Source organism: Promicromonospora panici, from assembly GCF_900608595.1.
GTDB classification, from domain to species: domain Bacteria; phylum Actinomycetota; class Actinomycetes; order Actinomycetales; family Cellulomonadaceae; genus Promicromonospora; species Promicromonospora panici.
This window is the reverse complement of record NZ_UWYY01000024.1, coordinates 57,672-98,251: the sequence shown is the minus strand read 5'-3', so window position 1 is coordinate 98,251 and position 40,580 is coordinate 57,672. Positions and strand designations below refer to the sequence as shown.

32 protein-coding genes are annotated in these 40,580 nt (G+C 72.4%); 23 read left to right on the top strand and 9 right to left on the bottom strand.

Annotated features, from left to right (window positions below):
- From EW117_RS29545 to EW117_RS24545, 4 genes are all read left to right on the top strand, one after another.
- The coding region (locus EW117_RS29545; protein ID WP_165362851.1) for a hypothetical protein at positions 1-187 on the top strand (187 nt) is incomplete at its 5' end.
- Positions 184-1,203 (top strand): DUF8094 domain-containing protein, encoded by a 1,020-nt coding sequence (locus EW117_RS24555; RefSeq protein WP_242504519.1) that lies wholly within the window; start codon positions 184-186, stop codon positions 1,201-1,203. The genes EW117_RS29545 and EW117_RS24555, both read left to right, overlap by 4 nt.
- Positions 1,204-1,247: 44 nt before the next feature.
- Positions 1,248-2,297: a DUF8094 domain-containing protein gene (locus EW117_RS24550; RefSeq protein ID WP_242504518.1), complete on the top strand. Its 1,050-nt coding sequence runs from the start codon at positions 1,248-1,250 to the stop codon at positions 2,295-2,297.
- 62 nt (positions 2,298-2,359) lie between these two features.
- Complete coding sequence (locus tag EW117_RS24545) at positions 2,360-3,322, top strand: tetratricopeptide repeat protein (protein ID WP_129789354.1); 963 nt, start codon at positions 2,360-2,362, stop codon at positions 3,320-3,322.
- Between the two features lie 59 nt (positions 3,323-3,381).
- On the opposite strand, the gene glgB is transcribed toward EW117_RS24545, so the two are convergent.
- The 4 genes from glgB to EW117_RS24525 form a co-directional block, all read right to left on the bottom strand.
- The gene (gene glgB, locus EW117_RS24540) at positions 3,382-5,691 is read right to left on the bottom strand and encodes a 1,4-alpha-glucan branching protein GlgB (RefSeq protein ID WP_129789353.1); all 2,310 of its coding nucleotides are present in this window, start codon (positions 5,689-5,691) and stop codon (positions 3,382-3,384) included.
- Positions 5,692-5,748: 57 nt separating this feature from the next.
- The gene (locus EW117_RS24535; RefSeq protein WP_242504517.1) at positions 5,749-7,224 is read right to left on the bottom strand and encodes a maltokinase N-terminal cap-like domain-containing protein; all 1,476 of its coding nucleotides are present in this window, start codon (positions 7,222-7,224) and stop codon (positions 5,749-5,751) included.
- Positions 7,221-9,029 (bottom strand): maltose alpha-D-glucosyltransferase, encoded by a 1,809-nt coding sequence (gene treS / locus EW117_RS24530; protein ID WP_129789366.1) that lies wholly within the window; start codon positions 9,027-9,029, stop codon positions 7,221-7,223. Before treS ends, EW117_RS24535 begins: the two co-directional genes overlap by 4 nt.
- Positions 9,030-9,115: 86 nt before the next feature.
- On the bottom strand, positions 9,116-11,221 hold the full coding sequence (locus EW117_RS24525) for an alpha-1,4-glucan--maltose-1-phosphate maltosyltransferase (RefSeq protein ID WP_129789352.1): 2,106 nt from the start codon (positions 11,219-11,221) through the stop codon (positions 9,116-9,118).
- Positions 11,222-11,363: 142 nt separating this feature from the next.
- On the opposite strand from EW117_RS24525, the gene EW117_RS24520 reads away from it, so the two are divergent.
- Genes EW117_RS24520 through EW117_RS24510 form a run of 3 tightly spaced genes read left to right on the top strand, consistent with a single transcriptional unit; the run spans position 11,364 to position 14,388 of the window.
- Positions 11,364-12,830, top strand: a complete 1,467-nt coding sequence (locus tag EW117_RS24520; protein ID WP_129789351.1) for a hypothetical protein — start codon at positions 11,364-11,366, stop codon at positions 12,828-12,830.
- A complete protein-coding gene (locus EW117_RS24515; protein WP_129789350.1) occupies positions 12,824-14,035 on the top strand; it encodes a molybdopterin-dependent oxidoreductase in 1,212 nt (403 codons plus the stop codon). Before EW117_RS24520 ends, EW117_RS24515 begins: the two co-directional genes overlap by 7 nt.
- Positions 14,032-14,388, top strand: coding sequence for a hypothetical protein (locus EW117_RS24510; protein ID WP_129789349.1), 357 nt, complete (start codon positions 14,032-14,034; stop codon positions 14,386-14,388). Before EW117_RS24515 ends, EW117_RS24510 begins: the two co-directional genes overlap by 4 nt.
- 17 nt (positions 14,389-14,405) lie before the next feature.
- Here the strand turns inward: EW117_RS24510 and EW117_RS24505 are convergent, their stop codons facing one another.
- The 3 genes from EW117_RS24505 to EW117_RS24495 are packed head-to-tail and all read right to left on the bottom strand — an operon-like array spanning position 14,406 to position 16,389.
- Positions 14,406-15,050: a class I SAM-dependent methyltransferase gene (locus tag EW117_RS24505; RefSeq protein ID WP_242504515.1), complete on the bottom strand. Its 645-nt coding sequence runs from the start codon at positions 15,048-15,050 to the stop codon at positions 14,406-14,408.
- The gene (locus tag EW117_RS24500; protein WP_129789347.1) at positions 15,047-15,739 is read right to left on the bottom strand and encodes a TIGR04282 family arsenosugar biosynthesis glycosyltransferase; all 693 of its coding nucleotides are present in this window, start codon (positions 15,737-15,739) and stop codon (positions 15,047-15,049) included. The genes EW117_RS24505 and EW117_RS24500 overlap by 4 nt, the downstream gene beginning before the upstream one ends.
- Positions 15,736-16,389 (bottom strand): glycosyltransferase family 2 protein, encoded by a 654-nt coding sequence (locus tag EW117_RS24495; RefSeq protein ID WP_129789346.1) that lies wholly within the window; start codon positions 16,387-16,389, stop codon positions 15,736-15,738. Before EW117_RS24495 ends, EW117_RS24500 begins: the two co-directional genes overlap by 4 nt.
- Before the next feature lie 136 nt (positions 16,390-16,525).
- Between EW117_RS24495 and EW117_RS24490 the strand changes: the two genes are divergently transcribed.
- Both EW117_RS24490 and EW117_RS24485 read left to right on the top strand, forming a co-directional pair.
- Entirely contained in the window at positions 16,526-17,278 is a 753-nt protein-coding gene (locus EW117_RS24490) for a response regulator transcription factor (protein ID WP_207212027.1), read from the top strand.
- The gene (locus tag EW117_RS24485; RefSeq protein WP_129789344.1) at positions 17,278-18,408 is read left to right on the top strand and encodes a sensor histidine kinase; all 1,131 of its coding nucleotides are present in this window, start codon (positions 17,278-17,280) and stop codon (positions 18,406-18,408) included. The genes EW117_RS24490 and EW117_RS24485 overlap by 1 nt, the downstream gene beginning before the upstream one ends.
- A gap of 2 nt (positions 18,409-18,410) precedes the next feature.
- Here EW117_RS24485 and EW117_RS24480 read toward each other — a convergent pair whose 3' ends face one another.
- A complete protein-coding gene (locus EW117_RS24480; protein ID WP_129789343.1) occupies positions 18,411-19,427 on the bottom strand; it encodes an NAD-dependent epimerase/dehydratase family protein in 1,017 nt (338 codons plus the stop codon).
- Positions 19,428-19,557: 130 nt separating this feature from the next.
- Here EW117_RS24480 and EW117_RS24475 point away from each other — a divergent pair, with 130 nt between their 5' ends.
- The 3 genes from EW117_RS24475 to EW117_RS24465 all read left to right on the top strand — a co-directional run bounded on the left by EW117_RS24475 (position 19,558) and on the right by EW117_RS24465 (position 23,330).
- Positions 19,558-20,358 (top strand): S-methyl-5'-thioadenosine phosphorylase, encoded by an 801-nt coding sequence (locus EW117_RS24475; RefSeq protein ID WP_129789342.1) that lies wholly within the window; start codon positions 19,558-19,560, stop codon positions 20,356-20,358.
- A 51-nt stretch (positions 20,359-20,409) separates the two neighbouring features.
- Positions 20,410-22,992, top strand: coding sequence for an alpha-glucan family phosphorylase (gene glgP, locus EW117_RS24470; RefSeq protein ID WP_129789341.1), 2,583 nt, complete (start codon positions 20,410-20,412; stop codon positions 22,990-22,992).
- Between the two features lie 140 nt (positions 22,993-23,132).
- Positions 23,133-23,330 (top strand): ferredoxin, encoded by a 198-nt coding sequence (locus tag EW117_RS24465; RefSeq protein ID WP_129789340.1) that lies wholly within the window; start codon positions 23,133-23,135, stop codon positions 23,328-23,330.
- Here the strand turns inward: EW117_RS24465 and EW117_RS30700 are convergent.
- The gene (locus EW117_RS30700) at positions 23,305-23,709 is read right to left on the bottom strand and encodes a DUF6725 family protein (RefSeq protein ID WP_340641113.1); all 405 of its coding nucleotides are present in this window, start codon (positions 23,707-23,709) and stop codon (positions 23,305-23,307) included. The two genes, EW117_RS24465 and EW117_RS30700, sit on opposite strands and share 26 nt — an antisense overlap.
- Positions 23,710-23,744: 35 nt before the next feature.
- Between EW117_RS30700 and fdxA the strand changes: the two genes are divergently transcribed.
- From fdxA to EW117_RS24405, 11 genes are all read left to right on the top strand, one after another.
- On the top strand, positions 23,745-24,062 hold the full coding sequence (gene fdxA / locus EW117_RS24455; RefSeq protein ID WP_020017584.1) for a ferredoxin: 318 nt from the start codon (positions 23,745-23,747) through the stop codon (positions 24,060-24,062).
- Between the two features lies 1 nt (position 24,063).
- A complete protein-coding gene (gene dapC, locus EW117_RS24450) occupies positions 24,064-25,194 on the top strand; it encodes a succinyldiaminopimelate transaminase (protein WP_129789338.1) in 1,131 nt (376 codons plus the stop codon).
- Positions 25,195-25,307: 113 nt separating this feature from the next.
- Positions 25,308-26,615, top strand: a complete 1,308-nt coding sequence (locus EW117_RS24445) for a citrate synthase (RefSeq protein WP_129789337.1) — start codon at positions 25,308-25,310, stop codon at positions 26,613-26,615.
- Between the two features lie 234 nt (positions 26,616-26,849).
- The gene (locus EW117_RS24440) at positions 26,850-30,110 is read left to right on the top strand and encodes an FtsX-like permease family protein (protein WP_129789336.1); all 3,261 of its coding nucleotides are present in this window, start codon (positions 26,850-26,852) and stop codon (positions 30,108-30,110) included.
- Positions 30,110-32,953 carry an FtsX-like permease family protein gene (locus EW117_RS24435; protein ID WP_129789335.1) on the top strand — a complete coding sequence of 948 codons (2,844 nt, stop codon included), beginning with the start codon at positions 30,110-30,112 and terminating at the stop codon, positions 32,951-32,953. The genes EW117_RS24440 and EW117_RS24435 overlap by 1 nt, the downstream gene beginning before the upstream one ends.
- A 39-nt stretch (positions 32,954-32,992) precedes the next feature.
- Positions 32,993-33,979 (top strand): ABC transporter ATP-binding protein, encoded by a 987-nt coding sequence (locus EW117_RS24430; protein ID WP_422891553.1) that lies wholly within the window; start codon positions 32,993-32,995, stop codon positions 33,977-33,979.
- Entirely contained in the window at positions 33,976-34,677 is a 702-nt protein-coding gene (locus EW117_RS24425; protein ID WP_129789334.1) for an ABC transporter ATP-binding protein, read from the top strand. Before EW117_RS24430 ends, EW117_RS24425 begins: the two co-directional genes overlap by 4 nt.
- A gap of 248 nt (positions 34,678-34,925) precedes the next feature.
- The gene (locus EW117_RS24420; protein WP_129789333.1) at positions 34,926-36,584 is read left to right on the top strand and encodes a peptide ABC transporter substrate-binding protein; all 1,659 of its coding nucleotides are present in this window, start codon (positions 34,926-34,928) and stop codon (positions 36,582-36,584) included.
- Between the two features lie 152 nt (positions 36,585-36,736).
- Complete coding sequence (locus EW117_RS24415) at positions 36,737-37,663, top strand: ABC transporter permease (protein WP_129789332.1); 927 nt, start codon at positions 36,737-36,739, stop codon at positions 37,661-37,663.
- Positions 37,656-38,618, top strand: a complete 963-nt coding sequence (locus tag EW117_RS24410) for an ABC transporter permease (protein WP_129789331.1) — start codon at positions 37,656-37,658, stop codon at positions 38,616-38,618. Before EW117_RS24415 ends, EW117_RS24410 begins: the two co-directional genes overlap by 8 nt.
- Positions 38,615-40,366, top strand: a complete 1,752-nt coding sequence (locus EW117_RS24405) for a dipeptide ABC transporter ATP-binding protein (RefSeq protein ID WP_129789330.1) — start codon at positions 38,615-38,617, stop codon at positions 40,364-40,366. The genes EW117_RS24410 and EW117_RS24405 overlap by 4 nt, the downstream gene beginning before the upstream one ends.
- The last annotated feature ends 214 nt before the right edge of the window (positions 40,367-40,580 follow it).

Genomic DNA, 40,580 nt, shown 5'->3' with positions numbered 1-40,580 from the left:
GATGACACGGCGCGAGATGCGCATGCGCGAGCAGGCGCAGCGCCGGGCCGCGACGGGTGCCATGCCCGCCGTGCCCGCGTCCGAACCAGAGCCCGAGCCCGAGGCGCAGCAGCCGGAGACGCCGAGCAGCCGAGCTGCCGCGTGGCGCGCGACCTGGGGAGTCACCGGGGACGGAGACAACCGATGAACCGCACCATGACCAACGCACGGACTCGCACCACAGCAGTGGTGGCCACCGTGCTCGCCACGGGGCTGCTCGCCGGCTGTGCCGAGGAGCTACCCACGCCGAAGCCGGAGGCGCCTGTCGCGGCCGCCGTCGTCACGCAGTCGCAGGAGCGCGAGATCCTGGACAAGGTGGCCGGCGTCGTCGAGAAGGTCGACAAGGCCAGCGACGCCGACGCGCTCGGCGCGCGGCTTTCCGGGCCCGCGCTCAAGATCCGTGAGACCCAGCTCGACGTCGCCGCCGCACGCGAGGACAAGGAGCCGCTCACGGACCTGACCATGCAGATGCAGCAGGTGATCCTGCCGTCGGACCAGGACTGGCCGCGCAGCAGCTTCGCCATCACCGTGCAGCCCAAGGACCTGACCACTCCGGTGCTCATGGCCTTCGACCAGTCCACCGCGCGGGACCAGTACAAGCTGTGGGGCTGGGTGCGCCTGCTGCCGGGTGTGACCATGCCGCAGTTCGCTGAGGCGGACCTGGGCAGTGCCGCGGTGTCGGAGGAGGACAAGAGCCTCAAGGCGACGCCGAAGGACGCGATCAAGCAGTACGCGTCGGTGCTGACCGTCGACAAGGAGTCCAAGTACGACGGGAACTTCGCCGACGACGACCTGCGCCAGTTCTTCCGTGACTACGGCAAGCTCCAGGTCGACGCGATCAACAAGGAGGAGTGCGACGGCGCCTTCGAGGTCGCGTACGAGCCCACGAAGGACCCGGTCAAGTCCGTGCGCACGGCCGACGGCGGCGCGCTCGTCATGGCGGCGATGATCAGCAAGGAGACCATCACCGCGAAGGAGGAGGGCTGCGAGATCGGCCCGCCGACCAAGACGACCCAGGCGCTGTGGGGCGACGCCGACGTGACCAACGTCGTCGAGGTCGATTACCGGGACATGGTGGCGATGTACGTGCCGCCCAAGGACTCGGACGACCAGATCAGCCTGGTCGGCTACGAGCACGTGCCGTACTCGGTCTCGAACGGCTGACCCTTTCGGCGACCGGCCCGTTTCGCGCCGCTAGGGTGGCCCCCGTGAACCCACGGTGGCCACCCTTGCCGCGTCCCGGAGCTCTTCCCCTGTCCCGACGGCGGGCGGTCGCCGGCCTGGCGGCGGGTGCCGCTGCAGCGGCCCTGCTGGCCGGCTGCACCGTCGAACCGCCCGCTCCCGCGCCAGAGGCGCCGGTCGTCGCGGCGGTCGTGAGCGAGTCGCAGGAGCGCAGGATCCTGGAGAGCGTCTCCGCGGCCCTGACCGGAGCGGACCAGGCGGGCGAGGCGAGCTCGCTGGCGGCCCGCGTGTCCGGACCCGCGCTCACCACGCGGGAGGCAGAGCTCGAGGTCGCCGCCGCACGCGGTGACGACAAGGCACTGACCGACCTGACGATAGAGCCGCAACAGCTTGTCCTGCCGTCCGACCATGGCTGGCCGCGCAGCAGCTTCGCCATCACGGTACAGCCGGAGAACAACGCCACGCCGGTGCTCGCCGCCTTCGAGCAGGCCGGTGCCCGTGACCAGTACAAGCTGTGGGCCTACGTGCAGCTCGTGCAAGGGGTGACGATGCCGCAGTTCGCGGAGGCCGACCTTGGCAGCGCGGCCGTACCGTCCGACGACACGAGTCTCGTGGTAGCTCCCGAGGCCGTCGCCGAGCAGTACGCGTCGGTGCTGAAGACCGGTGACCGATCGAAGTACGTCGGCAACTTTTCCGACGACGACTATCTGCGGCAGGTCCTGCGCAAGACGGGCAGGAACCAGGTCGCCGAGATCGAGAAGAAGGACGGCGAGGGCAGCTTCGAGGTCGCGTTCGAGCCGACCGAAGACCCGGTCAAGGCGGTCCGGACGGTGGACGGCGGGGCCATGGTGATCGTCGCGCTGAAGAGCCAGGAGACCCTCAGAGCCGAGGAGGGGTGGAAGCTCGTGCCGGGCTCGTTGTCGGCCAAGGCTCTCTGGGGCGGGGCCGAGGGGACCGACGTCATGAAGATCGCCTACCGGGACATGGTGGCCCTGTACGTGCCACCCAAGGAGTCGGACAGCCGGATCAGCCTGCTGGGCTTCCACCGCGTGCCGTACGCCGTCTCGAACAAGTGAGGGCGTGTGCGCCGAGAGCGGAGTCGACGGGTGCGTTGCTCACGGGTCATTAGGATTGCCCCATGAGCAGTGCCACTCCTCCGCCCGGTCCCGCCCGGAGCGCACAGCCCGAGTTCGCGGTGCGCGGCGCCGTCGACCTGTCCGCCCTCAACCGTCCGCAGGCGCCGCCGCCCGGAGAACCGGGTGGCGCACCCGAAGCCGGTGGCTTCGTGGTGGACGTCAGCGAGGCGAACTTCGAGCAGCTGATCCGCGACTCGTCCACCTACCCGGTCGTGATCCTGCTCTGGATCCCGACCGACCAGGCCAACGCCGAGCTCGGTGTCACGCTGGGCCGTCTGGCGCAGGAGTACGGCGGCCGGTTCCTCCTGGGCCGGGTCGACGCGCAGGCGTCGCCGCAGGTCGCCGCGGCGTTCCAGGTGCAGGGCGTGCCCACGGTCGTCGCGGTGCTGCAGGGCCAGCCCTTGCCGTTGTTCCAGGGCGGCGCCGACGAGCAGCAGATCCGCGGCGTGCTGGACCAGGTGCTGGCCGCCGCCGACCAGAACGGCGTCAAGGGCCGGGCTCCCGGTGCGGCGCCCGCGAGCGACGAGCCGGTGGACGAGCCCGAGCAGCCGCTGCCGCCACTGCACCAGGAGGCGTACGACGCGATCGAGCGCGACGACCTCGATGGCGCGGCGAGCGCCTACGCCAAGGCGCTGCGGCAGGACCCGAAGGACGCGGACGCGACCGCCGGCCTCGCGCAGGTGCACCTCATGCAGCGCACCCACGACGCCGACCTCGCCGCGGTGCGGCAGGCCGCGGCGGACGCGCCGTCCGATGTCGACGCCGCGCTCGCCGTCGCCGACCTCGACATGCTGGGCGGCAAGGTGGACGACGCCTTCGCCCGTCTGCTCGACCTCCTGCCCGATGCCGACGCGGAGGGCAAGGAGAAGCTCCGCGTGCGACTGCTGGAGCTCTTCGAGGTGGCGGGAACGACGGACCCCCGCGTGAGCAAGGCCCGCAAGCGCCTGGCCCTGAGCCTCTACTGACCAGCTGAGTGCTGGATTTTCGCCCCTCCCGACGTCGTGGAGGGGCGAAGATCCAGCACTCAACGGGCCGGGGTGAGGATGAGCGCGCCCAGCGGGGGGATGCGGAGTACCGCCGAGTAGTCGCGGCCGTGGTGGGGTACTCGCTCGGCGTGGACGCGGCCCATGTTGCCCACGCCCGAGCCGCCGTAGACCGTTGCGTCGGTGTTGAGCACCTCGAGCCAGACGGCGCTCTCGCTGGTCGAGGCGACGCTGGTCGGGCTGGTCGAGACCTTCGATCCGGCGGAAGGGGTCTCGACAGGCTCGAACAGCAAGGGCGGTTCGACCACCGGCGGCTCGACCTGCGGGAGCGTCGGTAGCGGCAGCCGGTAGCCCTCGTGCGGAATCCCCGCGAAGTTCACGACGACCACCACAGGGTCCCCGGAGTGCGAGCGGCGCACGTAGGCCAGCACGTTGTGGTCGGCGTCGTCCGAGTCGAGCCACTCGAAGCCCGCCGGGCTGAAGTCGAGCTCCCACAGGGCGGGCGTCGCGCGGTAGAGCGCGTTCAGGTCCCGCACCAGGTGCTGCACGCCCGCGTGCCCGGCGTCACCGAGCAGGTCCCAGCGCAGGCCGTCGGACTCCGACCACTCGGAGTCCTGTGCGAACTCGCACCCCATGAACAGCAGCTGCTTGCCGGGGTGGGTCCACTGGTACGCCAGGAACGACCGGACGCCCGCGAGCTGCTGCCACCGGTCGCCCGGCATCTTGCGCAGCAGCGATCCCTTGCCGTGCACCACCTCGTCGTGGCTGATCGGCAGCACGAACTGCTCGGTGAAGGCGTACACCAGCGAGAACGTGAGCTCGCCGTGGTGGTAGCGCCGGTTGTACGGGTCCTCGGCCAGGTAGCGGAGGGTGTCGTTCATCCAGCCCATGTTCCACTTCAGGCCGAAGCCGAGTCCTCCGCTCGACGTCGGGCCCGTGACCTGGGGGAACGCTGTCGACTCCTCGGCGATCATCATGACGCCCGGCGTGCGCCGGTACGCGGTCGCGTTCGCCTCCTGGATGAAGGCGATGGCCTCGAGGTTCTCGCGCCCGCCGTGCACGTTGGGCGTCCACTCGCCCTCCTTGCGGGAGTAGTCGAGGTAGAGCATGGAGGCGACGGCGTCCACGCGCAGCGCGTCGACGTGGAACTCCTCGAACCAGTAAGTCGCGTTGGCCACCAGGAAGTTGCGCACCTCGCGGCGGCCGAAGTCGAAGATCAGCGTGCCCCAGTCCTGCTGCTCGCCACGGTGCGGGTCGGGGTGCTCGTACAGGGCCGACCCGTCGAAGCGGGCCAGGGCGAACTCGTCGCGCGGGAAGTGCGCGGGCACCCAGTCGAGGATGACGCCGATCCCGGCCCGGTGCAGCGTGTCCACCAGGTACCGGAAGTCGTCGGGCGAGCCGAACCGCGCCGTCGGCGCGTAGTAGCTGGTGACCTGGTAGCCCCACGACCCGCCGTACGGGTGCTCGGCGACGGGCATCAGCTCGACGTGCGTGAAGCCCTGCTCGGTGACGTAGGCGGTCAGCTGCTCCGCGAGCTCGCGGTAGCCGAGGCCGGGCCGCCAGGAACCCAGGTGCACCTCGTACACGCTGAGCGGCGCGGAGTGCGGATCGGTTGCCGCGCGGGCGGACAGCCATACGTCGTCGTGCCACTCGTGCTCAGTGGCCGTCACGACGCTCGCCGTGGCGGGCGGCGCCTCCGTCGCCTTGGCGAGGGGATCCGCCTTGGCGCGCCAGACGCCGTCGGCGCCCAGGATCTCGAACTTGTACCGCAGGCCCGGGCCGACGTCGGGGACGAACAGCTCCCACACGCCCGTGGAACCCAGCGACCGCATGGGGTGCGTGCCGCCCCAGCCGTTGTGATCGCCCACCAGCCGCACGCCGCGGGCGTTCGGTGCCCACACCGCGAAGGCGACACCAGCGATGTCGCCGGCCGCGCTCGCGTACCGGTGCAGGTTGGCGCCGAGCACCTGCCAGAGCTGCTCGTGCCGGCCCTCGCCGATGAGGTGCAGGTCCACCTCGCCCAGCGTGGGCAGGAACCGGTACGGGTCGTCGGCGGTCCAGGTGTCCGTGCCCGACCGGGTGCGGACGCGGTAGTCGGGGGCGTGCCGGGACCCGTCCGGGTCCTCGGTGGCGGGCACGACGGCGGCCCAGACCCCCGCGCCCTGGTGGGTGGCGGCCGCCTCGCCGTCGGAGGTGGTCACCACCACCTCGTCGGCGAGCGGGCGTAGCGTGCGCACCACGGTCCAGGGCCCGTCGAGCAGGTGCGGGCCGAGCACGGTGTGCGGATCGTGATGGGTTCCGGACGCGATAGCTGTCAGAACCTCGAGGTCGACGTCGGGCAGGTCTGCCATGGGTTCACCTTTCCATGCCAGGCGCGCGGTGTGCGACACGTCACGCCGCGACTGGTCCTACGAGCTCAGCACGCGTTCCACGGCCGTCAGCGGGATGTGCATCCAGGCGGGCCGGTGCCGGAACTCGTAGACCACCTCGTACAGGGCCTTGTCCACGATCAGGGCGCGCAGCAGCAGCTCGGCGGTGCCCACATCGAGCTCGCTGCCCGACGTCGCGGCGCCGGCCACGGCGCGCACCGTGCCCTCGTGCGCCTCGCCGCTGGCCTGCCGGTAGCCCTCCAGGAAACTGATCTGGGCGTGCGCGGCCCAGTGCGGGTCGGTCGCCTGCCCGACGGCGGCCGCGTAGTCGAGCGACCGGACCAGCCCGGCGACGTCGCGCAGCGGCAGGTCGGGGGCCACCCGCTCGGAGACTGGGCGCTGCGGCTCGCCCTCGAAGTCGAGCACCTTCCAGCCGCCGGGGGAGTAGAGCGCCTGGCCGAGATGCAGGTCACCGTGGATCGGCTGCAGCGGTACGAGGCCGCCGGTCCGCTCGGCGACGGCGGACAGCCGCTCGCTCACGGAGTCGAACAGGGCCGCGACACCGGCGCGGTGCGGGGCCAGCTCCGGGACGTCGGCGAACGCCTCGGCGGCCCGGCGCCGCAGCACGCCCATGAAGCCCGCGGGCTCCAGCCCTGGTCCGGGACCGAGGGCCCGGCGCAGCACCGCGTGCAGGTGCGCGACGACGGCGCCGAGCTCCGCCGCCCGCTCCCCGAAGTCCTCGTCGCGCGCCGCGTACGCGCAGGCCAGCTCGAACCCGTCGGTGGCGTCACCGACCAGCTCCGAGAGCACGGCGAGGTGGGCGAGCGGCGGCACGGCCGGGGCGCCGGGCACGGCACCCGGCGCGGCGTCGGGCGCGGGCAGCGGGACCGCGCCGAGGAACCGGGGCACGCCGTCCCAGCCGGCCCGGGTCAGGGCCTCCGGGATGACGACGTCGGGATGCGGGCCGAGCGCGACGGTCCGCAGGATCTTGAGCATCCCGCCCCGCCCGGTCTCGTGGGGCAGCGCCGGGAGCATCACCGACGTGTTCGACTGCTCGCCGGAGATCCGCCGCGCCCCGGCCATCTCGGCGCAGTCTCCCGGCTCGCACGCGCCCGGGAGAGCGGCGGCGAGGTAGGCGTGCCAGGCGGCGGGATGGACCCCGCCGTCGTGCACGGTGACGGTGCCCGACGCCGTCCGCACCGTGCCGATCAGGCCCGCCGCCTCCGTGTCCACGGTGTCGGCGGTGGGCTCCGCAGTCGGGGTCAGGACCAGCGGGACCTGGATCACCAGCGACTCGGGGCCGGCCGCGAGGCCGGGCCCGGCCAGCCGCAGCAGCGCGACGACGACGTCGGCCACGCCCGGGAACGTGACCGTCAGCCACGGCTCGTGCGACACGCCGTCGGTCGGCACGGGGTACCAGCGCTGCTCGGGCAGCCACGCGTCCAGCAGCCGGAGCACCTCGGGCGCGAGGTGTGCGGCTCCCGGGGAGACGTGGACGGGGCGCGCCGGGCTCACACCTCTCGCGCCTGCCCGGTAGTCCCGACAGTGCCGATAGGAGCGACAGCACCGGTGGCCCCGGCCGACCCGGCCCGTACCGGCGGCGCCAGCACCAGCCAGTAGAAGTCGCGCGCGCCCCACGTCATCGTCAGGATGCCGTCCTCGCCCACGCTCGGGAACCCGGCCCCGCCGAACACGTCGGTGAGCGTCCAGCCGGCGTAGCCGGGGAGCTTGATCGTGGACGACCGTGCCGTCGCGGACAGGTTCGCGGCCACGAGCAGCGTCTCGTCGGACGAGGACCGGGTGAACGCGATGACCGACTCGTCGTTGCAGTCGAGCGCGGTGAAGTCGCCGGTCCCGAAGGTGGGGTGCAGCTTGCGGAACGCCAGCATGTTGTGCGTCCAGTGCAGCAGCGACGTGGGCTGGGCGAGCTGTGCCTCGACGTTCGTGTGCTGGTAGTGGTGCACCAGCGACTGGACGAGCGGGAGGTAGAGCTTGCCCGGGTCCGCGGTGGAGAACCCGGCGTTGCGGTCCGGCGTCCACTGCATGGGCGTGCGCACCGCGTCGCGGTCGGGCAGCCAGATGTTGTCGCCCATGCCGATCTCGTCGCCGTAGTACAGGCACGGGGTGCCGGGCAGCGAGAGCAGCAGCGCGTTGGCCAGCTCGATCTCCTTGCGGGCGTTGTCCAGCAGCGGCGCGAGCCGCCGTCGGATGCCCACGTTGGCGCGCATCCTGGGGTCGGGGGCGTACCAGCCGTACATGCTGGCGCGCTCCTCCGTGGACACCATCTCGAGGGTGAGCTCGTCGTGGTTGCGCAGGAACGTGCTCCACTGCCCCGCCGCTGGGATAGCCGGGGTGTCCGCGAGGATCTCCAGGAGCTGGCGGGCCCGCTGGTCGCGGATCGCGTAGAAGATCCGCGGCATCACGGGGAAGTGGAAGCACATGTGGCACTCGGGCTCGTCGTCGGTCCCGAAGTACTCCACCACGTCCGCCGGCCACTGGTTGGCCTCGGCCAGCAGGATGCGGCCCGGGAACTCCGTGTCCACCATGCGCCGGACCTTGCGCAGGAAGCGGTGCGTCTCGGGCAGGTTCTCGCAGTTGGTGCCCTCGTCCTCGAAGAGGTACGGCACGGCGTCCAGCCGGAACCCGTCCACGCCGAGCTGCAGCCAGAACCGCGCGACGTCGAGCATCGCCTCGACCACACGCGGGTTCTCGAAGTTCAGGTCGGGCTGGTGGCTGAAGAACCGGTGCCAGAAGTACTGCCGCCGCACCGGGTCGAACGTCCAGTTCGACGTCTCGGTGTCCACGAAGATGATGCGCGCGCCCTCGTAGCGGGTGGGGTCGTCGCTCCACACGTAGAAGTCGCCGTACGGGCCGTCCGGGTCGGCGCGCGAGGCCTGGAACCACGGGTGGGCGTCGCTGGTGTGGTTCATGACCAGGTCGATCACCACGCGGATGCCGCGCTCGTGCGCGGCCGCGACCAGGTCACTGAAGTCCGAGATGGTGCCGAACTGCGGCGAGACCGCCGTGAAGTCCGCGACGTCGTACCCGCCGTCGCGCAGCGGCGACGGGAAGAACGGCGGCAGCCACAGGCAGTCGACGCCCAGCCACTCCAGGTAGTCCAGCCGCTCGACGAGGCCGCGCAGGTCGCCCGAGCCGCCGTCCGCCGAGTCGGAGAACGACCGGATCATCACCTCGTAGAAGACGGCCTTCTTGTACCACTCGGGGTCGGCCGACAGGCCCTTGCGCCGGGCGTCGACGCGCGGCTGCCGTCGCGGCGGCAGCGCCTGGACCGGCACGGGGACCGACGGCGGATTCGGCATGCTGGGCCGCTCGGGGACGCGTCGCTCGGGCGGCTCGGGGTAGCCCTCCGGCGGCCCGACGGCGGGGCCGCCCGGCCCGAACGTCGTCATGCCGGACCTACCTGCAGGACGTGGGCCACGCGGACCTGCGGGTCGAGCCGGACCCAGGGATGGGCTCCCCAGCCGTAGGTCTCGCCGGACAACAGGTCGTGGGCCACGAAGAAGGGGGCGTTGTCGTCGCCGTCGCGGGCACTGAGGCCGAGGGCGGATAGATCCAGGTGCACTACAGACTCCTGCACGTTCCGGGGGTCCAGGTTCAGCACGACCACGATCACGTCGTCGTGTCGCGGGGCACGCCGATCGTTACCCCCAGTTCTCATGGTGCGGCCCGGGGGCGTTGCTGTCGCGCGCGGAAGGTGATCGGCGCCGATCCGGCGCGAGTACGCGACCACCTGCCCGTTCGTCGTGGGATGGACGGTCAGGTTCCGGAGCTGCTGCAGCGCGGGGTGTGCGCGGCGTACCTCGTTCAGCTTGCCCAGCAGCAGCGCGATCCCGTGCTCGTCGGCACGAGACCAGTCCCGGGGCCGGTACTCATACTTCTCGTTGTCGATCTGTTCCTCGACGCCGGGCCGCGGCGTGTTCTCCACGAGCTCGTAGCCCGAGTAGATGCCCCACGTCGGGGAGCCGGTGGCGGCCAGCACCGCCCGCACGGCGAACGCCGCTACACCGCCGTCGATCAGGTAGGGCGGGAGGATGTCGTGGGTGGTGGGCCAGAACGACGGGCGCAGCACGGAGCCCTGCGGCCCGCTCACCTCGGCCAGGTACTCCTCGACCTCCTCCTTGGTGTTGCGCCAGGTGAAGTAGGTGTACGACTGGTGGAAACCGATCCGGGCCAGCGTCAGCATCATCGCGGGCTTGGTGAACGCCTCCGACAGGAAGAGCACCTCCGGGTTGGTCGCGTGCACCTCGGCCAGGAGCCACTCCCAGAAGTCCAGGGGCTTGGTGTGCGGGTTGTCGACCCGGAACAGCGTGACACCCCGGTCGATCCAGAGGCGCAGGATGCGCAGGATCTCCAGCCCGAGCCCCTCGGGGTCGTTGTCGAAGTTCAGCGGGTAGATGTCCTGGTACTTCTTGGGCGGGTTCTCGGCGTAGGCGATGGACCCGTCGGCGCGCGTGGTGAACCACTCGGGATGCTCGGTGACCCACGGGTGGTCGGGGGAGCAGTTGAGCGCGATGTCGAGCGCGACCTCCAGCCCTTCGGCCCGCGCCGCCGCCACGAAGTCCCGGAAGTCCTGCTCCGTGCCGAGGTCGGGATGGATCGCCTCCAGCCCACCGTCGGGCGAGCCGATCGCGTACGGGGAGCCGGGGTCACCCGGCTCGGCCACCAGCGTGTTGTTGCGGCCCTTGCGGAACGTGGTGCCGATCGGGTGCACCGGGGTGAGGTAGACGACGTCGAACCCCATCGCCGCGATCCCCGGCAGCCGCTTCGCCGCCGTCGCGAACGTGCCCGACACCCACGTGCCGTTCTTCTTCTGGTACGCCCCCTCCGAACGGGGGAACATCTCGTACCAGGAGCCCGCCAGCGCGAGGCGCCGCGACACCCGCAGCGGGTAGGTGTCCGACGCCGACACGAGCTCGCGCAGCGGTGCGCGGCGCAGCGCCTCTTCGACCTCGGGCGACGTCGCAGCCGCGAACCGCACCTGCGCCGGACGGGTGGCGTCGGCCAGGGCGCGGCGCGCGGCGGCCAGCGTACGCGCGGCGCGAGTCGTCCGGCCCCCGGCGACCAGCGCGTCGTCCGGCACCAGGCGGCAGATCTTCTCGAACAGGCGCACGCCCTCGGCGAGCATCAGCTCGGTGTCGATGTTCGCGCCGATCTTGATCCCGGCATCGTGCACCCAGGTGGCGTACGGGTCCGCCCACGCCTCGACCCGGAAGGACCAGTCGCCCTCGGCGTCGGGCTGCAGGAAACCGCGGAAATGGTCCAGCCCCGGGGCGACGTCGACCATCGGCGCCCACGAGTGGTCGGTGCCGTCCGGGGCTACGAGCACCGCCGTGGCCGAGACGGCGTCGTGCCCCTCGCGGAAGACCGTGGCCTCGACCGGGACCACCTCGCCGACCACGGCTTTTGCCGGCCACCGCCCGCCCTCGACGACGGGGGCGACTTCGAGGACGGGGATGCGGCCGATCCGGCCAGGCGTCGTGTACGGGCTCACCGGACCACGCTATCGACCGTTCCGGGGGACATGCGCGACGGGCGCGCCGACCTCGTGAAAGAGTCGTCGAGAGCGCCAGCCGTCAGCCTTCCGTCAGGTCGCCCGCCGACCGTCCGCGCCGATCACCCGCCACGATAGAGACGTGGCCGAAACCTCTGGACCGGAGCCCGGAACGACCGGGCGGGGCCGATCAGCTCGCGCCGCCAGTCCGGCGCCGAGCGCCGACGGGTGGTGGCAGCGACACGGGCCCGCCGCGGCGGTGACCCTGTGGGCGGTGTCGATCCCCGTGATCGCCCTCGTCGGCGTCCTGCTGCGGTACCTGACCGACGCGCAGCTGCTCACCACTGCCGAGCCCTTCGTCGGCCACTGGGTGCCGCGCACCGGGCCGGGCATCATCGCCGCCCTCCTGATCCTGGCCGCCGTCGTGCGGTACGGGCGGGGACTCGCCACCCGCCTGCCCTGGCGGACGCTCCTGCTCACCTCCTCGGCCGCGACCGCCGCCTGGGCGGTGGCGCTCGCGGCGCTCATCTCCTGGGACGACGTCGTCGCGCCGGTTCGCGGGGAGCACGAGTACCTGCCGGTCGTCCCGATCGTCACGGCCGACCCCGCAGGCTTCCTCGGGGGCTTCGCCGACGACCTGCCGGGCTACCCGATCCACGTGCGGGGCCATCCGCCGGGCCTCGTCCTGCTGCTGGCCCTGCTCGACCGGCTGGGGCTGGGGGGACCCGGCTGGGCGGCGGCGCTCTTCATCCTGGCCGGGGCGTCGGCCGTGCCGGCGGTGCTGATCACGCTGCGGACGCTGGGCAGGATCCGCTCGACCGGCCCGTTCGACAGCCGCAGCGCCGAGGACGCCGCCCGCGCCGTCGTCCCCGTGCTCGTCCTGGCACCCGCCGCGCTGTGGGTGGCGACGTCCGCCGACGCGTTCTTCGCGGGCGTGCTCGCCTGGGGCGTCGCGCTGCTGGCCCTCACCTCGGACCCCGAACGCCACGGCGTTCCTCGATGGACGTGCGCGGTGGCCGCCGGGCTCCTCCTCGGCGCGTGCCCGCTCCTGTCGTACGGGCTGCTCCACATGGGCCTGATCGCCCTCGCGCCGCTGATCCTGTCCCGGCGGGTCGGCGCCACCGTCGTGGCGGGGGTCGTCGCGGTCGGTGTGGTCGTCGCCGCGGGTCTCGCCGGGTTCTGGGTGTGGGACGGGATAGCCGCCACCCACGCCGTCTGGGAGCCGGTCGGGCAGACCCGGCCCTACCTCTACTTCCTGTTCGTGGACCTGGCGGTCCTCGGCGCCATCGCGGGCCCCGCGGCGGTCGGCGGCCTCGCCCGGCTGCGCCGGACCGACGCCGTCACCCGGGTCGTGGTCGGCCTCGCGCTGGCCGCCGCCCTGTCGGGTGCGCTGCTGGGCTTCGAACGCGGCGAGGTGGAACGCATCTGGCTCCCCGTCGCGTACTGGGTGATCCCCGCGGCCGTCGGCCTGCGGGCGTCGCGCGGCAGCCCGGCAGGTGCTCCGACCGACGACGCTCCTGCGGGCCCGGCCCCGCTGCCTGCCTCGTGGCTGTGGGCACAGGGCGGCGTGGCCGTCCTGCTCAACACGATCCTGGAGTCACCATGGTGAACCGTCCGCTGCTCTCGAACCGGCCGTCCTGGCTCCGAATACCTGAGCCGGGTGACTTCCGCTCGCCCGTCCACGACAAGCGTGTGGTGGCCCGCCTGGGCCTGTTCCTCGGTGCGGCGATCCTGATCCTCTTCGTCACAGGCCTGATCTCGCACCTGCACCAGCACCCCGTGTCGTGGCTGCCCTTCGGCCCGGAGCCGGTGTGGGCGTACCGGCTCAACCAGGGGCTGCACGTCGCGGTGGGCTTCGCCACCCTGCCCCTGGTGCTGGCCAAGCTCTACACGGTCTACCCGCAGTTCTTTGTGCGCCCGCCGGTCACCGGATGGCAGCACGCCCTGGAGCGCGCCTCGGTGGGCGTGCTCGTCGCGGCGACGGTCTTCCAGATCGTGACCGGGATCCTGAACGTCTTCAAGCTCTACGTCTTCGGGTTCAGCTTCACCGGAGTCCACTACGCCACGGCCTGGCTCGCGTTCGGCGCGGCACTGGTGCACGTAGGGATCAAGCTCCCGGTGATGTTCCGGGCGTTCGCGGCCGGCGCGCGCAACCTCGATTCCGATGATCCCGGCCCCGACCGCTCGCCGAACGGTGACGCGACGGACGGCACGACCCGACGCGGGTTCCTCGGGTCGGTGGCCGTAGCCACCCTCTTCCTCACGGCACTGACGGTGGGGCAGACCGTGACCCCGCTGCGCGCCGTCGCGCTGCTCGCGCCCCGCGACCCGTTCGACGGCCCGCAGGGTCTGGCCGTCAACAAGACGGCGCGCGGCGCCGGGGTCGAGGAGCTGGCGACCGCCGAGGACTGGGCCCTGGAGCTGGTCGGGCCCGCCGGGACCTCGCACCTGACCCGGGCCGACCTGCTGGCCATGAGCCAGCACGAGGCGGTGCTACCGATCGCCTGTGTCGAGGGCTGGAGCGCCTCGGCGCGCTGGACCGGCGTCCGGATGCGGGACCTCGCCACCCTCAGCGGCGGGCGACCGGACGACCCCGTTCATGTGGTGAGCCTGCAGGAGGCCGGGACCTCGTACGCGACGTCCGACCTGCCCGGGTCCTACGTCGCCCATGACGACACCCTGCTGGCCCTCACCCTGGCCGGCGAGGACCTCGACCTGGACCACGGGTTCCCCGCCCGGATCATCGCGCCGAACCGGCCGGGAGTGCTGCAGACCAAATGGGTCTCGCGCCTCGTCGTCGGGAACGCGGCATGAACGCGGCGGCCGAGTGGTCGCGCCGGGTACTGATCGCCGGCGGTATCGCCGCCATGGGGTGGTGGGCCTGGCTGGCACTCACCTCGGTCCCGCCGCACTGGTGGCTGCCCTGGGGCATCTGGCTGGCCGGGTCCGTGGCGCTGAACGACGCCATCATCGCCCCGGCGGTGACAGTGCTGGGCTGGCTCGTGCTCGTGCGCCTTCCCGCGCTCGCACGCGGCCGGTCCCAGGGCCGGGTCGACGCCGCGGGGTCGGGGCCTGTCTGGGTGGGCGTGCTGCTGCGCGGCGCCGTCATGGTGCTCGGGACGCTCCTGCTGGTGTGGCTGGTCTCCCTCTGGAGCGCGGCGCGCTAGGGGCGGCGCGCCGCGCGTCAGGAGCGCAGCGACAGCATCACGCGGCCGGCCAGGTCCCACTCCTCCGCGACGACGAGGCCGAGCTCGTCGGCGATCGCCCGCAGCACCAGCGATCCCGCCCGCGCCCACGGCAGCGGGCGGGACCTCCTGCCGTCCTCGGCGTGCAGCACCAGCGGGCCGGACACGTCCATCTCGGGGTCGGGATCGGCCTCCACCAGCAGCAGGCCGCCCGGCCGGGCAAGCTCGCGGCAGCGCTTCAGCAGGCTGCGCGGGTCCCCGCCGATGCCGATGTTGCCGTCCGCCAGGAGCACGGTGCCCCACCGGCCCTCTCCGGGCACCGGCCCCTCGACGGCGCGCCGCAGCGCCACCGCGCCCCGCGCGCGGGCACGGCGCACGGCGTCCCGCGAGACGTCGATCCCGAGCGCGGGCACGCCGCGTGCCGCCAGCGCGGCGGCGAACCGGCCGGGACCGCAGCCCACGTCCAGCACCGGCCCTTCGCACAGCCCCACTATCGCCTCGTCGACCGAGTCTCGCTCCGCCGTCCAGGCCGCGACGTCCACCGGAGCCGCATGCGTCAGGTGAACCGCCATCACCGGAGCGCCCCCGAGTGCCGCCTCGAACAGGACCAGCGGGTTCACCGGGCGCGGTGCGGTGGTGGTCACGTGAGCTCCTTCGGCGCGTCTCCGGCTGGCGCGTCTCCCGCCGGCCGGCGGTGCGCCAGACCGGCCCATGCCCGGGCGAACCGTGTCCCGGGCGCGGCGCGCGCCACCGCGGCGGCGTCGGACACGGTGTCGACGTCGCGCAGCGGCGGCAGGAGCCGGACCCGCAGGCCGGCGGCGCGCAGCCGCTTGAGCTGCGCCTGCCCGGTCATCGCCTCGGACATCGGCACGCCGTGGAACAGCGCGGGATCCGCCCGCCGCAGGCCGACGGCCCAGTACCCGCCGTCGTCCGCGAGCCCCAGCACCGCGTCGTCGTCGCCGAAGTCCACCGCCGGCAGGAGCGGGCCGAGCTGCGGGGTGTCCATCCCGACGAGCAGCGCCGGCCCCGGGCCGCCGTCCGGCCCCAGGACGCTGTCGAAGGCCCCGGCGATCCGGCGGTCCAGCCCGCCGGCGACCTGCGGGACCACCGTGAAACCAGGCGGCACCCACGGCCCCGGCCGCCCGTCCAGCGCGAGCACCCGCCGCGCCCCGGGCAGGCCGCCGACCGCCTCCAGCGTGTCCGCGAGCGCGGCCTGAGCCAGCGCGGCGGCTTCGTCGGGTGTGAGCGCGCCGATCAGGCGCGTCTTGACCTTGCCGGGCACCGGCTCCTTCGCCAGCACGACGACGACCCGGGGCGGCGTCGGGCCGGTCATGACGCCAGGACCTTCGACATGTCCTGGATCGCGTGCCACGCGCCGAGCGGGGTGCCGGTCACCTTCGACCTGCCCCGCCGCTTGCGATAGGGCACGTCGACCTCGGCGACGAGCCATCCCGCGTCGGCGGCCGCGACCAGCGTCTCCAGGGGGTAGCCGCTGCGCCGGTCCCGCAGGTCGAGGGCCAGCAGGGGCTCCCGCCGCGCGGCGCGCATCGGCCCGATGTCGCGGACGACGATCCCGGTGCGGCGGCGCACCCGGCGCGCCAGCTCGGCGTTCGCCAGACGGAGGTGCCACGGCCAGGCACCTGGTTCCGGGCGCCGGCGTCCGAGCACCAGATCGGCCTGCCCGCTGACCACGGGCCCGGTGACCCGGGGCAGGTCGTGCGGGTCGAGGCTGGCGTCCGCGTCGCAGAAGGCGACGACGTCGGCACTCGCCGCGGCGAGCCCGGCGGCGCAGGCGGCACCGTACCCGCGCTGCTCTGCCCGGACGACGAGGGCGCCGTGGGCCCGCGCGATCTCGGCGGAGCCGTCGGAGGACCCGTTGTCCACCACCACGGCCCGCATCCCGTCCGGGAGCCGGGGGAGCAGCCACGTGAGGCCCTCGGCCTCGTCGAGGCAAGGCAGCACCACGTCCACTGTCGGCAACATGTTTCGACGTTAAGCGGGGACTCCGTCAACTGGCATGCCGACGGACCTGACAGATACCTGACGCCCCGTGCGCCACGGGGTTCGTGCAGGCCCCGTGCGGGTCTCCCGCCGTCGAGCCCTGGCTATGGTTTCTGTCATGACCAAGGTTCTTGTGGTGGACGACGATGCGCTGATCGTCTCGAGCGTCGCGGCCTACCTCACGTCGGCCGGCCACGAACCGCGTACCGCCACAGACGCCGTCGAGGGCGAGCGCATGTGGCGCACGTGGCAGCCGGACGCCGTGGTGCTCGACGTGCTCCTGCCCGGCAGCTCCGGCCTGGAGATGCTGACCCGCCGCCGGCGTGACGGCGACGCCACGCCGGTGCTCCTGCTGTCGGGCCTCTCGGGAGTCGACGACCGGATAGTCGGCCTGGAGCACGGCGCCGACGACTACGTGACGAAGCCGTTCGACGCACGTGAGCTGGTGCTCCGGGTGGAGGCACTGCTGCGCCGCGGACCGTTCGACGTGAAACACGCTCCCGTCCGGGTCGAGGCCGGTGGCCTCGTGCTCGACGAGTCCGCGCGCACCGCCGCGTACCGGGACCGCGTGGCGGAGCTGACGCCCCGCGAGTTCGCACTGCTGAGCTTCCTCGCCCAGCGCCCTGGTCACCCGTTCGGCCGCCGGGAGCTCCTGCGCCGGGTCTGGGGCTGGACCTTCGGCGACGACTCCACGGTGATGGTCCACATCCGCCGGCTGCGCAAGAAGCTCGAGAACGACCCCGCCGACCCGGAGCTGATCGTCAACCTCCGGGGAGCCGGATACATGCTGGTCGCGGATGGCCTGGCGGCGGACGGCGGCGCCGCGGCGCCCGGTACGGAGGCCGTGCCGGGCTCCAGGGAGGTCGTCTGATGACCGACGTCCAGTTCATGGTGCTGGTCACCGTCGCCTGCTCGGTGGTGGCCGGTGTCGTGGGCCTGCTCGCCGTGCGCCTGGCCCGTCGTGTGTCGCTGATGCTCGCCCTGCTGGTCGCAGCGCTGGTCCCGTTCGCGGCGGTGGTGGCGGCGCTCGCGGTCAACGTGTCGGCGATGTTCATCTCCTCGCACGACGCGTCGGTGGCCCGGCTCGTGCTCGGCACGGCCTCGGTGCTGGCGATCCTGCTCGCCGTGGCGCTCGGCCGGATGGTCGCGGGGGAGGTCCGGCTCGTCGTCGACGGCGCCCGACGGCTCGGCCAGGTCCCGGCGCCCGGCGAACGGGCCGACGTCGTGGCCTCGGCTCGCCCCGTGCAGCCCGCCCCGGCGACCGCCGAGCTGGCCGCCGTGATGGCCGAGCTGGAGACGACGCGGGAGCGGCTCGCCGCGTCGCGCACGGCGGAGCAGTCGGCGCAGGCGGCTCGCCGGCAGATCATCGGTTTCGTGAGCCACGACCTGGTCTCCCCGTTGTCGGGCATCCGGGCAGCCGCCGACGGGCTCCGTGACGGTGCGTTCCCGGACCCGAGGACCGCGGTCGACGGCATCGCCGCGGCGGTGGACCGGATGTCCCGGATGATCGGGGACCTGGGGGAGCTGTCCCGGTCGGACGAGCTGCCCCGCCGGACCGAGCCGCGCCCGGTGGACATGGGCGCGGTGCTGCGCGACGTGCTCGCCCATGCCCGCCCGGCCGCCGCGGAGATCGGCGTCGAGCTCGCCGAGTCCGTGGCCGGCAGCGTGCGGGTGCACGGCGACCGGGACGAGCTGGGCCGGGTCCTGGACAACCTGGTGTCGAACGCCATCCGGTCCAGCGGCCACGGCGGGCACGTGCTGGTCGGGGTGACGAGCCAGGACGGGTTCGCGCGCCTCACCGTGCGCGACACCTGCGGCGGCATCCCCGACGACCAGGTGCCGCACATGTTCCGTGCGGGCTACCAGGGCGACAACGCGGGCAGCTCCGGCCTGGGGCTCGCCTACGTCGGCCGGGTGGTCGACGAGCACGGGGGCAAGGTGGCCGTGCGGAGCACCGAGACCGGCTGCGACGTCGAGGTACGCCTGCCGGCCGCCGAGTGACGTCAGGGCGACGTGAGGGTGGCCAGCCCGTCGGCCAGTCCGACGGCGGCGCGCCAGCCCAGCGCCTCGGCCGCCCGCTCGCTCGACGCGGTGACGTGTCGGACGTCGCCGAGCCGGTAGCCGCCGGTCACCACGGGTTCCGGGCCCGCGAGCAGCTTGGACGTGATCTCGGCCATCTCGCCGATGGTGGTCACCACGCCGGACCCGACGTTCAGCGGCGTCACCGCCCCCGCTGCCTGCGGGACGGCGACCGCCGCGGCCACCGCCCGCGCCACGTCGGTCACGTGGACGAAGTCCCGGCGCTGTCGCCCGTCCTCCAGGACGGTCGGCGCCTCGCCGCGCTCCACCGCCGAGCGGAACAGCGCCGCCACGCCGGCGTACGGCGTGTCCCGCGGCATCCCCGGGCCGTAGACGTTGTGGAACCGCAGCGCGGTGGCGCTGCCGCCGGTCTGCCGCGCCCAGGCGGCGAGCAGCGCCTCGCCGTGCGCCTTCGTCGCGGCGTAGACGTTCCGCGGGTCGAGCCGGGCGTCCTCGGTCACCAGGCCGGGCCGCAGGTCGGCGGCGCAGACCGGGCACCGTGGCTCGAAGCGTCCGGCGTCGAGGTCCTCCTTGCGGCGCGGTGGCGGCGCGACCTGGCCGTGCTCCGGGCAGTCGTACCGGCCCTCGCCGTACACCACCATCGAGCTGGCGTACACGATGTGCGGCACCTCGGCGGCGCGCAGCAGCACGGCGGTGCCGAGGTCGTTCGAGGACACGTAGTCGTCGATGTCGGCCAGCGACACCCCGAGGCCGACCTTCGCCGCCAGGTGCACCACCGCGTCGCACCCGGACAGCGCCCGCTCCACCGCACCCGCGTCCCGCACGTCGCCGACGACGGTGCGCTCGTCGCCTCGGGCGTTCTGACCGTGCACGTCCGGACGCAGCGAGTCGAGCACCACCACGTCGTCACCGCGCCTGATCAGCTCGGCGACCACCTCCCGGCCGATGAACCCTGCCCCGCCCGTCACCAGCACCCGCATCCCTGCTCCCTTCGCTCGGTCACGAGTCAACCCCCGACGCTCGGCCGGCGCGAGCGCCCGTACCTGAACATCTCCTGACGGCGGGAGCACCGGGCCGCCCGCGCAGACCATCGGTCCTAGCCTGGGGGCCATGAGCGCACCTATCGGGGTCATCGGCGGATCTGGCATGTACCGGCTGCTGACCGACACGGAAGCGGTCACCGTCGACACCCCCTACGGCCCGCCGTCCGAAGCTCCCGCCCGCGGCATGCTGGGCGGACGCGAGGTGGTGTTCCTGCCCCGGCACGGCGCCGACCACCGGTTCGCGCCCCATCGCATCCCCTACCGGGCGAACCTCTGGGCGCTGCGCGCCCTCGGCGTCCGGCAGTTGGTGACGGCGTGCGCGGTCGGCGGTCTGGTGCCGGAGCTGACTGCGGGCACGGTCGTCGTACCGGACCAGGTGATCGACCGCACCTGGGGCCGCGAGCACACGTACTACGACGTGGAGGGACCAGTGGTGCACGTCCCGTTCGCCGACCCGTACTGCCCCCGCGGCCGGGTCGCCGCGGCCGCCGCGGCACAGGCCGGGCCGCTGCCCGCCGTGGACGGCGGCACGATGGTGGTCATCCAGGGCCCCCGGTTCTCGTCACGTGCGGAGTCGCGGCGCAACGCCCGGGACGGCGGGACCATCGTCAACATGACCGCCATGCCCGAGACGGCGCTGGCCCGCGAGCTGGCGCTCTGCTGCACGACGCTCGCGCTCGTCACGGACGCGGACGCGGGGGTCGAGGGCGGCGAGCACGTGACGCAGGAGGCGGTCCTGGAGCTGTTCGCGCGCAACATCACCGAGCTCTCCGGCGTCCTGCAAGCCACGGTGGCCGCCCTGCCGGACGACGAGTGCGACTGCCAGCACGTTCTCGACGGGCAGAAGCTGCCGCTCACCCTGCCGTGATCCACAACCCGGGAGGTGTGTTCGCCCGGACATGTGCGTAGTGTTCTGCCGGTGAGAGCGATCCGCAGATTCACCGTCCGCACGGTCCTCCCCGAGCAGCTCGCAGCGCTCGACGAGCTGGCCCAGAACCTTCGCTGGTCCTGGCACGCGCCCACGCGCGAGCTGTTCGCGAGCATCGATCCGGAGCTCTGGTCCGATGTCCGGGGCGACCCCGTCGCACTGCTCGCGGCGCTCGGGTCCGAGCGCCTCGAGGCGCTCGCGGCCTCCGACGAGTTCACGGGCCGGGTGCGTGCGGCGTCCGAGGACCTGCAGCGCTACCTGCGCGACCCGCGGTGGTACCAGCGCCAGGCTGCGGGATCCGGTGGCGAGCTGCCGCGCGCCATCGCCTACTTCTCGCCGGAGTTCGGCATCACCTCGGTGCTGCCGCAGTACTCGGGCGGCCTCGGCATCCTGGCCGGTGACCATCTGAAGAGCGCGTCCGACATGGGTGTGCCCATCGTGGGCGTGGGCCTGCTGTACGGCGCCGGCTACTTCCGGCAGTCGCTGACCCGCGACGCCTGGCAGGTGGAGACCTACCCGCTCCTCGACCCGGACGGCCTGCCGCTCGCGGTGCTGCGGGAGGAGGACGGCACACCCGTCGGCATCTCCCTCGACCTGCCGGGCGGCCGCACGCTGCACGCGCACGTCTGGGTCGCCGCCGTCGGCCGGGTGCCGCTGCTGCTGCTCGACTCGAACGTGCCCGAGAACGACGAGGCCGCCCGCAAGGTGACCGACCGCCTCTACGGGGGTGGCGGCGAGCACCGCCTGCAGCAGGAGCTGTTGCTCGGCGTGGGCGGCGTGCGCGCACTGCGCGCCTGGTCGCGGCTCACCGGCGCGCCGGAGCCGGAGGTCTATCACACCAACGAGGGCCACGCGGGCTTCCTCGGGGTCGAGCGGATCCGGGAGCTCGTCGGGTCGGGACTGAGCATCGGCGAGGCGCACGAGGCGGTGCGCGCCGCCACGGTGTTCACCACCCACACGCCCGTGCCCGCCGGCATCGACCGGTTCCCGAAGGACCTGGTCACCGCCTACTTCGGCGGCGACAACACGATGGAAGGCGTGCCGCTGGAGAGCGTGCTGGCTCTCGGCTCCGAGGACTACGACGGCGGTGACCCCACCGTGTTCAACATGGCCGTGATGGGCCTGCGGCTCGGCGGCCGCGCGAACGGTGTGTCGCTGCTGCACGGCCAGGTCTCGCGGGAGATGTTCGAGGGCCTGTGGCCCGGGTTCGACCCGCGCGAGGTGCCGATCACGTCGGTCACCAACGGCGTGCACTCGCCCACCTGGGTCGCGCCGCGGCTCGCGGCCGTCGAGGCGGAGCGGATGGGCCTGGACGAGATCACGGCGCCCGAGGCCTCGGGGCACTGGCTGGACACGAGCCGGGTGTCCGACGCCGAGCTATGGGCCCTGCGCGGCGAGATGCGCGGCGAGCTCGTGACCGAGGCCCGCCGCCGCGTCTACGCGTCGTGGCGCGAGCGCGGGGCGTCCCCGGCCGAGCTCGGCTGGGTCGACGACGTCCTGTCGCCCGACGTGCTGACCATCGGATTCGCCCGCCGGGTGCCGACCTACAAGCGGCTCACGCTCATGCTGCGCGACACCGCCCGGCTGAAGGCGCTCCTGCTGCACCCGGAGCGGCCCGTGCAACTGGTCGTGGCGGGCAAGTCGCACCCGGCCGACGACTCCGGCAAGCGGCTGATCCAGCAGCTCGTCCGGTTCGCCGACGACCCGGAGGTGCGGCACCGCATCGTCTTCCTGCCGAACTACGACATCGGCATGGCGCAGTCGCTGTACCCGGGCTGCGACGTCTGGCTGAACAACCCGCTGCGGCCGCTCGAGGCCTCGGGCACGTCGGGCATGAAGTCCGCGCTCAACGGCGGCCTGAACCTCTCGATCGAGGACGGCTGGTGGGCCGAGTGGTACGACGGTGAGAACGGCTGGGGGATCCCCACGGCCGACGGCGTCGAGGACGCCGACCGCCGGGACGACCTGGAGGCCGCCGCGCTGTACGACCTGGTGGAGTCCCAGGTGGCGCCCGCGTTCTACGACCGGACCGACGGCGTGCCGGGCCGCTGGCTCGAGATGGTGCGGCACACGCTCGCAACGCTGGGCCCGAAGGTGCAGGCCACGCGCATGGTCTCGGAGTACGTGCACGGGCTGTACGCCCCTGCGGCCGAGGCGGGTCGGCTGCTCGCGGCCGACAGCTTCGCCGCCGCGAAGGACCTGGCGGGCTGGAAGGCCCACGTGCGGGGCGCGTGGCCCCAGGTTCGGGTGGACCACGTGGAGTCCGCCGGCATCGGTGAGGCCGTGCAGGTCGGCGACCGCCTCAGGGTGCGGGCGTACGTCTCGCTCGGCGCGCTGTCGCCCGACGACGTCGACGTGCAGGTCGTGCACGGCCGGGTCACCGAGGCCGACGTCATCGACGAGTTCACCGCCGAGCCGCTCGCCCTGGCCGAGACGTACGAGGCGGGGCGGCACGCGTTCGGCGGCGAGGTCGACCTGGACACGTCCGGCCCGTTCGGCTACACGGTCCGGATCGTGCCGAAGCACCGGCACCTGGCAAGCGTGGCGGAACTGGGCCTGGTGGCGAACGCCTGACCGCCTGACTGGATAGGTGATCCGTCGAACGTAGGAGTAGTCGCACTCTCGCCGCTGAGAGGACGACTACTCCTACGTTCGGCGCCCGGAGGCGCCTGGCCGATTAGGTGAACTGGCCCTGGGGTGGGGAGAGTGGGTCCATGAAGATCAACGTGGACCGTGACGCCTGCTGTGGCGCCGGCCAGTGTGCCCTGCTCGCACCTGACGTGTTCGGGCAGGACGACGACGACCGGGTCATCCTGCTCGACGAGCGCCCGGCCGCCGAGCTCGACTTCGCGGTGCAGGAGGCGATGAGCATGTGCCCGACGGGCGTCATCTGGGTGGACCAGAACGCCTGACCGGCCGCGGCGGGACCGGCTTGGCGGCCGCTATCTCGGCGGCTGCCACATCGACTTCCTGCGGGTCCCCGCGACCGGGTGCAGGATCGGTGCGCAGCCGCAGTCCGGCGTCGGACACTTCCACGACGAAACCGATCAGATCCGTCCAGCGGTGGGCCGTGCCGCCGTCGGACACGACGGGGCCGGACGGCGCCAGCCGGCGCCGGACCACCACTCGTGTGCCGGGCCGGAGGGCACGCCAGCCACCCTCCGGGGCGGGCGGTGTAGCGAATGTCACGTCGGTTCTCTTTCCGCTGCGTGAGACCGGTGGGGATCTGCGCGTCTCCCGGGAGATACTAGGATCGCGCCGCAGGGCCCGTCCCGCGGTCTGCCTATGCATGATCCTCAGTCCGGAAGTGGAAGGACACCCTCGAAGTGACCTACGTGATCGCTCAGCCGTGCGTCGACGTCAAGGACCGGGCGTGCATCGAGGAGTGTCCCGTGGACTGCATCTACGAGGGCAGCCGCTCCCTGTACATCCACCCGGACGAGTGCGTCGACTGCGGCGCCTGCGAGCCGGTCTGCCCGGTGGAGGCCATCTACTACGAGGACGACGTCCCCGATGAGTGGAAGGACTACTACCGCGCCAACGTCGAGTTCTTCGACGACCTGGGCTCGCCCGGCGGCGCCGCGAAGATGGGCGTCATCGAGAAGGATGACCCGATGATCGCGGCCCTCCCGCCCCAGGCCTGACGTGGGTCTGCACGACCTCTCAGACCTGCCCTACCCCTGGGACTCGATCGCCGGCATCACGGCGACGGCGAAGTCCCACCCGGGTGGCCTGGTCGACCTCTCCATGGGTACGCCCGTGGACCCGACACCCGACGTCGTGCGGCACGCGCTCGAAGCGGCGTCGAACGCGCCGGGCTACCCGATGACCGCGGGTACGCCCGCGCTGCGCCAGGCCGTCGCGGACTGGTTCGCCCGACGCCGCGGCGTGCCCGGCCTCGACCCCGCCGCGGTGCTGCCGACCATCGGCTCCAAGGAGCTGGTGGGCCTGCTGCCCTCGCTGCTGCACCTCGGCCCGGGCGACGTGGTGGTGCACCCCTCCGTCGCCTACCCGACCTACGTGGCGGGCATCCGGGCGGCGGGAGCCACCCCGCTCGCGACGGACGACGTCGCCGACTGGGCCGGCCGTGACGACGTGCGCATGGTGTGGGTCAACTCGCCGGGGAACCCGACGGGCCGGGTGCTGGGTGTCGAGGCCCTGCGTGAGGTGGTCGAGGCTGCGCGCGCCATCGGCGCCGTCGTCGTCTCCGACGAGTGCTACGCCGAGCTGGCGTGGGACCATCCCCGCGATCCTGAGACGGGCCGGGGCGGCGTCCCGTCTGTCCTCGACCCGCGCGTGTGCGGGGGTTCGCACCAGGGCCTGCTCGCTGCGTACTCCCTGTCGAAGCAGTCCAGCATCGCGGGCTACCGGGCCGCGTTCCTGGCGGGCGACGCCGCGGTGATCGCCGACCTTACGCAGACCCGCAAGCACCTCGGCCTCATCGTGCCTGCCCCGGTGCAGGCGGCGATGACGGCGGCGCTGTCCGACGACGAGCACGTCGCCGTCCAGCGGGAGATCTACGGCGCCCGGCGCAAGGTGCTCGCCGCGGCGATCGCCACCGCGGGTTTCGTCGTGGACGAGTCGGGGGCGGGTTTATATCTCTGGACCGCTGCCCCGGACGGCCGTTCCGGTCTGCAGATAGCAGAATGGTTCGCGGAACGCGGCATTCTCACCGCGCCCGGGCATTTGTACGGCGATGACAAGCACACGCGCGTGGCACTGACCTCCACTGACGCGCAGATTGCCGATGCTGTGTCACGTCTCACAGAGGCTTGACCGAAGGATTGGAAAAACGAGAGCAAGGCGCGATACTGTCGTGCCCCAGGTCGACGCTGCCCGTCAGCTTTCTTCACAGCAGCGTCCCTCGTGCGCCATTCAGGAAGGAAGACATGACCTCCACACCGGTGGACGGCTCGAGCCGCGTCGAGCTCGCCGTCAACGGAACCACTCACACCCTGCCTGTCGTCGCCGCGAGCGAGGGCAACGACGGCATTGTGGTGTCGTCACTGCTCAAGGACACAGGTCTGGTCACGGTTGATCCGGGCTTCATGAACACGGCCTCTTGCGAGTCGGCGATCACGTATATCGACGGCGACGCCGGCATCCTGCGCTACCGCGGGTACCCGATCGACCAGCTGGCGGCCGGGTCGGGCTTCCTCGAGGTCGCCTACCTGCTGATCTACGGCGAGCTGCCGAGCCCGTCGGAGCTGGACTCGTTCACCGAGCGGGTCAACCGCCACACCCTGGTGCACGAGGACTTCCGCACGTTCATGGGCACCTTCCCCCGGAACGCGCACCCGATGGCCGTGCTCGCGTCCGCGGTGAACGCGCTGTCCACGTTCTACCCGGAGTCGCTCGACCCGGCCGACGACGAGCAGGTCGACCTGGCCACCGTGCTGCTGCTCGCGAAGACGCGGACCATCACGTCCTACCTGCACCGTCGCCGCGTGGGCGAGCCGCTGCTGTACCCGGACTACTCGCGCGGCTACGTCGAGGACTTCCTGCGCATGACGTTCGCGACGCCGTACGAGGCCTACGAGGCCGACCCGATGATCGTGGACGCCCTGGAGAAGCTGCTCGTGCTGCACGCGGACCACGAGCAGAACTGCTCGACGTCCACGGTGCGCGTCGTCGGCTCGTCCAACGCGACCCTGTACGCATCAGTGGCGGCGGGCGTGAACGCGCTGTCCGGCCCGGCGCACGGCGGTGCGAACGAGGCGGTGCTGACCATGCTCGAGAAGATCCGCTCGGGTGGCGAGACGGTCGAGACCTTTATGGAAAAGGTCAAGAACAAGCAGGACGGCGTGCGGCTGATGGGCTTCGGCCACCGCGTCTACAAGTCCTACGACCCGCGCGCGGCGATCGTGAAGAAGTCCGCCGACGAGGTGCTCGACAAGCTCGGCGCCAAGGACGAGCTGCTCGACATCGCGCGCGGCCTGGAGGAGATCGCTCTCTCGGACGACTACTTCGTGGAGCGCAAGCTGTACCCGAACGTCGACTTCTACACGGGCCTCATCTACAAGGCCATGGGCTTCGAGCCGGCCATGTTCACGCCGCTGTTCGCGCTGGGCCGCATGCCCGGCTGGATCGCGCAGTGGCGCGAGATGATCAAGGACCCGCAGACCAAGATCGGCCGCCCGCGCCAGGTATACACGGGCGCCACGGAGCGCCCGTACATCCCGTCCGGAATGCGCTGACCGACCCGCGCTGCGCGCTCACCGAGCGATTGTGCCCGGATCCTGCCCGACTTCCGGGCACAACCGCGCACCCTCGGAGTGGCGGCGCCCACTGCGTGATTGTGCCCGGAACTCACGTGAGTTCCGGGCACAATCACGCGGTGAGGTCCTGCCGGCATCGGGGCCGGGTCAGATATTTGCTCCGGGCGCCACAATTTCGTCGTGGGTGTCACAGAGGCGGGCTAGTTTGAGCCCGTGAGTCGAGCCACCCTCCTTGCCCGCCGGTCGACGGCGCACCGCGGGCTGCTCGCGCTCGTGTGGCTGCTCGTCGCGGTCCTGACGGGCGCCCTCGGGATCACCGTCGGCTGGACGCAGGCCGCCGCCACCGCGGGCGCCCGCGACGGGACGGCCGCGGCCGATCCGTCCGGCCGCGCGCTGCAGCTCGCCGCCCGCCTCGCGGAGGGCTCCGAGGCGGACACCCAGGACGCGCAGGTCCAGCAGGTGCTCGCCGAGCTGCTCGACGGCGTGCCGCACCAGGTCGCCTACGACGTGCGGACCGAGCCGCAGTACACGACGGACGGCGAGGGGCAGGACCTGGGCCGCTGGACCCTGGCCCTGCTGCCCGCTCCGTCGCGTGCCGAAGCACTGGCCGGCGCGGGCGCCGAGAGCGTCACCGTGGTGGACGGGGCCTGGCCCGCGGGCCAGGACGAGGCGGCGGTGCAGGCGGACGCCGCGGAGGCGGCCGGGCTGGCCGTCGGCGACACGGTCCGCCTGGGCGTCGACCCCGAGCGCCCCACGGCCACCGGCACGCCGGTCACCGTCGCCGCGACCTGGCAGGTCACCGACGCGGACGACGCCGTCTGGCTCGGCGACCCCGTGACGCTGACCGGCACGGACGGGGCCTATCCGGGCCCGGTGGTAGTGAGTCAGGAGGTCATGGCCGGCCTGGACACCGACCCGTTCGCTCGCTGGACGGTGGTGCCCGACGACGCAGCGCTCACCCCCGCGGAGCTGCCCGCACTGGCGGCGCTCACCGGCGAGGTCGAGTCCACCCTGGGGGAGGACACCACCGTGGCGCCCCGCGGCCTGACCGTCTCCGGCACGCTCTCCACCACTGCCGCCGATCTCGGTGCCGCCCTGCGCGCGGCGGACGCCGTGGCCCTGGTGCCGTTGTGCCTGCTGGCACTCGTGGGCCTGGTCGCGCTCGTCCAGGTCGCGCGACTGCTCGCCGCCACCCGCGAGGGCGAGGTGGCGCTGCTCGTCTCGCGGGGCGCCGCGCCGGGCACGGTCACGGCGGCCGCCGCCGTGGAGGGCGCCCTGCTGGCGCTGACCGCCGCGGCGGCGGGCGGCGGCGCCGCATGGGGCGCGCTCCGGATCGTCGCGCGTACCGACGCCGGTGCCGCCGTCTCCGTCGTGACGCCCCTGGTCGTGGCCCTCGCGGTGGCCGTCGTGGCGACGGCGACGCTCGTGCTGGTCGCAGCCCTGCAGGCCCAGGCGGCGGTGCGCCGGCAGGTGACCGACCGCTCGGGACGCGTGCGCCAGGTGGCGGCCCTCGGCACCGTCGTGCTGACCGTGGCCGCCGCGGCGGTGAGCGTGACCCAGCTGCTGCGCTACGGCTCGCCCCTCCTGACCACCCCCGACGGCCCGCGCACCGACCCGGCGGCCGCCGCCGCGCCGGCCCTCGCGCTGGCCGCGCTCGCCGTGGCGGCGATGGCGGTGCTCGGCCCGGCCACGCGCCTGTGGGCGGGTCTGGCCGGGCGGTCGCGAGGCGCCGGCGGGCCGCTGGCGGCGCGGCAGGTCGCGCGGCGGCTCGTCGTGTACGTCGTGCCGGTGGTCCTGCTCGTGCTCGCGGGCGGGGCGGCGAGCCTGGCCGGCGGGTACGCGGGCACGGCGGAACGCCTGCGGGCCGACGTCGACGTGCTCGCCAACGGCGCGGACGTGCGGGTCGTCGCACCCGAGAGCGGGACCCTCGACCCGGCGCCCTACCTGCCGGGCGGGCAGGGTCCGGGTGCCGCGGCCGCCGCGGCGGTGCCCGTGCTGTCCGGCACCGCCTATTCCGACAGTCGTCCGGTTACGCTGCTCGCCGTGCCCGCGGCGGCGGTGTCGCACGTGGTGCGCGCGCCCGCGGAGGTGCTCGACGTCGGGCAGCTGGGCCAGGACCTGGCGAGCGAGGGGCTCGCCGAGGCGCCCGCCCTGCCCGACGGCGCCCGCGACGTCGCGCTGACCATGAGCGGCCGGATCAGCCAGACCATCGACCTGAACGTGCAGGCGGGAGCCCCGGCGCACCAGTTCGACGTGTCCCTGGTGCTCGCCGCGCCCGACGGGACGCTCACGACCGTCGAGCTCGGGCAGCTGGTCGAGGGCGACGGCACCGGCGGCACGCTCGGCGAGGACACGACGACGCACGAGCTGTCCGGCCAGGTCCCGGCGCCGCCGGAGGGCCAGGCGTGGCGGGTCGCCGCCCTGGACCTCGACACGACACCCGGCTGGTCGATGGCCGAGGCGACGCTCTCCCTGAAGGGCCTGACCGCGGGCGGTGAGCCCGTGGCAGTCGCCGGGTGGACCCCGTCCGAGACGCTGGACGGTGCTGACGGTCTGGAGCTGAACCCGGACGCGTCATCCGGCGGGGCCGAACTGACCATGCCGCTCGGCGACGGCACGTCAGGAGCCAGCAGGCTGCGCCTCCTGACGACGCCCGCCGCCGGGCCGGTCCCGCTGCTGGCGTCGTCGTCCCTGGCCGACGCGCTGGACGTCGCCCCAGGCGACACCTTCGAGGTCACGCTCAGCGGGACCCGGCTGCCTGTGGTCGCCGTCGCGACATCGGACACGGTGCCCGGCGCGCTCGAACCGTACGCTGCCCTGCTGGACCGGGGAGCGCTCGCAGCCGCGCTGGTCCGCGAGGTGAGCGCGCCGCTCATGACCAGCGAGGTCTGGCTGGCCGCCGGTCCGCCCGGCGCCGCCGCACCCGCCGGCGCGGTGGCACGCCTCGCGCAGGAGGCCACCGCCGAGGCCGAGACCACCGCGGCGAGCAGCCGCGAGCAGCCGACCGTCACCGTCCCCGGCTACGGCTCGACCGACAGCGGAGTCCCGGTGCGCGTCTCGTTCTGGCTCGCCGCCGCGGGCGCGACGGTGCTCGCGCTGGCGGGCGTGCTCGCGGTCGCCGTGGCGACGCTGCGCGACCGGCGCGGCGAGGTCATCGTGCTGCGCGCGGTCGGGCTCGGCCCCGCCGCACAGGCGCGTGCCCGGACCGCCGAGCTGATCGCCGTCGGCCTCGTGGCGCTCGTCGTAGGGGCCGTTGCCGGGTGGGCGGTCGCACGGTTCACCGTGGGCGGCCTAGCCGCCGCGACGCTCACTGGCATCGACGCGGCCCCACCCGCCCGGTTCGTCGTCGAGACCGCGGGCACCGGCCTGGTCGTCGCCGCCGCCCTGGCCGGGCTCGTGCTGGTCGCGATCGGGGTCGGCGGGCGCGTGGCCGCGCAGGCCCGCGACACCACCTACCGCGAGGAGGTCCGCTGATGGGGGCGATGTCCGGGCTCGGGCTGCTCGCGCGGCGGCAGCTGCGCACGTCCTGGGGCGCGACGGCGACGCTCGGCGTGGTCGCGTTCCTCGCAGCGGGTGTGCTCTCGACGGCGCCGCGGGCCGTCGAGACCATGCACGCCGACCAGGTCGCCTACGAGACCGCCGAGGCCTCGGGCCTGTCCCGCGACGTGATCTCGGTAGTCGGGGCGACCCCGGGGCAGCCGACGGACGGGATGTACTACGACCCGGACGCAGGACTCGCAGGCGGCGGCGTGCCGGCCGAGCCGGACTGGGCGCCGTTCCTTGCCAACTTGGACACCGTGCGGGCCGAGACCCCGGAGCCGCTGCGCTCGACGATGGGCGCCCCGCGCTTCCACGTGACCTCCACCGACGAGGCATACACCGACCCGACGCCCGGCTCCCGGCTCTCCCAGGCCAAGGTCTTCCTCCGGGCGGCCACCGACGTGGCCGAGCACGGCGAGCTCGTCGAGGGCCGCTGGCCCGAGGCGACGCCGGGTCCTGTCTTCGCGGACGACGGGATGGGCTCTCCGACCAGGCCGGAGGAGCCGGCCCCGCCCGTCGAGGTCGCCGTCTCGCGCGTTGTCGCCGACCGGTACGGCTGGGAGCTCGGCGGGCGGTACGACACCCTGGGAGGTGCGGGCATCGTGGCCCTGGCCGAGCGCTACGAGACCCTCGTCGTGACCGGGATCTTCGAGACCGGCGACCCGAACGCCGACTACTGGCTCCACCACGGCCTGGCCGCGCGGCCGTCGATCATCCTCACCCCGAACGGCGGCCTGATCGGCACCGCGGCCGTTTACGTGGATCCGGCCATGATCACCCCGCTGACGCTCGGGATGGCCGAGACCCGCGTCTGGTACCCGGTCAGCACCGGCGGCGTCACCGCCGCGGAGGTGCCGACGCTCCTGTCCCAGATCAACGGCCAGTCGGCCAAGACGTTCCTCGTCGAGGCCGCGCCCGGCGACCCCTCGCCGATCCAGCTGAGGCCCAGCAGCCGCCTCGGCGAGATCCTGGAGAGGCTGCTCGCGCAGCGCACCGGCGTCGATGCCATAGTCGCTGTCCTCGCCGTCGGACCGCTCGGTGCCACCGTCGCCGTGCTGGCCCTCGGCGCCCGGCTCGTGGTGGACCGGCGTCGGACGGCGCTCGCCCTGCTGCGCGCCCGCGGGGCCTCCGGCACGCAGCTCCGCCTGCTCATGGGCGGCGAGGGGCTCGTCGTCGGGCTCGGATCGGCGGCGGCCGGGTTCGCCGCCGGGCTCGCGGTCTCGGCCGGGTTCGGCCTGGACGCGCCGGTCACCGTGAGCCAGGTCGCGCTCGCCCTCGCCGCGGGCCTCGCGCCGGCGGCTGCCCTCGCGCTCGCCACCTCGCCCGCCGGTCTGCGCCCCACCCGGGCAGATCTCGCGCCACGCTCGCGCAGCCGTGTGCGTAGGATCCTGGAGGTGCTCGTGGTCGCGAGCGCGGCCCTCGCCACCTGGCTGTTGCTCTCCCGCGGGGTCGTGGCGGGTTCGGGCGCGGGCACCGGCGTCGACCCGCTCGTGGCCGCAGCGCCGCTGCTGGTCTCCCTCGCGCTCACCCTGCTCGCGGTGCGCGCCTATCCGTGGCTCACCCTCGCCGTCGAGCGGGCGCTAGCACCGCGGCGCGACCTGGTCCCGTTCCTCGGCGCCGCACGCGCAACGCGCGATCCGGCCGGCGGTCCGGTCCCGGCGGTGGCGCTCGTCCTGGCCGTGGCGATCGCGGCGACGTCCGCCGTGCTGTACTCGACGGTCTCCGGCGGCATCGTCCGGGAGGCCTGGCGCGCCACCGGTGCCGACCTGCGCATCTCCGGCCCCCTGGTCGACGCACCCGCGGCTGAGAAGATCACCGCGCTCGACGGGGTCGAGGCGGTCTCACCGGTGGCCGCGGTGGGCGACGGCGTGCTGCGGGAGCAGTCGACGTCGCGCCGCACGGAGGTGTACACGGCGGATGCGGCGGCGCTCGCGACCGCCCAGGAGGACGTCGCCGGCGCCCCCGCGACCCTCCGGGGGCTGGCCGGACCAGGCGGGCCGGAAGGCGCGGTGCCGGTGATCCTCACCCGCGCGGCGGCCGGTCCGGGCGTCGGGGTGGGTAGCCCGGGCGGCACGCTCGTGACGTCGGAGGGCAGCGTGCCCGTCCATGTGGTCGACGTGGTCGACGAGCTGCCGGGCCTGCCCGCCGGCCGCGCGCTCGTGCTCGCCGACGCAGACCGTCTGGCCGAGAGCGCCGGCGACAACAGCTACGCGCGGCTCGCCCTGGTCGGTCTGGCGGACGACGCCGATCGTGCGGCGGTGACCGCCGAGATCTCGCGGCTGCTGCCCACCGCGGTGGTGGAGGACCCGGACCAGGAGGCCGACGCCATGCTGGCGGCACCCGTCTCCGGCGGGCTGGTGATCGCCTTCGTCCTGGCGGTCGCGCTCGCGGGGCTGCTGTGCGCGGCGGCCGTCGTGATGACGCTGATGCTCGCGGCGCCGGCGCGCGCCCGGCTGCTCGCCGTGCTGCAGACGCTCGGCCTGTCGTCGCGCCAGGGGCGAGGGCTCGTCGGGTGGGAGATCGGGCCGTGGGCGGTGGTGGCGCTCGTGGTGGGCGCGGTGCTCGGCGTGGCCGTGCCGTCGCTCGTCCTGGCTGCGGTGGACGTCACCGCGCTGACCGGCGGGATCACTCAGCCCGACCCGCAGTACGACCCGCTGCTGCTCGGGGCCGGGGCGGCGGGCTTCGTCGCGGTGGTGCTCGCGGCGGTCGGCATCGCAGCGGCACTGAGCCGGCGCGGCGAGGTCGCCGCCCAGCTGCGGATGGGAAGCAATGACTGACACGACGACCGCGGACCCAGGCGTTCGGAAGGAGACCCGATGAGCACGACCATCGAGCTGATGGACGGCGGCGCGCGGACGTCGGCCGGTCCGGCCGGCGGCGAGATCCGGTGCGGCGACCTGGTGCGGATCTTCGCCACGGACGGCGTCGAGGTGCAGGCCCTGCAGGGCCTCACGCTGAGCGTCGACCCGGGCGAGATCGTCGCCGTCGTCGGCGCGTCCGGCTCCGGCAAGTCCACGCTGCTGACGATCCTCTCCGGCCTGGACACGCCGACGGGCGGCTCCGCCGTGGTGGCGGGAACCGACCTACTGACCATGGGGCACGCGGAGCGGGTGCGGTACCAGCGGTCCACGGTGGGCTTCGTGTGGCAGCAGACGTCGCGCAACCTGCTGCCGTACCTGACGGTGAGCGAGAACGTGCGGCTGCCGCTGGAGCTGGCCAACGCGCTGCCCCGCCGCGAACGGCGGCGTCGCGTCGAGGAGCTCCTCGAGCTGCTGGACGTCGGCCACGTGGCCGGACGACGGCCAGGCGAGATGTCCGGCGGCGAGCAGCAGCGGACGGCGATCGCCGTCGCGGTCGCCAACAGCCCGCGCGTGCTGCTCGCGGACGAGCCGACCGGCGAGCTCGACGAGGCCACCTCCGTGGAGGTCCTGGAGGCCCTGCGTGGCGTGAACCGGGAGACGGGCGTGACTACCCTGATCGTGACGCACGACCCGACGGTGTCTGAGCACGTCGCGCGCACCATCCAGATCCGCGACGGCCGCACCTCCACCGAGACGTTGCGGCGTACGGAGACCGACGAGCACGGGCAGGCCCGGCACGTGTCGGAGGAGTTCGCGGTGCTCGACCGGGTGGGCCGGCTGCAGCTGCCGCAGGACTTCGTGCACGCGCTCGACCTCCGCGACCGCGTGCGGCTGGCGCTGGAGGCGGACCACGTGGGCGTGTGGCCGGCGGCGCCCGGCCCGGCGGTCGAGTCGGATCCGCCGGCCGAGCCTGTCGAGACCCGAACCGAGGAGGACCGATGACGACGACGGAGACCCGCACCGTGCTGCGGGCCCAGGGCCTCACCCGGGTGTTCGGGACCGGTGCAGGCGAGGTGCGCGCCCTGACGGACGCCACCCTGGAGGTGGCCGCCGGTGAGCTGCTCGTGGTGCGCGGCCCGTCCGGATCAGGCAAGACGACGCTGCTGAACCTGCTGGGCGGGCTGGACCGTCCGACGTCTGGCAGCGTGTGGCTCGGCGACGCCGAGCTGACGGCGATGGGCGAGAAGGCCGTGCTCACGGCCCGGCGGGACCGGATCGGTTACGTCTTCCAGTCGTTCGGGCTGGTGCCCGTGCTCTCCGCTGCAGAGAACGTGGAGGTGCCCCTGCGCCTGCGGCGTACGGCACCGGCCGAGCGTTCGCGGCGCGTGACGGACGCGCTCGACGCCGTCGGCCTGGCCGGGCACGCGAGGCAGCGGCCGTACGAGCTCTCCGGCGGGCAGCAGCAGAGGGTGGGTATCGCCCGGGCACTCGTGGCCGATCCCGAGGTGCTGCTCGCCGACGAGCCCACCGGGCAGCTCGACTCGGGCACGGCGGCGGTGGTGATGGATCTGCTACGCGACGTCACGCACGCGCGCGGTGTGGCCGCCGTCGTCTCGACGCACGATCCGGAGCTGATGGCGCGCGCGGACCGGGTGGTGGAGCTGCACGACGGGCGGGTAGTAGACCGGAGCAACGGGTGAATTTCCTGGTGAAAGCCCTCTCCGCACCCGTGTTACGGCTGTGAGAACCACCTGGTCAGAACTGTTACCGAGTGTTACCCCTGCGTACCGAGATGGTCACAACTCGGTGGCGTTTACCGTGAGGCGGTCATCACCATCTGTATCGAGCGGTTACGTTAGGTCGTGATACCACGGGGGCGCAAAGAAGCGCCCGCATCGCTCCGGACGGCGACCGCCGGACCGGAGTGAACTGCTACCCAGGAGGACACGTGATACCTCGAAAGCGACTTGTAGGGCTCGGCGCATTCGCGTTGGCCACGTCGCTCGTGCTGACCGCTTGTGGCGGCGGCGGCGGCGAAGAACCCCCCGCTGAGGGCGAGTCGACCGGCATCGTCTCGGTCGGTAACGGCGAGCCGCAGAACCCGATCATCCCGACCATGACGAACGAGGTCTTCGGCGCCAAGGTCGTGACCAACATGTTCTCCGGTCTGGTCTACTACGACGCCGAGGGTGTTGTGCACAACGAGGTCGCCGAGTCGATCGAGTCGGAGGACAACCAGAACTGGACGATCACGCTCCAGGACGGCTGGGAGTTCACGGACGGCACGCCAGTGACGGCGCAGAGCTTCGTGGATGCCTGGAACTACGGTGCCTACGGCCCGAACGCGCAGAACCTGAGCTACTTCTTCGAGCCCATCGAGGGCTTCGCGGACGTCCAGATCCCCGTCGACGACGCGGGCGAGCCGACCGGCGAGGACCCGGCTGCCGAGGAGATGACCGGCCTCGAGGTCGTGAGTGAGACCGAGTTCACGGTGACACTCACGCAGCCCGAGTCCGACTTCCCGATCCGCTTGGGCTACTCGGCCTTCTTCCCGCTGCCCGAGTCCTTCTTCGAGGACCCCGAGGCGTTCGGCGAGGACCCGATCGGCAACGGCCCGTACGTCATGGAGAGCTGGGAGCACAACTCGGTCATCCAGCTGCGCCCGAACGAGTCGTACCCCGGCGAGCGTACGCCGCAGAACGGCGGCATCGACCTGGTGGCGTACACCGACGAGGACTCGGCCTACAACGACCTGCTCGACGGCAACCTGGACATCGTGACCAACGTCCCGGCGTCCGCGTTCGGCACGTTCGAGGACGAGCTGGGCGACCGTGCCGTCAACCAGCCCGCCGCGGTGATCCAGGTGATCAACGTTCCTGAGTACGTCGAGGCGTTCCAGGGCGAAGCCGGTGTCCTGCGCCGTCAGGCCATCTCGATGGCGATCAACCGCGAGCAGATCACCGAGACGGTGTTCTCCGGCTCGCGCACCCCGGCCACCGACTTCACCTCCCCGGTCATCAACGGCTGGAGCGAGGACGTCGAGGGCAACGAGGTGCTCGAGTACAACCCCGAAGAGGCCAAGCGGCTCTGGGACGAGGCCGAGGGGATCGAGCCGTTCGGCGATCAGCCGATCCTCATCGCGTCCAACGCGGACAGCGACCACCAGTCGTGGATCGACCCGACCTGCAACGGTCTGCGCGACACGCTCGGCGTCCAGTGCGAGTTCGACGCGTACCCCACGTTCGACGAGTTCCTCGACGCGCGTGACAACGAGGAGATCCAGAGCCTGTTCCGTGGCGGCTGGCAGGCCGACTACCCGGCCATGGGTAACTTCCTCGGGCCGATCTACGGCACGGGTGCCGGCTCGAACGACATGGGCTACTCGAGCGAGGAGTTCGACGCCAAGCTGGACGAGGCCGCCGGCGAGTCCGACCCCGACGCGGCGATCGAGCTGTACAAGGAGGCCCAGACGATCCTGTTCCAGGACATGCCTGGCATCCCCCTGTGGTACAACAACGCGACGGGCGGCTGGTCCGAGGCCGTCGAGAACGTGGTGTTCGGCTGGGACAGCGACCCGATCCTGTACCAGGTCACCAAGTCGGAGTGAGCCTGATCACGACCGGACTTCCGGCGTGACGCTTAGCTCCAGGTGAGAGGCGGGGTACGCGATGCGTACCCCGCCTTCCACTATGCCGCGGCGTGCCACCCGGGAGTTGTCCGGGAGAATGGCTCGCTGAAACCGCCCAAGGAGAAATTTCGATGCTTTGGTATCTCGGACGCCGGCTGCTGCAGGTGATCCCTGTGTTCCTCGGCGCCACACTGCTGCTCTACGCCCTGGTCTTCCTGCGCCCGGGTGATCCCGTGGCCGGACTGGGTGGTGAGCGTGGCCTGCCCGAAGCCGTGCAGGACCAGATTCGCGCCCAGTTCCATCTGGACCAGCCCTTTATCGTGCAGTACCTGTACTACCTCAAGGGCATCTTCACGTTCGACCTCGGTAACACCTTCACCGGCCGTCCGGTGGCCGAGGTCGTGGCGGAGGCCCTGCCCATCACGTTCCAGCTCGCGCTCATGGCGCTCGTCTTCGAGTCGGTCCTCGGCATCGCCTTCGGCCTGTTCGCCGGGATCCGCAAGGGCAAGCTGTTCGACTCGACGGTGCTGGTCTTCAGCCTGCTGCTGATCGCGCTGCCCACGTTCGTCACCGGCCTGGTGCTGCAGATCGTCGTGGGCGTCAACCTCGACTGGCTACCCGTGACCGCGGGCCGAGATCCCGACTTCTACAGCCTGCTGATGCCGGCCGTCGTGCTCGCGACAACGTCGTTCGCCCAGATCCTGCGCCTGACCCGCACCTCGGTCATCGAGAACCTCACTGCGGACTTCGTACGCACCGCGAGCGCCAAGGGCCTGCCGCGCGTCCGGGTGGTCGGCCGGCATGTCCTGCGTAACTCGCTCATCCCCGTCGTCACCTTCATCGGCGTGGACCTGGGCAACCTGATGACAGGCTCGATCGTCACCGAGGGAATCTTCAACATCAACGGCGTCGGCGGCACCCTCTTCGAGGCGATCAGTCGTGGCGAGTCCGTCACCATCGTGACGCTGTCCACCGTGATCGTGCTCGTCTACATCGTCGCCAACCTGCTCGTGGACCTGCTGTACGCCGTCCTGGACCCGAGGATCCGTTATGCCTGAGAATCGCTACGACAAGACCCCGCGTCCGGGCCAGGGCCACTACGTGGCCGCACCCGAGGAAGTCACCGTCGGTGTGGTCGACGCCGTCTCCACCGCCGAGGCGCCGACGAGCCTGTGGCGTGACGCCTGGCGCGACATGAGCCATCGCCCGCTGTTCTGGGTATCCGCCCTGATGATCCTGGTGGTGATCGTGGTTGCGGTCGCGCCGGGTGCGTTTACGTCCCTGCTGCCGCGTGCCGGATGTGACCTGGCGAACTCGCTGCTCCCGCCGTCGAGCGAGCATTTCTTCGGCACGGACCGCAATGGCTGCGACATCTACACGCGTACCCTCTACGGGGCCAAGGCGTCGGTGCTGGTCGGTGTGCTCACCACGGTGTTCGTGGTGGTGCTGGGCACGGCCATCGGCGCCATCGCCGGGTACTACGGTGGCTGGCTCGACACGGTCCTGTCGCGCCTCACGGACATCTTCTTCGCGGTGCCCTTCGTGCTCGCTGCGATCGTGATCCTGAGCATCGCGGCGTCACGCGATGCGCTGACCGTGGCGGTCGTACTGGCGTCCTTCGGCTGGACCACCATCGCCCGCATCACGCGTGGCGCCGTGCTCAGCGTGAAGAACAACGAGTTCGTGACGGCGGCCAAGGCGCTCGGCATGAGTCGTGCCGCGATCCTGTGGCGGCATGTGCTACCCAACTCCTCGGCGCCGATCATCGTGTACTCCACCGTGGCGCTGGGTACCTTCATCGTGGCCGAGGCCACGCTGACGTTCCTCGGCATCGGCCTCGACCCGTCCACCGTCTCCTGGGGCGGTGACCTGTCGAACGGGCGTGCCTCGATCCGCACGAACCCGGAGATCATGTTCTACCCCGCCGCTGCGCTCGCCTTCACGGTGCTCGGCTTCATCATGCTGGGCGACGTCGTGCGCGACGCCCTCGACCCGAAGGCGAGGAAGCGATGACCACCACGATCACCCTCACCGACGGGGCCACCGAGGATGCCCCGGTGCCCGCCGAGAAGCCGGACGACAGCTCGCCGCTGCTGGAGATCCGCGACCTGCAGATCTCCTTCACCACGGCCACCGGCACGGTCGACGCCGTGCGCGGCGTGGACCTCACGGTCTACCCGGGCCAGTCCGTGGCGATCGTGGGGGAGTCGGGCTCCGGCAAGTCGACGACGGCGCACGCGATCATCGACCTGCTGCCGGGCACCGGCAAGGTGACCGGAGGGTCCATCTCGTTCGGTGGCCGTGAGCTCGTCGGCCTGAAGCGCAAGCAGGTCGAGGACCTGCGCGGCCGCGAGATCGGCCTGGTGCCGCAGGACCCGATGTCGAACCTGAACCCGGTGTGGCGCATCGGCACGCAGATCGACGAGGCGCTGGTGGCCAACGGCTTCCAGGGTTCCAAGGCGGAGCGCACGGCGCGCGTCGCCGAGCTGCTCGGCGAGGCCGGTCTGCCCGACGCCGCGCGTCGCGCCCGCCAGTTCCCGCACGAGTTCTCCGGCGGTATGCGCCAGCGCGCCCTGATCGCGATCGGCCTGGCCTCCCGGCCGAAGCTGCTCATCGCGGACGAGCCGACGTCGGCCCTGGACGTCACGGTCCAGAAGAAGATCCTGGACCACCTGGAGGGCCTCACCGCCGAGCTCGGCACGGCCGTCCTGTTCATCACCCACGACCTGGGTCTGGCCGCCGAGCGCGCCGAGCACCTCGTGGTGATGTACAAGGGCAAGGTCGTGGAGTCGGGTCCGGCGGCGCAGATCCTCAAGGACCCGCAGCACGAGTACACCAAGCGGCTCGTGGCCTCGGCCCCGTCGCTGGCGTCGCGCCGCATCCAGTCCGCGCACGAGCGCGGTGCGGAGGCCGACGACCTGCTCGCCGAGCACGCCGGCGAGCCGGAGGCCGTGCAGGCGGCGGACGACGTCGTCGTGGCGAAGGACCTGACCAAGGTGTTCCACATCCGTGGTTCCCGGCCGGGTACGCACACCGACTTCACGGCGGTGGACAGCGTCGACTTCGCACTGCCCAAGGGCCGCACCCTCGCGCTGGTGGGGGAGTCCGGGTCCGGCAAGTCCACGGCGGCCAACATGGTGCTGGGACTGCTCGATCCGACGTCGGGCACCGTCATGTTCGACGGCAAGGACGTCGCGACGATGTCGCGGAAGGAGCAGTTCGCGCTGCGCCGCCGGGTGCAGCCGGTGTTCCAGAACCCGTACGGGTCGCTGGACCCGGTGTTCTCGGTCTATCGCTCGATCGAGGAGCCGCTGGCCCTGCACAAGGTCGGCGACCGGAAGTCCCGCGAGGCGCGCGTCCGCGAGCTGCTCGACATGGTGTCGCTGCCACAGGCCACCATGCGCCGGTTCCCGAACGAGCTGTCGGGCGGCCAGCGGCAGCGCATCGCCATCGCGCGTGCGCTGGCGCTCAAGCCCGAGGTGCTCGTGCTCGACGAGGCGGTCTCCGCGCTCGACGTGCTGGTCCAGGCGCAGATCCTGACGCTGCTCAACGACCTGCAGTCGGAGCTGGGCCTGTCCTATCTGTTCATCACGCACGACCTCGCGGTCGTGCGGCAGATCGCCGACCTCGTGGCCGTGATGAAGGACGGCAGCATCGTGGAGCACGCGAGCACCGACGAGGTGTTCGACAACCCGCAGCAGGAGTACACGCGGGACCTGTTGGCGGCCATCCCGGGCGCGAGCCTGGAGATCGGCGGCTGACCTCCTCTCTGCGCCGAAGTAGAACCAGGGCGAAGTAGAACTGCAGCGAAGTAGAACCAGAGCGACCACAGCTCGGGTGCTTCGCTGCAGTTCTACTTCGCCCTGGTTCTACTTCGGCGCGGGAGTGTTCACCGCACAGTGACACGGTCGACACCTGTGGATTTCGATTCGCGGGTAGGATAGTGCTGCTGCGAGACCGGTCCGTTCGGACCAG

Bases quoted from the DNA above. Each gene is read 5' to 3' on its own strand.
- glgB (WP_129789353.1), bottom strand. From the start codon at position 5,691: ATGGCAGACCTGCCCGACGTCGACCTCGAGGTTCTGACAGCTATCGCG.
- EW117_RS24510 (WP_129789349.1), top strand. From the start codon at position 14,032: ATGAACGCGGCGGCCGAGTGGTCGCGCCGGGTACTGATCGCCGGCGGT.
- EW117_RS24405 (WP_129789330.1), top strand. From the start codon at position 38,615: ATGACCACCACGATCACCCTCACCGACGGGGCCACCGAGGATGCCCCG.
- EW117_RS24475 (WP_129789342.1), top strand. From the start codon at position 19,558: ATGAGCGCACCTATCGGGGTCATCGGCGGATCTGGCATGTACCGGCTG.
- EW117_RS24555 (WP_242504519.1), top strand. From the start codon at position 184: ATGAACCGCACCATGACCAACGCACGGACTCGCACCACAGCAGTGGTG.
- EW117_RS24545 (WP_129789354.1), top strand. From the start codon at position 2,360: ATGAGCAGTGCCACTCCTCCGCCCGGTCCCGCCCGGAGCGCACAGCCC.
- EW117_RS24410 (WP_129789331.1), top strand. From the start codon at position 37,656: ATGCCTGAGAATCGCTACGACAAGACCCCGCGTCCGGGCCAGGGCCAC.
- EW117_RS24435 (WP_129789335.1), top strand. From the start codon at position 30,110: ATGGGGGCGATGTCCGGGCTCGGGCTGCTCGCGCGGCGGCAGCTGCGC.
- EW117_RS24430 (WP_422891553.1), top strand. From the start codon at position 32,993: ATGAGCACGACCATCGAGCTGATGGACGGCGGCGCGCGGACGTCGGCC.
- EW117_RS24465 (WP_129789340.1), top strand. From the start codon at position 23,133: ATGAAGATCAACGTGGACCGTGACGCCTGCTGTGGCGCCGGCCAGTGT.
- EW117_RS24495 (WP_129789346.1), bottom strand. From the start codon at position 16,389: ATGTTGCCGACAGTGGACGTGGTGCTGCCTTGCCTCGACGAGGCCGAG.
- treS (WP_129789366.1), bottom strand. From the start codon at position 9,029: ATGCCGAATCCGCCGTCGGTCCCCGTGCCGGTCCAGGCGCTGCCGCCG.
- EW117_RS30700 (WP_340641113.1), bottom strand. From the start codon at position 23,709: ATGCATAGGCAGACCGCGGGACGGGCCCTGCGGCGCGATCCTAGTATC.
- EW117_RS24515 (WP_129789350.1), top strand. From the start codon at position 12,824: ATGGTGAACCGTCCGCTGCTCTCGAACCGGCCGTCCTGGCTCCGAATA.
- EW117_RS24445 (WP_129789337.1), top strand. From the start codon at position 25,308: ATGACCTCCACACCGGTGGACGGCTCGAGCCGCGTCGAGCTCGCCGTC.
- EW117_RS24485 (WP_129789344.1), top strand. From the start codon at position 17,278: ATGACCGACGTCCAGTTCATGGTGCTGGTCACCGTCGCCTGCTCGGTG.
- EW117_RS24500 (WP_129789347.1), bottom strand. From the start codon at position 15,739: ATGACCGGCCCGACGCCGCCCCGGGTCGTCGTCGTGCTGGCGAAGGAG.
- EW117_RS24490 (WP_207212027.1), top strand. From the start codon at position 16,526: ATGACCAAGGTTCTTGTGGTGGACGACGATGCGCTGATCGTCTCGAGC.
- EW117_RS24480 (WP_129789343.1), bottom strand. From the start codon at position 19,427: ATGCGGGTGCTGGTGACGGGCGGGGCAGGGTTCATCGGCCGGGAGGTG.
- EW117_RS24415 (WP_129789332.1), top strand. From the start codon at position 36,737: ATGCTTTGGTATCTCGGACGCCGGCTGCTGCAGGTGATCCCTGTGTTC.
- EW117_RS24425 (WP_129789334.1), top strand. From the start codon at position 33,976: ATGACGACGACGGAGACCCGCACCGTGCTGCGGGCCCAGGGCCTCACC.